The following is a 47,882-nucleotide window of genomic DNA, read 5'->3' on the forward strand; positions in this document are numbered from 1 at the left end:
GCCCTTGCCCCCGCGCCGGTCCCGGTGCCCGCGGCGCCCCCGCGGCAAGCGGCCCGCGTCGAGAGCCGCCCGGCCGCGCGCCCGGCCGCGTCCCCCGCCCCCAATGGAGACAAGCGCGGCTGGCTGTCCGACCTGCTCAGCCGCGCCTCCCTGGACGACGAGGACGAGGCGGCCCCCGCCGCCCCGGCCCAGGGCCAAGGGGCGCGCGAAGGGGTGCGCGAAGGGACCCGCGACGGGGCCGTCTCCCGCGAGCAGCCGGCCTCCCGCGAGACGCCCCAGAATGCCGCCGAGACCGGCCGGATCGCCCTCGACACGATCTCGACCGACATCGCGCGGATGCTCGACCACCGCACGGCGGTCGATCTCTGGGAGCGCTACCGGCGCGGCGAGCCGAACCTGTTCGACCCGCGGATCTACACGCCGCAGGGCCGGGCGACCTTCGCGGAGATCCAGCGCCGCTACCGGAGCGACGCCGAGTTCCGCCGCAGCGTCGACCGCTACGTCGGCGAGTTCGAGCGCCTGCTCGGCGACGTGGTCAAGAACGACCGCGACGCCAAGCGGACCGACGCCTACCTGACCTCGGAGACGGGCAAGGTCTACACCATGCTCGCCCACGCCAGCGGCCGGTTCGACGGCGCCTGATACCCGCGGCGCCCGACGTTGACACGTCGGGCGCCGCCCGCCGCATCGGCGGCGGCGCGTCTTCACGCTCGCCGACGGCCGGGGGGCAGGACGAGTCAGCGGTTCCGGCCGTTGGTTATGAGACGCGGGACGCCGCTCCCGCCGCGCGGCGGGAGCGGGTTTTTTCTGGCGGGACGACCGCGCCGCGCGGGACGACCTCGTGGGCCCGCTCACGGGCCGGCGGCGACGGCCTCGGCGATCAGGTCGCAGAACGGGCCCACGAGGTCGTCCCGCGCGCCCGCCCGCGTGTGGATGACGTAATCGACCCCCGGCAGCGCGGGCAGGCCGCTCTCCGGGCCGAGCCGGACCGGCCCGCGGAGCGGCAGCCGGGCCCAGGCGGCGCAATAGCCGAACCCCGCCTCGATCGCCGCCTCGACCGCCGAGACGCTCGACACCTCGAACGCGCCGGTCCACGACCGGCCGGCCCCCTCCAGCGCCGCCAGCATCACAGTGCGCAGGCGGCTCGGGGCGAGCGGCAGCACCAGCGGGACCGGGTCGGGGACCGGGCCCGGCGCGTCGGCCCGCCCGATCCAGGCCAGCGGCTCGCTGCGCAGGAAGCGGGCGCCCGGCGTCCCGAGCGGACCGGACACCACCACGTCGAAGGCGCCGTCCGCGAAGCCCGCCGCCAGGGTCTCCGTGCGCCCCAGGACGATCCGGAGCGCGAGGCCGGGATTCTGCCGGGCCACGAGCCCCAGCACGCGCTGCAACGCCGTGAGGCCGAACATCTCGGTCAGCCCGACGTCGAGCCGCACCGGCCGCCCGTCGAGGCCGAAGCTCCGGCCGACCGCCTCGCTGAGGCCGATCATCGCCCGCGCGTGGCGCAGCAGGATCTCGCCGTCCGGCGTCAGCGAGACGCCGTCCGCCCCGCGCCGGAAGAGCCTGCGCCCGATCAGCGTTTCGAGCCGCGCGACCTGCTGGCTGACCGAGGGCTGGCTCAGGCCGAGGGCGCGGGCCGCGCGCCCTACCCCGCCGTGCTCGGACACGGCCACGAAGGTGCGGATGTTGTCGGTGTAGAAGCGCGCCTCGGCGCGGTCCCCGGAACCCGTGCCCGCCCCGGAACCCATGCCGCCCCTCCGACCGGAGCCGGGCCCGGACCGCGCGCCGCCGGACGGGCCCCGCCGGGTCCGGCCCCCGCTCCGGCGGGAGCGCTCTATCGCGCCGGCCGGCGAACGGCAAACGCGCCGCCGCGGGCCCCGCCGCACCGCCGGATCCGTCCGGACCCATAACGTCGGACCTATGCCGGCATCGGGCGCGCGCCCTCTTGTGTGCGGGGGCCGGATGGGCTTCTTTGGGCGCCGCAGGAGCCGGCTCCCATGACGGTGGTGCACCCTCGCGGCCGGCGCTCTCGCGAAGCTCTCGCGCGACGGACCCGGAACGATCACAGGTCTCGAACTGCCCATGCGCGTCCCAATCCCGTCATGCGCGCGCGCGAACCGGGCGCGGCCGGCGCGGTGCCGGGCGAGGTCTCGGAGGGAGAGGTCTCGGGGTGCGAGGTCTCCGGGGGCGGGGGCGCGCGGCGTAGGGCCTGACCGGTCCCGCCGCCGATGACGGCCAGCTTCGCCGGCCTGCCGCTCAGCCGCTGGCTGTTCGCCCTGCGGATCTGGCTCGCCGTCCACCTCGCCCTCGGCGTCGCGTTCTGGATCCAGCTCGACGGCGCCAGCAGCGCGGGCGTCACCGCCGCCATCCTCGCCCTCCAGACCCGCGGGCAGATCATCGAGAAGTCGGCCTACCGCTTCCTCGGCACGGCCGTCGGCGGGGTCGTGTCGATCGTCATCGTCGGCCTGTTCGCGCAGGCCCGCGACCTCTACGTGATCGCCTACTCCGCGTGGCTCGCCGCCTGCGTCTTCGCCGCCGGCTTCCTCGACGGCAACCGCGCCTACGGCGCCGTCATCTGCGGCTACACCGTCTCGATCGTCGCGGTGTTCCAGATGGACGATCCCGGCGGCCTGTTCTCGGCGATCCTCAACCGCTGCGCGGCCATCGCCATCGGCATCGCCAGCATCACCCTCGTCGTCGACCTGTTCTCGGGTCCGGAGATCGGGCCGGGCCTGCTCGACCGCATCGGGCGGGGCCGCGAGGCGGTGCGCGCCTTCGCGGACGGCCTGCTGCGCGACGGGCCGGGGGCGGGCACGGACGCCCGGGCGGCGGCGATGCTGCGCACGGTCTCGGACCAGCACCCCCTCCTCAACGCGCTCCCGGTCGAGGCGGTGTCGGGGACGGCGCGGGCCGGGGCCGTGCGCGCCGCGCTCGCCGCCTTCGTCGGCGAGATCCGGGCCGCCCGCGCCCTCGCCGTCTCCCGGCACGGGCGCGGCGGCGACCCGCGGCTGCGCGCCCTGATCGAGCGGCGGCTGACGGGCGAGCTCGCCGCCCGGCGCGAGGCCGCCGCCCAGGCCTACGCGGCGGCCCGCGCCGGCCGGCCGGTCCCGCACCCGCCGCGCATGCCGATCTACCGCCCCCGGGAGAACGCCCTGCGCAACGCCCTGCGCGCCTTCCTGGCGAGCGTGGCGTCCGGATTCCTGTTCGTCCTGACCGGCTGGCCGATGACCTCGGTCGCCTGGGGCATGGTCGGCGTCGTGATGTGCCTGTCCGCCAACGCCCCCGATCCGGCGGTGATGAGCCGGTCCGCCGTCATCGCGGTCCCGGCCGCCGTCGTGGCCGGCGGGATCACGCAGTTCCTGATCCTCGGGGGCGTCGACGCCTTCCCGCTGCTGATGCTCGGCACCGCGCCGGCCCTGTTCGCCAGCCTGCTGCTGACCTCGAGCCCGGTGCCGACGCGGGCCGGCATCGGGCTGCTCGTGACCGTGTTCACCCTGGCCATCGTCGGGCCCAGCAACCCGCAGAGCTACGACCCGCAGACCTACGTCACCGACGCGATCCTGTTCGTGACCGCCGCGCTGCTGGTCTTCGTGCTCGTGCGGGTGCTGTTCCCGACCACCGGCGCGCAGCGGCGGCGCTGGGCGCTGGACGCCGCGCGCCGCGACATGCGCGACGCCCTGCGCGGCGCCGGGCGGGCGCGGCCGGACGGCGAGACCCGGCTGCTCGACGCCAGCCGGATCGGCACGCTCGCCGCCCTGCCCGGGACCGGGCCGGCCGACCTCGCCGCCGCCCTGCGGATGGCCGACCTCGCCCGGGCGGCGCGCCGGGTCCGGCGCGGGCTCGACCGGCTCGCGCCCCCGGGACCGGGCGGGACGGCGCCCGATCTCGACCGGCGCGCCCGCGCGGCGCTGGCCGCGGCGGACGCGGACGGCCTGAGACGGGCGGCGGACGCGCTGCTCGCCGCCGGCGACGACGCGGATCGCCTGGCGCTCGCCGCCGACATGGCCTGGGCGGCCGACCTGATCGACGCGCCCGCCGAACCCGCGACGGAGGCGGTGCGGTGAGCGGGACCTTCCACGAACTCGTGCTGGGCGGCGTGCTGGTCTCGCCGTTCGTCACCTACGTCGCCGCGGCGCTCGCCGTGTTCCTGCTGCTGCGCCCGGTCCTCGCCCGGGTCGGGTTCGAGGACCTGTTCAGCGCGCCGCCGGTGGCGCTGCTCTCCCTCTACGTCGTGATCCTCGCCCTCCTGATCGTGCTGCTCTGAGCCATGACCACCGACCGAACCCCGGAGCCCGACGGCCGGCCCCCCGCGCCTCCGCCCGACGCGCCTCCACCCGACGCGCCTCCGCCCGACGCCGCTCCGCCCCTGCGCTGGGCCGAGGAGCCGCCGCCCGCGCGCGCCGGCCTCGCGCGGCGGGCCGCGCGCTACGCCGCCACCGCGCTGATCTTCGCCGCCGCCCTGCTCGGCGCGCTGGTGATCTGGGACTACTACATCCTCGCCCCCTGGACCCGCGACGGGACCGTGCGCGTCCAGGTCGCCAATGTCGCCCCGCAGGTCTCCGGCCAGATCACCGAGGTGCGGATCGTCGACAACCAGTACGTCAAGCGGGGCGAGGTGCTCTACGTCATCGACCCGTTCGACTACCGGGTGAAGCTCGCCAGCGCCAAGGCGAACGTGAAGCAGTCGGCGGCCGACTACCAGGTCAAGCGCGAGCAGGCGAAGCGGCTGCTGGCGCTCGGCACCGCCGCCACCACCGCCCAGCAGCAGCAGGCGGCCGTGGGTGCGGCGGACGCCGCCGAAGCCACCTTCCAGCAGGCGCAGCAGCAGCAGGACCAGGCCGAGATCAACCTGCGGCGCACGCAGGTGACGAGCCCGGTCAACGGCTTCGTCACCAACCTGCTGATGCGGGTCGGCGACTTCGCCGCCACCGGCGACGCCAACGTCTCGGTGATCGACACGGACTCGTACTGGATCGACGGCTACTTCGAGGAGACCAAGCTCGGGCGGATCTGCGTCGGCGACCGGGCCGAGGCGCAGCTCATGGGCTTCGCGGCGCCGATCGTGGGCAAGGTCGACACGATCACCCGCGGCATCGCCGTGTCGAACGCCGCGTCGGGCACGCAGGGCCTGCCGAGCGTCAACGCGGTCTACACCTGGGTGCGGCTCGCCCAGCGCGTGCCGGTGCGGGTGCGCATCACCGAGGTGCCGCCCGGCGTGCCCCTGGTCTCCGGCCTGACCGCGACCGTGACCGTGCGCAAGGGCGCGGCCGGGGCGCCCGGGCCGCTCGCCGCCCTGACCGGGCGCGTGCGCGACGTGTTCGCCCCGCCCGCGCCGTCGCCGGACTGCATCCCGCCGACGCTCGGCGGCACCGGCCCGGTGGCGCGCCTGCCCGAGCCGCAGCCGACGCCGGCGCAGACCCCGGAGCAGATCGCCCCCGGGCTCGCCGACGGCCTGACGGCGAAGCCCCAGCAGCCCTGAGCGGGGCGGGGCCCGGCTCAGGTCACGGCAGACCGTCAGAGCAGGCCGAGGCCCGCCAGCTCCCGGCGCAGGGCCTCCGGCATCTCGGCGAGGTCGCCCGACAGGCCGGCGGCGAGGTCGGCGGGGGCGTCCCCCGCGGCGAGGTAGCGCCAGCCCTGGAACGGGCGGCACGGGCGCGGCGCCACCGGCACGATCCGCGGATCGAGGACGAGGCGGCAGCGCGGCACCCCGTCGGCGCCGGTCGTCGGCTCGATCGTGGCGACGCCCTGGCGGCAGCAGAGCGTGCCGCGGATCACCCAGTAGAGCGAGCCGCGTCCGGCGATCTCGCTGTGGCGCTTGGGCAGCATGCGGGTGACGTGGACCGGGGCCTCCGGCCGGCCCTCTTCCCGGGCCTGGACCGCGACCCGCGCCTGCCGCGCCTCCAGCTCGGCGATCGAGGCCGGTCCGACGCAGAGCTTGAGCAGGTGCAGGGCCACGGGTCCGTCCGGGGGCGCCCTCTCGCGGGCGGGGCGCCCCTATAGCAGGGGCGGGCGCGGCGCGCGCGGGGCGCGCCCCGGGATCGCGTCAGGCGAACAGCGCGAGGCGCATCTCGGGAGACAGCGCGTCGATCTCGGCGAGGCCCAGCCCGGACCAGGGGCCGGCCGAACAGCCCGGGACCGGACCGCCCGGGGCCTCGGCGGCCGCGGCCCAGAGGCCGGGCACCGGCTCGGCCGCCGCCGCCTCCGCTGCCTCCGCCCTCTCCACCTCGGCGACGGGCACGAACACGATGTCCTCGTGCAGCGTCGGGGCGCCGGGCAGCGCGACGATCGCCGCCGCGGTGACCGCGGGCACGTCCATGGCGATGTAGCGGTCGACGTCGCTCTGGCAGAGATCCTCGGCCTTGGGGCCGGCGGGCGCCTGCGGGGGCGGGATCCGGTCGCCGTCCCGGCTCCAGATGGCGATCATCGCCGCGAGCCGGTCCTCCAGGTAGCGCAGCGTGTAGACGATCCGCGCGGTGCGCTGGGCGGTCAGGTCCTGGAACGAGCAGGCGGTGTAGATCGTGGTGGCGTGCCGGTCGAGGGCGTCGCAGGCCGTCGGGTCGGCGCCGCGCTCGCGCAGGGACCACGCCGCCTCCTGCACCGCCTCGGCGGCGCCGAGGATGTCCGAGGTCGCGTGCTCGGTCGCCCGCACGATCGCGTCGAGCGCCTGCGAGGCCAGCGCGAGGCGGGTCTGGTCCTGGTCGGGCTCGCTGATCGCCGCGATCTCCGCCTTGGTCCGGCTGATCGCCGCGGCCATCTCCATGAGGTCGCCGCGCAGGTGCCCGACCCCGTCCGGGCCGCGGTCGGCCATCACCGTCCGCTCCACGCGCTGGATCGCCGCGAGCAGGGTCTGGGTGTCCTCGCCCCGGGCGCGGCGGGCGTGCTCGGCCAGGAAGCGGCGGCCCGGCTCGGTCGCCCGCATCGTCGCCTCGATCGCCGCGTAGGCGTCCGGGGCCGGCGCGGCCGAAGGGGAGGGACCTGACATCGGCGCTTCCGAACAGGGGCGGCCCGGGGGGCGGGCGGTTCCGGCCGGAGCCGCGCCCGGAGCCGGATCGCGTCTCGGGACGTCTGATGGGCCGCGAATTTGACAGGGCGTGCTTAACGCGGGCTTACGGCGCTCCGCTCCCGCCGCGACGGTCCCCGTGCCCCCCTCCCCCCGTTCCGGCGCCGCGCGCCTGTCCCTCCTCTACGCCGTCGTCTTCACCGAGATCGGCATCGCCATGCCGTTCATGCCGGTCTGGCTCGACGCGCTCGGCCTCGACGCCGGGGTGATCGGGCTGCTGCTGGCGCTGCCGATCGCCACGCGGATCGTCGCCACCGCGCCGCTGATGGCCCTGATCGACCGCGGGCTCGGGGCCCGGCGGCTGATCGCGCTCGGCAGCCTCGGCGTGGCGCTCACCTACGCGCTGATGCCCCCCGCCGCGGGCCTGGGCTGGGGCGCGCTCGCGGCGCTCACCGTGCTCAATGCCGTGGCCGGGGCGCCCTTGGTGCCCTCCATCGACTACCTGACGCTCGCCGCCGCGCGCCGCGACCCCCGGATCTCCTACGCCCGGATCCGGATGGGCGGCTCGGTCGCCTTCCTGCTGGCGAGCCTCGCCGCGGGCGCCCTGTTCTCGGCGCTCGGCGGCCGGGTCGCGGTGCCGCTGCTGCTCACCGGCCTCGCGCTGGCGGCGAGCCTCACCGCCGCCCTCGCCCGCCCGCCGGCCGCCCCGGCGCAGGCGCCCGCGACGGGGGGACGGCCGCGCCTGCCGCGGGCGCTGTGGCTATTCATCGGCGCCGCCGCCGCGATCCAGGCGAGCCACGGGGCGGTCTACGGCTTCGGCAGCATCTACTGGACGGCCCACGGCATCCCCGCCGCCTGGATCGGCGCCCTGTGGGCGGTCGGCGTGCTGGCCGAGATCGCGCTGTTCGCCGCCTTCCCGCGCCTGCCGACGGCCTGGAAGAGCCCCGCGCGGCTGCTCGGCCTCGGCGGCGGCGCCGCGCTCCTGCGGGCGCTCGGCCTGTTCCTCCTCGGCGACCGGCTCGCCGCCCTGGTGCCGCTCCAGTGCCTCCACGGCCTGACCTTCGGCGCGACCCAGCTCGGGGCGATGGCCGCGGTCTCGGCGCTGGCCCCCGATGGCGCCCGCGGCCGGGCCCAGGGGACGCTGAGCGCGGTGAACGCCGGGGTCTCGGTCTGCGCGACGCTGGCGAGCGGGCTGGCCTACCGGGCGGGCGGCCCCCTCGCCTTCCTGCTGATGGCGCCGCTGGCCGCAGCGGGCCTCGGCCTCGCGGCGGCCGCGCGGCGGGCGGGGGCAGGCTCGGGGATGGAGAGGATTCCGCAACCCTAATCTCGTCATAACCGGACGGCAGGATAGGACCCGCAACGCGAAGGAGACCGGTTCGTGCTGACCGAGGGGCTCGCGCCCGGCACGGCATCGCTGCAGGCGGCTGGCGACGGGCGCATGGCGCTCGGCGGCCGCTGGACCGCGGACCAGGCCCCGGCCGTGGAGGCGGCGGCCGCGCGGCTGGCCGCGGCCGGCCGCGGCGCGGCGCTCGCCGTCGACATGGCCGGGATCGAGCGCCTCGACACGCTGGGCGCCTGGGTGCTGGAGCGGACCCGCGCAGAGATCGAGGCGGCGGGCGGGCGGCTCGCCTATCTCGGCGCCGCCCCCGAGCACCGCACCCTGCTCGGCGAGGTGGCCGCGCGCGGCGCCGAGCCCGCCCCGGCCCGGCCGGGGCTCGGCCCGGTGATGGGCGCCCTCGACGGCGTCGGCCGCGCGACGGTGCGCGCCGGCCGGGAATGCGTGGAGGGGATCGCGGTGCTCGGCGAGGTGATCGCCGCCTGCGGCCGGGTGCTCGCGCGTCCCGGCAGCTTCCGCGGCACCGCGCTGGTCAACCAGATCGAGCAGGTGGCGCTCAACGGCGCGCCGATCATCGTGCTGATCTCGTTCCTCGTCGGCGGCATCGTCGCCCAGCAGGGCATCTTCCAGCTCCAGCGCTTCGGCGCGCAGACCTTCGTCGTCAACCTGATCGGCCTGCTGATCCTGCGCGAGCTCGGCGTGCTGCTCACCTCGATCATGGTCGCGGGCCGCTCCGGCTCGGCGATCACCGCCGAGATCGGCTCGATGCGCATGCGCGAGGAGGTCGACGCCCTGCGCGTGATGGGCCTCGACCCGATCGAGATCCTGATCGTGCCCCGGGTCCTGGCGCTGATGATCGGCCTGCCGATGCTCACGCTGATCGGCGACCTCGCCGCGCTGACCGGCGGCGGCCTGACCGCCATGCTCTACGGCGGGCTGACGCTGGACCAGTTCCTCGCCCGCCTCCAGGCGGCGGTCGGCGTCCACCACATCCTCGTCGGCCTCATCAAGGCGCCGTTCATGGCGCTGATCATCGGGGTCATCGCGACCGTCGAGGGCTTCGCCGTCGAGGGCTCGGCCGAGTCGCTCGGCCGCCACGTCACCGCCTCAGTCGTGAAGTCCATCTTCATGGTCATCGTCCTCGACGGCCTGTTCGCGGTGTTCTTCGCCGCCATCGACTTCTGAGTCTCTTTGTGACGTCTCCCGCCCTCCCGGACGCCCGCGCCCCCGAGCCCCGAACCATCATCCGGGTGCGCGACCTCGTCGTGGGTTTTCGCGACCGGGACGTGCTGAAGGGGCTGAGCCTCGACATCCGCGCCGGCGAGATCCTGGGCTTCGTCGGGCCCTCGGGGCAGGGCAAGTCGGTGCTGACCCGCACCATCCTCGGGCTCAACCCGAAGCGCTCGGGCACGATCGAGGTGTTCGGCCGCGACATGGACGGGCTCACCTACGCCGAGCGGCGGCGGGTGGAGCAGCGCTGGGGGGTGCTGTTCCAGCAGGGCGCCCTGTTCTCGGCGCTCACCGTCAAGCAGAACATCCAGGTGCCGATGCGCGAGCATCTCGACCTGTCCGAGCGCCTGCTCGACGAGTTCGCGAGGCTCAAGATCGAGATGGTCGGCCTGAAGCCGGACGCGGCCGACAAGCTGCCCTCGGAGCTGTCGGGCGGCATGATCAAGCGCGCCGCGCTGGCCCGGTCCCTCGCCTTGGATCCCGAGATCCTGTTCCTCGACGAGCCGACCTCGGGCCTCGACCCGATCGGCGCGGGCGAGTTCGACGACCTCGTCTCGACGCTGAAGGAGACGCTGGGCCTGACCGTGTTCATGGTCACCCACGACCTCGACAGCCTCTACACCGCCTGCGACCGCATCGCGGCGCTCGGCGACGGCCAGATCATCGCCGCCGGCACGATCGACGAGATGCTGGCGAGCGACCATCCCTGGCTGCGCTCCTACTTCCACGGCAAGCGCGCCCGCGCCGTCGTGGCGGGAGCGCCCGCCCATGCCTGACATCGAGATCCGGGTCTGACCCCATGGAAACCCGCGCGAACTACGCCCTGATCGGGGCCTTCACCCTCGCCGTGATCGTGGCGGGCTTCGGCTTCGTGCTGTGGCTCTCCGGCGGCTCGTCGCGGCAGGTGGCGCAGGCCGTGCGGGTCGTGTTCTCCGGCTCGGTCGGAGGCCTGTCGCGCGGCTCCAGCGTCAACTTCAACGGCATCAAGGTCGGCGAGGTCACCGACATCCACCTCGCGCCGCAGGATCCGCGCCGGGTGATCGCGCAGATCAAGGTCGAGCCCTCGACGCCCCTGCGGGCCGACACCCGCGCCCGGCTCGACTCGGCGATGCTGACCGGCGTCTCGGTGATCTCGCTCTCGGGCGGCAACGCCGACGCGCCGGTGCTGACGCCGGGCGCCAACGGCGAGCCGCCGACCATCTTCGCGGATTCCTCCGACATCCAGGACATGATGGCGCTCGCCCGCCAGGTGGCGCAGCGCGCCGACGAGATGCTCGCCCGCCTCGACCGGATCGTGGCCGGCAACGAGGGCGCCATCAACCGCTCGCTCGCCAACGTCGAGGCCTTCTCCAAGACGCTCGCCGACGCCGGCCCCAACATCGCGACCCTCGTGAAGGCGGTGGACGGGGCCAAGCTTGGCCGCGTGATCGACAACGCCGACCGCTTCTCGGCGGCCCTGTCCTCCGCCTCCCCCGACGTCGAGGCGGCGATCCGCGACGCCCGGGCGCTCGCGGCCAAGCTCAACGCCTCCGCCGACAAGATCGACGGCGTGCTGAGCGGCGCCCAGAGCTTCCTCGGCTCGGCCTCGGGCAAGGAGGGGACGAGCACCTTCACCGAGATCCGCGAGGCGGCGATGTCGGTGCGCGACGCCGGCAAGGCGTTCCGCGTCATGTCGGAGAACCTCGACAAGCGCACCGCGATCATCACCGCCAATTTCGGCAAGCTCTCGGGCAGCGGCCGGCGGGAGGTCGAGGCCCTGTCGGGCGACGGCCAGCGCACCCTCAACACCCTGAACCGCACCGTGCGCAACCTGGAGCGCGACCCCTCCCAGGTGATCTTCGGCGGCAAGCCGTCGTTGCCCGAATACAACGGTGGCCGCTGAAACGCGGCCCCGGCGGCCCGATGTGCTGCGGCACACGGCACGGCGTGAAGGAAATCGGGGTTACTGCGGCAGAGCTTGCACAGCCCCGCCGCCCGTCGGCGGGGTCTTTCCGGTCGCCCGCATGATCCGCTTCCCGCACGTCCCTGCCGCGCTCCTGCTGGCCGCCGCCCTCGGCGGCTGCGGCGGCGCCGCGCCCCTCACCTTCGACCTCGCGGCCCTGCCGCCGGCCGGCCGGCCCGTCGCGGCCGGCCGCTCGGTCGTGGTCTCGGAGCCGGTGGGCATCCAGCCCTTCGAGGCGGACCGGATCATCGTGCGCGAGCCCGGCGGCGCCCTCTCCTTCCTGGGCGGCGGCCAGTGGGCCGACCGGCTGCCGCGGCTGATCCAGACCCGGATCATCCAGAGCCTGGAGAATGCCGGGCGGCTGCGCTCGGTCAGCCGCCCCGGCGACAAGGTGGCCGCCGAGTACCAGCTCATCAGCGAGATCCGCGCCTTCGACATCCAGGCGGCCACCGGCGAGGCGGTGGTCGACCTCTCGGTCAAGCTCGTGGCCGACGGCACCGGCCGCGTCGCCGCCGCGCGGATCTTCACCGCCCGCGTGCCGGTGGCCAAGATCGACGCCGGCAACGGCGCCCGGGCGCTCGACCAGGCGCTTGTGGTGGTGCTCGCCGACATCGTCCGCTGGGTGAGCACGGGGCGGTAGCATCGCGGGGCTCGGACACGCGGTCGCCGCCTCCGAACCGGGCCCCGGAACCCTCTACCCTGCGCCGGCCGTGCTGCGCAGCGTCCGGTCGGGCGAGGGTTGGCCCGCCTCATCGGCCCGGTAGACGCTCAGGACGATGATCCGTTCGGGCTGCGCGGGATCGATCGTCACGACGGCTCGCATCTCGCCGGCGCGGACGATGAAGGTTTCCTCCTCGCGTCCCAGCCGGACGGCGTTCTCGGGATTCGTCAGCGTGCCGGGCTGCTGCGCCACCCGCTCGACGATGGCCAGGAGGCGGTTCACGTCCGTCTCGGTGATGTCCCGCCCGCGCATGCGCTCGACGGCGGACTGGGTGAAGACGGCGTTCACGACTGGCGATCTCCTGTCCCGGGCCCGAACATGCGTCTGACGTCGTCGAGCGTGCGCAGCTTCCCGTCCTCGATGTCGCGTTTGGCGGCCTCGATCATCGGGCCGATCAACTCCCGAAGGGCGATGCCCAGCACGTCCGTCTCGCTGAGGGCCCGACGGATCCGTCCTTCGTGGCGGGCCGCGCCCCAGCCGTAGAGCCCCATCAGCAGCAGGACGACCAGAAGGAGCCAGAACGACAGGCTGCGCGGCGTGGCCGTCCAATCGAGACCCTGCACTCCATCGACCGTCTTCGTGATCTCGAAGATGTAGGCGCCCGAGAGAATGTTGCCAAGCAAGCCGAACAGCCCGAGGCCGACGGCCTTCATCAGGGGATGGTCGAACAGCAGTCGCCCGATGCGCTCCATCGGATAGGTCCCGATTCCCACCCGTACCATGTGGCACGGTGGACAGGTCGGCGATAGCCGTCCCGCCTCATCGAGGACCGCGCGGCCGCTCTTGCCAAGCTCGGCCTCCCTTCGCTACAGACGGATCCGCATCAAGAGTTGGGCCGACGCCCGACGCCAACCTGCCGTTCCGGGCAAGGTGGCGCTCCGCGAGGAGGATGTGGCCGAGCCGGCAACCCAACGGATCAAGCCACGCGCGTCGGGCCCGGACGAGGGACCCGCGCGCCGTGCCGATCAAGATACCCGACGATCTCCCCGCCAGCCGGGTCCTCGAAGCCGAGGGCGTGGCGGTGATGCGCGAGACCGACGCCGTGCGCCAGGACATCCGGCCGCTGCGGATCGGCCTGCTCAACCTCATGCCCAACAAGATCGACACCGAGACGCAGCTCGCCCGCCTGCTCGGCGCGACCCCGCTCCAGGTCGAGCTGACCCTGGTGCGGATGACCGACCACGTCGCCCGCAACGCCTCCGCCGACCACATGGCGGCGTTCTACAGGCCGTGGAGCGCCGTGCGGGACGAGCGGTTCGACGGGTTCATCGTCACGGGGGCGCCGGTGGAGCGGCTGCCGTTCGAGGCGGTGGGCTACTGGCCGGAGCTGCGCCGGGTGTTCGACTGGACGCGCTCGCACGTCCACGCCTGCCTCGCGATCTGCTGGGCGGCGCAGGCGGCGCTCCACCACTTCCACGGCGTCCCGAAGCGGACCCTGCCGCGCAAGGCGTTCGGCGTCTTTCCCCACCGCAACCTCGCCCCGGCCTCGCCCTACCTGCGGGGCGTCTCGGACGACTTTCCCGTCCCCGTCTCCCGCTGGACCGAGGTGCGGCGTGAGGACATCCCGGCGGGCCGCGGCCTGTCGGTGCTGGCCGAGAGCGCGGAGACCGGCCTGTGCCTGCTGAGCGAGCCGGAGCACCGCGCGCTCTACATGTTCAACCACCTCGAATACGACACGGCGACGCTCGCCGCCGAGCACGCGCGCGACGCCGACGGCCCGGCGCCCGCGCACTACTTCCCCGACGACGACCCGTCCCGGCCGGCGGAGAACCGCTGGCGCAGCCACGCCCACTTGCTGTTCGGGAACTGGATCGCCGAGATCTACCGGACGGCGCCGTTCGACCCGGCACGGATCGGGGCCGCTACTCCATCACCGCGGCCTTCATGATCACCACCATGGTCGCCCGCCCCGGCCCCTCCGTGCAGCGCACGAGGTGGGGCCGGTCGCAGCGGTAGCGGAGCGTCTCGCCGGCCCGGGCGCGCTGCACGGCGCCGCCGATCTCGACCTCGAAGGCGCCCTCGGTGACCGACAGCGACTCCACCGAGCCGCGCTGGTGGGGATCGGAATCGAGCACCCCGCCGAGGTCGGCCGAGACCGCGTACCATTGCAGCCACTCGATGGTCTTGACCCAGCCGATGATCGCCAGCCGCACCCGGCCGTCCTCGGAGACGAGGATCGGCGTGTCGGAGCGCGACGCCTTCTCGATGAACGGCTCCTCGTCGCCCGCCGCCAGCACCCGCTCGATCGACACGTCGAGCGCCTGCGACAGCCGCCAGATCGTCGCCAGCGTCGGGTTGGTCTCGTTGCGCTCGATCTGGCTGATGATCGACTTGGCCACCCCCGATTGCTCGGCGAGTTCCGACAAGGAGAGGTTGTAGGCCTTGCGCAGCCGCTGGATCGTCTTGCCGAGCTGGCCCGAGAGCGCCTGCGCCCCCGTCAGCAGGTCCCGCGCCCGGCCCCGCTCCAACCGTTCCGCCTGATCCTGCATCGCACCCGGAGCCCGCCGGATCGTTCCGTTATCCGAACGATCGTACGCTTCTATCAAACGCAAGTGGGCCCCCGGCGCAAGCCGCGCCGCGGCGGCGAGCTCCGGACGCCCGCGCGAAAGGCGTCAGGACCACTGGGCGTGGAAGTGGTGCACCGGGCCGTGGCCGGCCCCGATCGCCAGCCTGTCGGCGGCCCCGATCGCCGCGGTGAGGTAGGCCTTGGCCTCCGCCACCGCCTCCGCGAGCCCGAGCCCCCGGGCGAGCCCGGCCGCCACCGCCGCCGACAGGGTGCAGCCGGTGCCGTGGGTGTTGCGCGTCGCCACCCGCGCGGCCGCGTAGGTCCGGGATGTCCCGTCCGCCAGGACCAGGATGTCGGTGCTCTCGGGACCCGTGCCGTGGCCGCCCTTGACCAGCACGGCGCGGGCGCCCCCCGCCGCGAGCCGCCGCGCCTGATCCGCCGCCGCGCCGGGATCCCCGGCCACGCCCTCGCCGAGCAGCACCGCCGCCTCGGGCAGGTTCGGGGTGATCAGGTCGGCCCGCGGCAGCAGCCGCTCCCGCAGCCGCGCCACCGCCTCCTCGGCGATCAGCCGGTCGCCGCTGGTGGCAACCATCACCGGGTCGAGCACCACCGGGATCTTGTCCGCATGCCGTTCCAGGCCCTCGGCGACCGCGTCGATCACCTCCGGCCGCGACAGCATGCCGATCTTCACCGCCGAGACGGCGAGGTCGGAGAACACGCTGTCGATCTGCCGCGCGACGAAGTCCGCCGGCACGTCGTGGATCGCCTGGACGCCGCGGGTGTTCTGGGCGGTGAGCGCGGTGAGCACGCTCGCCCCGTAGACGCCGAGCGCCGAGAAGGTCTTCAGGTCGGCCTGGATCCCGGCGCCGCCGCCGGAATCGGAGCCGGCGATCGTCACCGCGATCGGCGTTTTTTTCGGACTCGTCATCGGACGGGCCCTCGGGCCTCCAGCGCCGCGTCGATCCGCCCGCGCAGGTCGCGGGCACGCTGGCGCACGGGCACCTCCTCGGACCTCTGCCCGAACAAGGCCGTGATCACTGCCACCCCGTCGGCGCCGGCCGCGATCACGGGCGACGTGTTCTCCGCCGTGATGCCGGCGATCGCGCCGAGCGGCAGCCCCTGCCCCCGGGCGAGCCGCGCCCGGAAGGCGATCCGTCCGAACCCGTCGAGGCCCACCGGCGGGTCCGGGTTGTCCTTGCTGGTGGTGGCGAACACGCCGCCGATGCAGGCGTAGTCCACCGGCAGCCGGTACAGCTCGTCGGCCTGGGCCCCCGTCTTGAGGGTCAGGCCGATGATCGCGCCCGCCCCCATGAGCCGCCGCGCGTCGGACGGGTGCAGGTCGCCCTGGCCGAGATGCACCCCGTCGGCCCCGGCCGCGAGCGCGAGGTCGACCCGGTCGTTGACGAGCACCGGCGCGCGGCCCCCGACCGCGGCCAGGATCGCCCGGATCCGGACCAGGGCGGCGCGGGCGTCGGGGATATCCTTCTCGCGGTACTGGAGCAGGGTGCAGCCGCCGGCCACCGCCTCGGCGGCCATCCGTGCGAGGGCGTCGCCATCCCCGCCGCAGACGCCGACGTCGAGCAGGCCGTAGAGCCGCAGGTCCACCGCCCGCGCCCCGCCCGTCTCGACCTTCCCGATCGCGGCCATCGCTCCCCGCCGTCCCTGCCCAGACTTGCACCCGTTTGATCTGCGCCTGTTTGGGCGGCCCCCGCGCCGCTGGCAAGCGGCCCGCTGGATCCGCGGCATTGCCGTCCCTATCTCGGCCGGAACACGCCGCCCCGATCGCGGAGTTCGAAAGAATGTCAGGCACCACCCGTTCGAGCGCAGACCTCGACCCGCGCCGCCGCCGCACCCTGTACCGGGCGTGGCACCGGGGCATCCGCGAGATGGACCTGATTATGGGCCGCTTCGCCGATGCCGAGATCGGCGCCCTCACCGAGGCCGAGCTGGATCAGTTCGAGGCGCTGATCGAGGTGCCCGACCGCGACCTGTTCAAGTGGCTCACCGGCGAGGCGCAGACCCCGTCGAACTACGACACCCCGGTCTGGCGCCGGCTGCGGGACTTCCACCGGCACGACGCGCCGATCCACTCCTGAGCGCCGCACCGGCCGCGCGGTGGCGTGCCATGCAGGATCCGACAGAGAGCCGAGGCGTGATGAGCCAGACCCCCTACGACCACCCCGCCCGCTCGATCGCCACCGAGCTCGTGGTCCGGGTGATGCTGGACCTGATGGAGCGGGCCGACCCCGCTGTGCGCGGGACGGTCCTGCGGGAGGCCGCCGCCCGCGCCGGGGCGATGACCGAGGGCATGCCGAACGCGGAGTTCTTCCGGGGCCGGGTCGAGACGGCGCTCGCCGAGATCGTCGGGACGAAGGGTTGAGGGGACGGCCTCAGCCCGCCCGCTCGTTCTCCCGCATGTAATGCCGCAGCACCGCGTTGATCCGGTTCTGGTAGCCGCGTCCCTCCTTGCGGAAGTACCGCAGGACATCGCTGTCAAGCGTGACCGCCTCGGCGTTCTCGGCCGGCGCCGAGGCCGCCTCCCAGAACGCGTCGTCGAGGGCTGGGTGATCCGGGTCCGAGGCGGCCATGCGCTCGATCTCCGCGTCCGTCAGGGCGTCGAGCCGGGCACGGTCGCTCTCCGAGGCCACCGGCCGGTAGCTTCCATCGGGCTCGCGGCGCAGCAGGGTGCCGTCCGACAGGCGGGTGAAGACCATCTCACGCGCGTTCGCCATAGCGGGCACGCTCCTTCCGGTTGGCCGGCCACGCGGTGATGAGCCACGTGGTCGACCCGCGAAGAGTATAGACGACGGTGTCGATCCCGCCCGAGGCTCTGCCGACCGTGACCCGGCGCAGCTCTCCCTAATCGTGGCGAGCATCGACGACATCGAGTCGCGCGGTGTCCGCGAACATCTCCGCCATGTCCAGCAGGTCCAGATGCCGCTCCCTCAGCAAGATCGCGCGCTTCGCAGGATCACACCCGAACAGCCGTTCCATACTCAGGACATCTATGCGCACGCGCGCACCGATGCCAGCATCCGCCTCCGCCCGACCATACGACGCGGCCCGCGCCCTGGATCGGGCCGGCCCGATGGGCTAACGCCGGGCCGCGCCGCCCCTCCCCGCGCGGGCGGCGCCCGCGATCAAGACAGCCGATGGCCAAGCCGCACGCCAAGCCCCCCTCCAAGGCCCCCGCCCCGAATCCGGCCGCCAAGCCCGCGGCCGCCCGCTTCGCCCTGCCGAAGAACTCGGCGCTGACCCGGGCCCTCGACGCCCTGAAGCGCGGCGACAGCCCGACGCTCGCCGGCGTGCCCGAGGGCTTCGACGCGCTCATCGTCGCCGACCTCGCGCGCGCGCTCGCGCCGACGTCGGACGGGCCGGCGGTGCTGGTCCACGTCGCCCGGGATTCCGGCCGCTCGGCCGCGTTCCAGTCGGCGCTGGCCTTCGTCGCCCCCGAGATCGAGGCGATGATCCTGCCGGCCTGGGACTGCCAGCCCTACGACCGCACCTCGCCGACCACAGCGGTGGCCGCCCAGCGGGTCACGGCGCTCGCCCGCCTCAGCCGCACCCGCTCCTCCGAGGAGCGCCCGCGGGTGCTGTGCACCACCGTCAACGCCCTGGTGCAGCGGGTGCCGCCCCGCGCCCACGTGGCGCGCGAGACCTTCTCCGCGGCGATCGGCAACGCCGTGGCGATGGACGGCATTGTCGCCTGGGTCGAGGCCAACGGTTTTCTGCGCACGGGGACGGTGCGCGACACCGGCGAATATGCGGTGCGCGGCGGCATCCTCGACCTCTCGCCCCCGGGTCTCGCGGCGCCGATCCGCCTCGACTTCTTCGGCGACACCCTGGAATCGATCCGCGCCTTCGACCCCGAGACGCAGCGCACCACCGGCCAGCTCCGCGCGCTCGACCTCGTGCCGATGAGCGAGGTCCAGCTCACCACCGAGACCATCCGGCGCTTCCGCCAGGGCTACGTCCAGAGCTTCGGCGCCGCCACCCGCGACGACCGGCTCTACGAGACGGTGAGCGAGGGCCGGCGCTACGCCGGGCTCGAACACTGGATGCCGCTGTTCTACGACCGGCTCGACACCCTGTTCGACTACCTCCCCGGCGTGCCGCTGCTGTTCGACCCGCAGGTGGAGGAGGCGGCCGCCGAGCGGCTGGCCCTGGTGCAGGACTATTTCCAGGCCCGCGAGACCGCCCTCAAGACCCCGCAGGCGGGCGTCGCCCCCTACAAGCCGCTGCCGCCGCGCAGCCTCTACCTGACGCCGAACGAGCTGAAGGAGCGGGTCGGCGGGGCGGTGGTCGCCCGGCTGACGCCGTTCGACCAGCCGGATTCCCCCGAGCGCGCGGTGATCGATTGCGGCGCCAAGGCCGGGCGGAACTTCGCCCCCGAGCGGGCGGACGAGCATGCCAGCGTGTTCGACGCCGCGGTCGCCCACATCCGCGACCTCCAGGGATCCGGGCATCACGTGATCCTGGGATCCTGGTCCGACGGCTCCCGCGACCGGCTCTGCGGGGTGCTCACCGACCACGGGTTGCGCAAGCCGGTGGCGATCACCCGGCTGACCGACGTCTACGCCCTCAAGCGCGGCACCGACGCGGCGGTGGCGGTCTGGGGCCTGGAGGCCGGCTTCACCGTCGGCGACCTGGCGGTGGTGTCCGAGGGCGACATCCTCGGCGACCGGCTGGTGCGCCAGAAGCGCAAGGCCAAGCGGCCCCAGGACGTGATCCTGGAGGTGCAGGCCCTCCAGACCGGCGACCTCGTGGTCCACGCCGACCACGGCATCGGCCGTTTTTTGGGACTCAAGACGGTGCATGCCGCCGGGGCCCCGCACGACTGCCTGGAGCTGCAATACACCGGCGGCCAGCTCCTGCTGCCGGTGGAGAACATCGAGCTCCTGACCCGCTACGGCTCGGAGGATTCCGAGGTGGCGCTGGACCGCCTCGGCGGCGGGGCGTGGCAGGCCCGCAAGGCCAAGATGAAGCGCCGCATCCTCGAGATGGCCGGCGCGCTGATCAAGGTCGCCGCCCAGCGCTTCGTGAAGAAGGCCCCCGCCCTCAACGCGCCGGAGGGGCTCTACGGCGAGTTCGCCGCCCGCTTCCCGTTCGAGGAGACCGAGGATCAGGCCGGCGCCATCGACGCGGTGATCGACGACCTCAACGCCGGCCGGCCGATGGACCGGCTGGTCTGCGGCGATGTCGGGTTCGGCAAGACCGAGGTGGCCCTGCGCGCCGCCTTCGTCGCCGCGATCTCGGGCAAGCAGGTGGCGGTGATCGTCCCCACGACGCTCCTCGCCCGCCAGCACTACCGCACGTTCAGCGAGCGCTTCAAAGGGCTGCCGGTTCAGGTCGCCCAGCTCTCGCGCTTCGTCTCGGCCGGCGACATGAAGCAGACCCGCGCCGGCTTGGCGGCGGGCACCGTCGACGTGGTCGTCGGCACCCACGCGCTGCTCGCCAAGAACATCGCCTTCAAGGATCTCGGCCTGATCATCGTCGACGAGGAGCAGCATTTCGGGGTCAGTCACAAGGAGCGGCTGAAGGCGCTCCAGGCCGACGTGCACGTGCTGACGCTGTCGGCCACCCCGATCCCGCGCACACTGCAACTCGCCATGACCGGCGTGCGGGAACTGTCGATCATCGCCACGCCGCCGGTCGACCGGCTGGTGGTGCGCACCTTCGTGACGCCGTTCGACCCGCTGACCATTCGCGAGGCGCTGCTGCGCGAGCGCTACCGCGGCGGCCAGTCGTTCTACGTCGTCCCGCGCATCGAGGATCTGGCCGAGGTCAAGAAATTCCTCGACCAAGAAATGCCCGAGACCAAGGTCGCGGTGGCCCACGGCCAGATGGCGGCGGGGCAACTGGAAGACGTGATGACCGCCTTCTACGAGGGCAAGTTCGACGTTCTGCTCTCGACCACCATCGTCGAATCGGGCCTCGACATCCCCACCGCCAACACGCTGATCGTCCACCGGGCCGACATGTTCGGGCTGGCCCAGCTCTACCAGCTCCGCGGCCGGGTCGGCCGCTCCAAGGCGCGGGCCTACGCCCTGTTCACGACGCCGGCCGGCCGCCAGCTCACGGCGCAGGCCGAGCAGCGCCTCAAGGTGCTCCAGAGCCTCGACACGCTGGGGGCGGGCTTCCAGCTCGCGAGCCACGACCTCGACATCCGCGGCGCCGGCAACCTGCTCGGCGACGCGCAGTCCGGCCACATCAAGGAGGTCGGCTACGAGCTCTACCAGCAGATGCTGGAGGATGCCGTCACCGCGCTGAAGGCGGGCATCGAGGACGTGCCGGAGGAGGCGTGGTCGCCGACCATCGCGCTCGGCGCGCCCGTCACCATCCCCGAGGACTACGTCGAGGATCTCGGCGTGCGGCTCGGCCTCTACCGGCGGCTCGCGACCATCCAGGACGATGCCGAGATGGAGGCGTTCGGCGCCGAGATGATCGACCGGTTCGGGCCGCTGCCGCCCGAGGTGGAGCAGCTCCTGAAGATCGGCACGATCAAGATCCTCTGCCTCAGGGCCAACGTCGAGAAGGTCGAGGCCGGCCCGAAGGGCGTCGTCGTCCATTTCCGCGACCGGTCCTACGCCAACCCGCAGGGGCTCGTGGCCTACGTCGCCGAGCAGGCGAGCTTCGCGAAGGTGCGCCCCGACATGAGCGTGGTGTTCGTGCGCGAATTGCCGGCGGTCCCGGCGCGGCTGAAGACCGCGACAGAGGTGCTGCGCAGCCTCGTGAAGATCGCCGAGCGGGGGAAGAAGGCGGCGTGAGGCGGTCGCGGTCGAGTCACACGCGACTGAGCAGGTCGATCGCGTCTTCCGTGAACTCGATCCGCCCGTCCCAGTAGCTCAGGAGCACGTCGAGGTTCAGCGCGACCCAGGCCCGCAGAAGCGCCTCGTCCCCGACGCCGAGGCGCGGGCCGTCGGTGTGCTGGAAGGGCCGGAGCTGGTACGAGCCCATCTGGTCGGGCTGGACCCGCGGTCCCGGGGAGACCTTCACGCGGGCATCGTGCCGCGCCCTCGCCCGCTGGGAGATGAAGACCACGAACGGCAGCCCGGTCGTCTTCGAGCGCAGGTTCGCCATGCCGTAGGTGGCCTGTCCCTGGGCGTCGGTCGCGGGAAGGGCCGGGGGGGCGTCCATATCGACCTCCGTCGTGAGCCCCGCATTATCCGCGCGCGACGCGACCCGGTGCAAGGTCTGTCCAAAGTCTGCCCGTTGCGCCGCCCGCCCATCTCTGGCTCTCTCCGGCCGGGCGGGGGACTGAGCGGATGGCGGATTCGGCGCGGGCCGGCGTGCCCGGGCGGGCGGGGGCGGAGAAGCCCGGCCTGTTCCTCCCCCTGCTCACCGACATCCGCGTCGCCGCCATGCTGGGCCTCGGCTTCGCGCAGGGCATGCCGTTCCTGCTCGTCTACGCCACGCAGTCGGCGTGGCTCGTCCAGGCGCAGGTGCCGCTGGCGACCATCGGGCTGATGAGCGAGCTGACCATCGCCTACAAGCTCAAGTTCCTCTGGGCCCCGTTCCTCGACCGCCACGACGCGCCGCTGCTCGGCCGCCTGCTCGGCCGGCGCCGGGGCTGGATCGTCACCTCGCAGATCCTCGTGGCGCTGGCGCTCGCCGGCGTCGCCTTCGGCGATCCCGCGCACTGGCTCGCCTGGACGGTGGTGTTCTCCCTGGCGCTCGGGTTCGCGGGGGCGACGCAGGACATCGTGATCGACGGCTGGCGCATCTCCGCCGCGGCCCCGGAGCGGCAGGCGCTGATGTCGTCCTGGGCCGAGATCGGCTTCCGGATCGGCAACCTCGCGGCGGGGGCGGGGGCGCTCTACCTCTCCGACCTCTACGGCTGGCGCGTCGCCTACCTGTGCATGGCCGCGCTGATGGCGCCGGGCATGGTGGCCGCGTGGCTCGCCCCCGAGCCGCCGATGCCGGTCCCGTCCCCGGCCGGGTTCCGGGAGACGGTGTGGGCGCCGATCCGCGACCTGCTGGCCCGGCTCGGACCGCTGGCCTGGCCGGTGCTGCTGCTGGTCGCGGGGTTCCGGATGCCGGGCTACGTCTCGAACGCCATGGCGATCCCGCTGTTCAAGGAACTCGGCTTCTCGAACACCGACATCGCCACCGTCACCAAGCTGTTCGGGTTCTGGATCGCGCTGGGCGGCACGTTCCTGGCGAGCGCGGTCATCCCCCGGATCGGCATCACCGGCAGCCTGCTGATCGGCACGGTGGTGGCCTCGGCCTCGCACCTCGCGCTCGCCTTCCTCGCGTGGCACGGCGGGGCGGGGGGCGAGGCGTTCTGGGTGTTCACGCTGAGCGTCGGGATCGACGGCTTCGCCTACGCCTTCGCCTCGATCGTGCTGATCACCTACATGTCGCGCCTCTCGGCCACCGAGCACGCGGCGAGCCAGTACGCGCTGCTCACCTCGCTCTGCGCCCTGCCCGGCTCGCTGCTCGCCGGCTTCTCCGGCTTCGTGATCGAGGCGACCGGCTTCGCGTGGTTCTTCGTCGGCACGTCGCTGATCGGCGTGCCGGTGGCGCTGCTCGCCGTCTACGTCGCCCGCCACCACGGGCCGGTGGAGGAACGGAGCGCCGCCGCCTGAGCGATGCGGGCCTCCCTGTCCCGGGCCGGCCCGCGGCGCGAGGCCCGCCCTTAGCCGGAGATTAACCCTGACAGCGGCTTAATGGGGCGGACGACGATTCCTCCCCAGACGGGCCGGGCCGGAACGACGCGCGCGGGACCCCGGCGCGCGAACGGTCGCCGGCGCCCGCGCGGGGCCCCGCGTGCGTGAGTTCCCGGATGGCCCAGGTTGCGTACTCCCCGGCGGCGTCTCCCCGCTGGGACAGCCGTCGCGATGCCCGCGCGTCCGCGGATGCGGGTTTCGCCCTCGCCTTCGAGGAGCCGGACGCCGCCCCGGCCGGACGCCGCCCCGCCCCGCCCTATCCCAGCGCCATGCGCCGGGCCCGCCGCCGGGCGCGCCTGACCGTCCTGGCCTCCGTGGCCGCAGCCGCCGCGGCCGGCTGGGCGGTGCTCGCCGAGCCGCCCGGCGGCGCGCCCGCGCCGACGCGCCCGGTCGCGTCCGCGGAGGCTCCGGTCCCGGCCCGCCCGGCCCCTCCCAGGCCGGACATCGCCTGGATGCTCGACCCCACCCCCGCCCTGGGCGTCGCCGCCGCGCTCGCCGACGCGGCCCCGCCCGCCCCGGCCTTCCGGATCGCCGCGGTCCCGAGCGCGCCCGCCCCGGTCGCGGCCGCCCATGTCGCGCCGGCCGAGCCCGTCGCCGCGATCGCGCAGGCGCCGGTCCGGGAGCCGGTGCGGGTCGCCGCGGCGACGCCGGCTGCGGTGACGGCCCCCGGCCCGGTCGCCGCGCTCGTGCCCCTGCCGGTCGCCCGGCCGCCGGAGCTGCGGCGCCCGCAGGTCGTGCCGGCGACCCGGGTCGCCGGCCGCCAGCCCCTGCCCCGCACCCGGGACGTCTTCCGCGCCGCGATGGCGGAGGAGCCCTCCTTCCTCGAACGGCTGTTCGGCGGGGGCCCGGCCGAGACGGCCCCCCGGACCACCGGCGCCCTCGCCTACGCCGACCCGGACGCGGTGGCCGCGCCCCGCCCGCGGCTGGTCCCCGGCCCCTCGGCGAGCCCGTCCGCGAGCCCTTCGGCCGCCACGGCGGTCTACGACATCACCGCCGGCACGGTGACGCTGCCGGGCGGCGAGGTGCTGGAGGCCCATTCCGGCTACGGCGCGATGATGGACGACCCGCGCTACGCCCACGTGCGCATGCGCGGGCCGACGCCGCCGGGCACCTACGACCTCACCGAGCGCGAGCGCCCGTTCCACGGGGTGCGGGCGATCCGCATGACGCCGGTGGGCGGCTCCGCCGCGATCCACGGGCGCGACGGCATCCTCGCCCACACCTACATGCTGCGTCAGCCCGGCGCCTCGAACGGCTGCGTCGTGTTCCGCGACTACCCGCGCTTCCTGAACGCCTTCCTGCGGGGCGAGGTCCGGCGGATGGTCGTGGTGGCCGGCGGCCGCGGCGACTTCTTCGGGAGCGCCCGGCGGATCGCGGACCGCTGAGGCGGGGCGGCCGCCCTCCCCGCTCGGCGCGGCCCCGTCAGCGGCGGTGATGCCGGCCGCCGCGGCCCCCGTGGAAGCCCCCGTGCCAGCCCCGGTGCCAGCCGGCGTGCCGGAAGCCGCCCCAGCGGTGTCCACCCCAGCGATGTCCACCCCAGCGGTGGCCGCCGTGCCAGGCGAAGCGGCGGTTCCAGCCGCCCCGCCAGCCCCAGCCGCGGTGCCACGCGGCGTGGCGGTGCCAGGCGTAGCCGCGGTGCCAGGCGTAGCCCCGGTGCCAAGCGTAGCCCCGGTGCCAGCCCCAGCGCCGCCAGCCGAACCGGCGGTAGCCGGCGCCGTAGGTCCGGTAGACCGGCGGCCGGTCGCCGAGGTTGCGCCAGCAGCGGTGCCCGTAGGGCCCGAGGTGCCAGCCCGGCGGGCAGGCGCGGCCGGCGTATCCGCCCCACCGGCCGCCGGGGCGGCAGCCGCCGAACGGCCCTCGGTGCCCGTAGGGCCCGCAGCCGCCGGAGACGTGGACGAGCGGCGCGGCGGGCGCCTCCGGCCGGGCGAGCGGCAGCGCCGCGGCCGGCGCCACCAGCCCGAGCAGGCCGAGTCCGGCCAGGATCAGCGATTTCATCATCGTACCTCCCGCGGCGATCTCCTTCGGTCCGGATCACCCGTTGCGCCAGCAGCGCCGGCCGTAGGGGCCGATGTGCCAGCCGGGCGGGCAGGCGCGGCCGGGGATGTAGCCGCCCCACTGGCCGCCCCGGCGGCAGCCGCCGTAGGGGCCGCGATGCCCGAACGGGCCGCAGCCGCCGTAGACCGGGATGATCCGCGCGTCGGGCAGGGCGTCCCCGGCCGCGAGGCCGGCGAGCGGCAGCGCCGAGGCCGGCAGCGGCGCGGCGAGGCCCGCGGCCAGGATGGCGGCGGGCAGGAATGTCCGGATCATGCGGCTCTCCTCGGGTCCGGCGGCGGCACGGGCCGCCGCGTCGGGAGGAGCCTCGCCCCGCCACCCGTCCCGGATGTGACGGGCGGGGGCGGCCGCGTGACGTTTTGTAACGCCGTCCGGTCCCGATCAGACGGTGATGTCGAGGAGACGGTCCGTCATGCGGTCGGCGGTCCGGATCACGGCCGCGTTCAGCCCGAAGGCGGCGCGCGCGCCCACGAGATCGCCCACCGCGCCGGACAGATCGACCCGGGCGGCCGGGGGCAGGGCGGCGCTGCCCGCCGGGATGCCGGTTTCGGCCCCGGTCTCGGTCCCGGCGATCGTCCGCGCGGCGGCGTCCAGGCCGCGGGACGCGGAGATCAGGCCGCCGGTCGCGGTGTGCAGGGCATCGAGCATCGGGCACCTCGTCGAGCGATCCTCGCACCGCGCCCGTCAAGGCGGCGTTGCGGCGATCCCGCGCATTCGAGCGATCGGGCCCGGATTCCGGGCGGATGTCCGGTCCCGGGCCCACGTCCTGCGGCCCCTCAGGCGGATGCCCCGGCGCGCGGCAGGCTGAGGGTGAAGCGGGCGCCGCCGAGGTGCCCGGTCGAGACTCGCAGGGCGCCCCCGTGCGCCTCGGCGATCTGGCGGGCGATGGCGAGGCCGAGCCCGCTGCCGCCGGTGCCGCGGCTGCGCGAGCCCTCGATCCGGTAGAACGGGCTGAAGATCGCCGCGGCCTGGGCCTCGCCGACTCCCGGCCCGTCGTCGTCCACGTGGACCCGGCAGGTCGCCGGCTCGACCGCGACCGCGATCTCCACCCGGCCGCGGCCGAACTTCACCGCGTTGTCGACGAGGTTGGCGAGCACCCGGCGCAGGGCCACCGCGTCGCCGTCCACCGCCGCGTCCTCGGTCTCGCCGTCGATCAAAGCCACCGGCTGGCCCACGGCGCAGCGCTCGGCCGCCTCGATCGCCGCGAGGTCGGCGAGGTCGACCCGCTCGCGGGCCCGCGACACGGTGGTGCCGCGGGCGAAGGCGAGCGCCGTCTCGATCAGCGCGGTCATCGCCTCGATGTCGGCGGCCATGCGCGCCCGCTGGCCGGCCTCCGCGATCCCCTCGGCGCGCAGGCGCAGCCGGGTCAGGTAGGTCTTCAGGTCGTGCGAGATCGCCCCGATCAGGAAGGAGCGCTCCTGCAAGAGGCCCGCGACCCGCTCCTGCATGGCGTGGACGGCCCGGGCGAGGCGGCGCATGTCCGGGGCGCCCGTGACCGGCACCGGCCCGGCGGGCGGGCTGCCGTCGAACGCCGAGGCCGCGGCGGTGAGGCGGCGCAGGGGCCGCATCTCGCGCTGCGCGCCGTAGAGGGCGAGGCCCGCCGCCGCGATCCCGAGGATCCCGATCCACAACCCCGGCGCCAGACCGAACAGCCGCAGCGACAGCCCGCGCGGCGCCTCGGCCTCGTCGAGGACGAGGACGCGCCCGTCGCCCGTGCGCCAGACGATCCGGGCGGGGCGGCCCTCCGTGGCGAACCGCGACGCGGGGCGCGCGTCCGCGTCCACGTAGGCGCGCAGGCCGTCACCGTCGCCCGGATCCGGGAACGCGTCCGGCGCGAAGGCGCGCAGGGTCGCCTCGATCCGCGGCGCCCGGCGCAGGGCCTCGGTCTCGGGCGGGGCCGCGTCCTGAAGGGTGACGCGCAGGTGCGGGCCGCTCACCGCCCGCAGGATCGCCGGCCGCAAGCTCGGGTCGGCCCGGCGGACGAGGTCGATCACCCCGGCCGCCTGGTCGAGGCGCGGGTAGGGCGTCGCGAAGGGCGGGGGCGTCGCCGCGCGCTCGTAGCGGCCGATGGCGATCGCCGCGACGATTACCGCCGTGAGCGCCGCCATCAGGATCAGCATGATCCGCCCGAGCAGGCCGATCCGGCCCATCGCGATCCTCTCCCCCGTTCTCCCTCGCCCGCCTCAGGCCGGCCGGACCGGGGCGGCGAGGATGTAGCCGGCGTTGCGCACGGTCTTGATCAGGGCCGAGGCCGCGCTGCCGCCCTCGTCGAGGCGGCGGCGCAGGCGGCTCACCTGCACGTCGATCGTCCGGTCGTACACGTCGGCGACGCGGCCCCGGGTCCAGTCGAGGAGCTGGTCGCGGGACAGCACCCGCTGCGGCCGGGTGACGAAGCACAGGAGCAGGTCGAACTCCGCGCTGGTGAGCGGCACCTCCCGGGGCTCTTCCCCTTCCCCTCCGGCCAGCACCGCCCGGGCGGCCGGGTCGATCACGAGGTCGGCGACCCGCAGCCGCTCCGGCGCGGGCTCGGGCGCCGCCGGCCCGCCCGCCTGTCCGCCCCCCTGCCCTCCCGCCCGGCGCAGCACCGCGCGGATGCGGGCGAGCAGCACCCGCGGGTTGAACGGCTTCGAGACGTAGTCGTCGGCGCCCATCTCCAGGCCGAGCACCCGGTCGATGTCCTCGTCCTTGGCGGTGAGCATCACCACGGGCGGACCGCCTGCCGCGCGAAGGCGGCGGCAGATCGACAGGCCGTCCTCGCCCGGCAGCATCCAGTCGAGCACGATCAGGTCCGGGGGCGGCCCCTGAGCCAGCCGCCGGTCGAGGGCCGCGCCGCCGTCGAGGCGGACGACGGAGAACCCCTCCCCCTCCAGGAAGCCGCCGAGCAGCGCCCGGATCTCGGGGTCGTCCTCGACGATGGCGAGCGTGGTGCCCTCGTTCATGGGGCCAGCATAGGCGGGCGGGCGCCCGCGGCAACGCGGGACTGCGTGCCGTCACAAAACGTTACAGGACATTTTGCCGAGCCGCCGCGCCTTTACGCGCGCGCCCGCGCCTGCCTTAACGGCGCGGACGCCACGCCCTGAAACAGAGGCACCCGATGAAACTGCCCCGCCGCTTCTTCCAGCCGCTCGCCACCGGCGCGCCCGCCCCGTTCCGCGAGCTGCCGGTCAAGCTGGAGCGGATGATCCACTTCGTGCCGCCCCACAACGACAAGGTCCGCGCCCGTGTGCCGGAGCTCGCCGGGACGGTCGACGTGGTGCTCGGCAACCTGGAGGACGCGGTGCCCGCCGACCAGAAGGAGGCGGCGCGGAAAGGTTTCGTGGCGATGGCCCAGGCCACCGACTTCGCCGCCACCGGCACCGGCCTGTGGACCCGGATCAACGCCCTCAACTCGCCCTGGATTCTCGACGACCTGTTCACCCTCGTCGCCGAGGTCGGATCGAAGCTCGACGTGGTGATGGTGCCCAAGGTCGAGGGGCCCTGGGACATCCACTACGTCGACCAGTTGCTCGCCCAGCTCGAAGCCCGCCACGGGGTGACGAAGCCGATTCTCGTCCACGCCATTCTGGAGACGGCCGAGGGCGTGGCCAACGTCGACGCCATCGCCTGCGCGAGCCCCCGCATGCACGGCATGAGCCTCGGGCCCGCCGATCTCGCGGCGTCGCGCGGCATGAAGACCACCCGCGTCGGCGGCGGCCACCCGGATTACCGCGTGCTCAGCGATCCCGCGGGCGACGCGCCCCGGGCCAGCGCCCAGCAGGATCTCTGGCACTACACCATCGCGCGGATGGTCGACGCCTGCATGGCCAACGGCCTCAAGGCGTTCTACGGGCCGTTCGGCGACTTCTCCGACGCGGCGGCCTGCGAGGTGCAGTTCCGCAACGCCTTCCTGATGGGCTGCGCCGGCGCCTGGACGCTGCACCCGAGCCAGGTGGCGATCGCCAAGCGCGTCTTCGCCCCCGACCCGGCCGAGGTGGCCTTCGCCGCGCGCATCGTCGCGGCGATGCCCGACGGCACCGGCGCGGTGATGCTCGACGGCAAGATGCAGGACGACGCCACCTGGAAGCAGGCCAAGGTCATCGTCGACCTCGCCAAGCTGGTCGCCGCGAAGGACCCGGATCTGGCGGCGGTCTACCAGTTGGGGTGAGGGGGCGCCTCGCCCGCTTCCCCTCTCCCCGCGTGCGGGGAGAGGGCCGAGCCCCCCTTGTCGGGGGCGAGGCGAGCGGCAGCGAGGGTGAGGGGGCGATCCCGGATGAGCCTCCCCGGATACGCCCCCTCACCGCCGCTTCGGCTGCGCCTCCGCTTCCCGCAGGCACGACGGGGTGCCTGCGGGCCTCTCCCCGCATGCGGGGCGAGGGGGCGGCAAAGCCCGACGCGCCGCCGCAGCGGAGACGGACGCGGCCCTACCCGCCCGTCGTCCCAATCCGGAAAATCGCCCGCGCCTCGGCCGGTGTCGCCGGCTCGCGGTCGAGATGGGCGAGCAGGCTCACCGCCTTCTCGACCAGCGCCGCGTTGCTCGGGGCGAGCCGCCCGCGCGACAGGTAGAGGTTGTCCTCCAGGCCGACGCGGACGTTGCCGCCCATCGCGGCGACCGCCGCCAGCATCGGGAATTCCCGCGCGCCGATGCCGAAGGCCGACCACACCGCGTCCTCCGGCAGCCGGGCGCGCATCGCCGCCAGCGCCTCGACGGTCGCCGGCGCCCCCCAGGGGATGCCGAGGCAGATCTGGAACAGCGGTGGGCGGGCGAGGTGCCCCTCGGCGATCAGGTGGCGGGCCAGCTCGATCTGGCCGAGATCGAACACCTCGATCTCCGGCTTCACCCCGGCCGCCCGGATCGTCTCGGCCATCGCCCGCAGGTGGGCGGGGGTGTTCAGGAACAGGTGCTCGCCGAAGTTCATCGTCGCGATGTCGAGGGTGCAGATCTCGGGGCGCAGCGCGGTCACGTGCCGGGTGCGCGCCTCGGGCCCGACGAAGGTGGTGCCGGGGCCGGCGACCGCCGGATCGGGCTCGCCCGGCACGAAGCGCCCGCCCGCCCCCGTCGTCAGGTTGAGGATCACGTCGGCGTTGCGCGCCCGCACCCGCTCGACGACCGCGCGGTAATGCGCCAGCTCCATGCTCGGCGCGCCCGTCTCGGGATCGCGCACGTGGATGTGCACCACCGCCGCCCCGGCGGCGGCGGCCTCCAGGGCCGAGTCCGCGATGGCCTGCGGGCTCACAGGCACGGCCGGGTTCTTCTTCGGCGTGTCGAAGGAGCCGGTCAGCGCGCAGGTGATCACCGTCTTTCTGTCCACGCCCGTCCTCCCGTGTCGTCGTGCGATGCCGCGACCCCTCAGGCCGGCGCGGCGGCCTTCGCCGCGGCGAACCGGTCGCGGGCGGCCAGAGGATCGAGGTCCGGCGCCTGCCGGCCGATCGCCAGGGCGCCGTCGAGGATCGCGCAGGCCCGGGCCCAGGTGCCGGGCACGAACGGTGCGGCGCCCTCGGCGACCTCGGCGGCGCAGCGGGCATCCTCCGCGGCCTGGCGCGCGGCGGCGGCCGTACGCGCGACCGCGGCCTGGAGCGCCCCGGCCCGCCACGCCCGCGCCCGGGCCGAGTCCTGCGCCAGCGCGCCGCCGCGCCACTCGGCGGCCCGGGCCGCGTCGAGGGCCGCGTGCAGGTCGGGGGCGGCGGCGCAGGCGGCGGCGTCCTCCGACATCCCCGCCACGGCGCAGAGGGGCGCGAGGATCGTCCGCACGCTCTCCAGGGCGAGGTGGCGGGTGCGGGCGGCCTCGATCCCGGGCGCGTCGGCCGAGCCCGAGAGCCGCAGCACGAAGGCGATCAGTTGAGGCCGCTCCGCGTCGGGCATCGCGTCGTTGAGGCCGAGCGCGTAGGCCGCGACGGCCCGGGAGAAGCAGGGCGGGCAGTCGGCGCTGGAGCGGATCGCCCGGTAGGGCAGCCCCGCCGCGACGATCGCCGCCTCGTTGATGCAGGTGCCCCCGTCCGGCCCGGGGAAGGCGTGCGAGCCGGCGAGCAGGCGCCAGTCGAGGATCTTCTGGAAGTCCGCGTGCATCCCGCACCTCCTACCGGGGGCAGGGTGGCACGGCGCCGGGCCGCTGGCGAGGGGCGGCACGACATCCGGGTTTCGAAAGGGCGGGCCCTTTCGCGGGTGCAGGGCGGAGCCTTGCGAACGTCGGGGCTCTGCCCCGACACCCCGCCAAAGGGCTCGCCCTTCGGGGTCCCCGTACGGTTTCGCTAGCCGCCGAGGTTCACCGCGAGGCCGGCGAGCATGCCGAGGCCCAGCACCAGCACGAAGGCGGCGGCGACGAGTTCGAGACCGCCGACCGCCAGGGCGCCGGCCTGCCCCCGCCCGCCCGCGAGGCGCAGGGCCGCGCGCTTGGCGAACACCGCGAGGCAGGCGAGCGCCGTGGTGGTGAGCGCCGTGCCGAGCGCCATCGCCAGCACCGCCAGCACCCCCGCACCGAGCACCCCCTGGGCCAGGGCGAAGACCAGCACCAGCACCGCCCCGGCGCAGGGCCGCGAGCCCGCCGCGAGCACCACCCCGGCCCGCGCCCGCCAGGACTCGGCCGCCGCGAGCGCTCCCGCATCGGGCGCGTGGGCGCAGCCCGGTCCGCAGGCGGCCGCCTGTCCCCCCAAGCGCCCGGCCAGGCCGCCCGCCTTGCGCCACGTCAGCGCGAGGCCGACCAGCGCCACGAGCGCGAAGCTCACGGTCTCCACGACGGTGCCGGCGCGGGTCATGCCGGCGGCGGTGGCGTTGAGGATCAGGGCACCGACCCCGACGAGCGCCAGCGCCACGCCGGCCTGGAGCAGGGCCGCGCAGGCGCTCAGCGCGCAGCCGCGCCGCAGCGCCCGCTCGCCCGCCAGGATGTAGCCGGCGATCACCGCCTTGCCGTGGCCCGGACCGGCCGCGTGGAACACGCCGTAGGCGAAGGCGAGCCCGATCAGCGGCCCCCAGTCGCCCCCGCCCTTCAGGCCGACCAGGGCCGCGTTGAGGGCGCGCGAGAAGCTCGCCTGGAGCGCGAGGATCAGGCCCCCGAGCCCGGTCGCGGCCGGCGCCGCCTCGCGGAAGCCGACGCCGAAGGGCGAGCGCGGCGGCGGCGCGGCGATCCCCGGCGCGACGAGCCACGCGAGGCCGGCGGCGACGAGGGCTGCGAGCGCCACCGCCCCCACCGCCAGCCCGAGCCGCAGGGGGAGCCGCGCGGACGGCGGCGCGGCGGCGAGCCCGACGCCTACGGACACGCGACGAGCACCCGGCTGGCGAACTGCACGCCGTAGGTCGAGGCGGCCGTGAGCGCCTCGAAGAACGCCTCGGTCATCCCGGGCTTGTCGCCGACGGTCTTGGCGTCGGCGATCTTGGGCTGCTCGGTCTTCGGCCGGGTGAGCGTGGCGACGCAGCCGGGCGGCGCTCCGGCCAGAGTGGCGGCCTCCGGCCCCTCGGCCATGGCGAAGGAGACGAAGAAGGTCGGGTCGTAGACCTCCAGCGCCGCGACGCCCCGCCCCTGCGCCGCGGGCGTCTTCAGCGGCAGCAGGAAGCTGAGGGTGAGCGCCTGCCCCTCCATCCGCATCGCGGGCTCGCGCGGCTCGGCGAAGGCCTGCTCCTTGCCGCCGACCTTGAGCTTGGTGAAGTAGCCGAACTCCGCGAGGTTCTCGGTGTTGGTGGCGGCGAGCCCCTGCAACTCGTCGGGGGTGAGCCGGCCGTCCTTGTTGGCGTCGAGGCCTTGCGTGACCCAGGTGGTGTATTCGGGGTCGAAGCTCCAGACGTGCCGCACCCCCGCGACCTTGCCGTCGGCGTAGACGAGTTCCGCCTTGGCGGTGACCCAGACGTGCGGGTGCGCGCTCGCGGAGATGCCGCTCGCGACGGTGGCGAGGCCGCCGAGGGCAGCGGCGAGGGCGAGGCGGCGGAGGTGGGCTGCGATCGGCATCGGAGGGGCCACGCTCGCGGCGGGAGGGTTAGGAAACCGTGAACGCCGTCCTCTCCGATCCGTTGGGCGAAAGCGAGGCGCGCGGCGGCGTCCGCTCCCATCGGAGCGAAAAGTTGTCTTCGATCAGGCTGATAGGGCCGTCTCCTCGATCGTCGAGCGAGGTACGGGGGAGGGACGGGGTTGAGCGAGGCCGAACTCGACGCGCTGCTGCGCGACTGCCCCGTCCTGTTCCACATGGCCGAGCGCGGCGCGTGGCCGACGATCCGCCGCCACGGCCTTCTCAGCACGGTGGCGGCCCTCGACCTGTTCGGCGTGACCGGCGAGGCTCGTGCCGCGGCCCTGCGGCGGCGTCCGGACGGGATCGTGCTGGAGCGGGCCGACCTCGGCCGGATCGTGCTGCGCGACCAGAAGCCCCTGAGCGACCGGGGCCTCGAACGCTGCCTGCGCGACGGGCTCACCCCGGCGGACTGGCACGCCCGGCTGAACGCGCGGGTGTTCTTCTGGCTGAGCCGCGCCCGGGTGCTGACCCTGCTCGCGGGCCGCGCCTACCGCGACCATGCCCACGAGGTGCTCGAACTCGACGCCGCCGCGCTGGTCGCCGCCCACCGCGACCGGATCGCGCTGTCGCCGATCAATTCCGGCGCGACCGGGCGCTTTCCCGCCCCGCGGGGGGCGGACACCTTCCTGCCCATCGCCGACTACCCCTACGCGGCCTACGCGCGGCGGCGGCGGGGCGAGCGCGCCGTGGAGCTGACGGTGCCGGGGGCCGTGCCCGACGCCGCCTGCTACGTGCGCCGGGTGTCGGTGATGCGCGGGCCGGAGACCGAGGCGGTGCTGTACGAGGCCCGCTGATACGCCCTCCGCATGATCGAAGCGGGGGGCGTATCGGCGCGCCCGCGCGGCGCTCGAGCGACGTCCGGATCCGCATCGCGAGGCGATCGATCGGATCTGGTACGCGCCCTCAATCCTCCTCGGCGAGCCCGATCAACTGGAAGCTGGTGCGCAGGTCGTTCGACATCGGCACGTTGAGCCGCTCGCCGTTCGGCAGGCGCTTGAGGAACCAGCGCTCGTAGGTCCAGCGCAGCTCGCGCGATTCGGCGAGCCGGATGAAGGTGTTGGTCACGACGCTCGCGAGCTGCGGGTCGTCCCGGCGGAACATGATGCCGTAGGGCTCGTAGGAGAGCTTGTCCGGCAGCACCGTGTAGGCCGCCCCGGCCGGGCCGTCGGCGGCGATCAGGCCGTAGAGCAGGATGTCGTCCAGCGCGAAGGCGTCCGCTTGGCCCGCCTTGACCATCGCGAACGAGGCGGCGTGATCGGGGGCGGTGAGCACCTCCGCCTGGATCTTCAGCTTGGCCAGCAGGTCGCGCACCGCCTTCTCGTTGGTGGTGCCGGCGGTGACGACCACCCGCTTGCCGCCGAGGTCGCGGTACGATTCGATCGGCGAGCCCCGCTTCACCAGGAGCTTGGTGGCGCTGATGTAGTCCACCGGCGAGAACGCCACCTGCCGGCGCCGCTCGGCGTTGGCGGTGGTCGAGCCGCATTCGAGGTCGACCTTGCCCGCGGTCACGGCGGCGATGCGGCTGTCGGGCGTCACGCGCTCGTAGCGCACCTTGAGGGGGCGGCCGATCTCCTTCTGGATGTCGTCGACGATCTCGCCGCACAGGTCGATCGTGTAGCCGATCACCCGCGGCGACCCGTCGGCGCTCTTGCCCTCGACGAAGGAGAACGGGATCGAGCTCTCGCGGTAGCCGATCACGATCTCGCCGCGCTCGGCCACGCTCTTCAGGGTGCCGGTGAGCACCTCGACCGCGGCGGCGGGGCCGCCCCAGGCCGATCCCAGGAGGGCGGCCAGCGCGGCTGCCAGAACCCGCAATCCCGACATCCCGCCCTCCTCGGACGCGCATCGCCGTCGACGGGCCGGGACCCGGCCCCGGCAGACCCCAGAAGAACTTACTCGGCCGGCGCGGGCGCGACCCCCGCGTGGTCGAGGCGCTGGTCGGTCATCGTGAGCTGGCCCTCCCACTTGGCGACCGCGACGGTGGCGACGCTGTTGCCGAGCACGTTGGTGGCCGAGCGGCCCATGTCGAGGAACTGGTCGATGCCGATGATCAGCAGCAGCCCCGCCTCGGGGATGTTGAAGTGCGACAGGGTCGCCGAGATCACCACCAGCGAGGCCCGCGGCACCCCGGCCATGCCCTTCGAGGTGACCATCAGCAGGAGCAGCATGGTGAATTGCTGCCCCCAGGTGAGCGGGATGTTGTACGCCTGCGCGATGAACATCACCGCGAAGGTGCAGTACATCATCGAGCCGTCGAGGTTGAACGAGTAGCCCATCGGCAGCACGAACGAGGTGATCTTGTTCGGCACGCCGAAGCGCTCGAGGTTGGACAGCAGCTTCGGGTAGGCCGCCTCGCTCGACGCGGTCGAGAAGGCCAGCACGAACGGCTCCTTGATGAGGTTGACGAGCCGCGTGATGCCGCCCGCGCCCACGAGCAGGGCGCCGACCGCCATCAGCAGCACCCAGAGCGTGGCGAGCCCGAGGTAGAACATCACCATGAACTTGCCGTAGGTCAGCAGCACGCCGATGCCCTGGGTGGTGATGGTGGCCGCGATCGCCGCGAACACCGCCACGGGGGCGAACAGCATCACGTAGCCCGTGATCTTCAGCATCACGTCGGCCAGACCCTCGATCCCTTGCGCGAGCAGGTGCCCCTTCTCGCCGAGCGCGGCGAGCGCCACGCCGAAGAAGATCGAGAACACCACGATCTGCAGGATCTCGTTGTTGGCCATCGCCTCCACCGCGCTCTTGGGCACGAGGTGGGTGACGAATTCCTTCAGCGACAGCGAGGCCGCCTTGAGGCCGGTGCCCGCGCCCGCATCCGGCAGCGGCAGGTTCAGGTTCTGGCCCGGCTCCAGCAGGTTGACGAGGACGAGGCCGAGCAGCAGCGAGCAGAACGAGGCGCCGACGAACCACAGCAGCGCCTTGCCGCCGACCCGGCCGACCGAGGCGGTGTCGCCCATGTGGGCGATGCCGACGACCAGCGTCGAGAACACCAGCGGCGCGATGATCATCTTGATCAGCCGCAGGAAGATGTCCGAGATCAGGGCGATGTAGCCGGCGATCATCTTCGCCGTCTGCGGGTCGGGCCACGTGACGCTGCACAGGTATCCCACGGCGATGCCGAGGATCATCCCGATGAAGATCAGGGTGGTGAGACGCGAGCCTGACATCGGACCCCTCCTCAGCATCCGCCCGGGATGACCGAGCCGAATAATTCGTTAACGTGAAGCAGGAACTACGCCACGCGCAAGTCCGGGCGGGGGGCTAAGGGCGTGACCGTGCGCGGGTTTTGTCACCCGGGTGCCCCGGCGAAAGCTGTGGCGGGGCGGCCACGCCTGCGGTACGGGTCTTGCGGACCTTCCCGACGTCACCGCCCCGGCCCGGCCGGGGCCTCACGGGCGCGCGCATGGACGTCTTCGTACAGCAGCTCATCAACGGGCTGACGCTCGGCTCGATCTACGGCCTGATCGCGATCGGCTACACGATGGTGTTCGGCATCATCGGCATGGTGAACTTCGCCCACGGCGACGTGTTCATGCTCTCCTGCTTCATCGCGCTGATCGCGTTCCTGATCCTGACCACGTGGCTCGGGATCAGCTCGGTGGCGCTCGCCTTCCTCGTGGTGCTGGTGGTGGCGATGCTGCTCACCGCCCTGTGGGGCTGGGCGATCGAGCGCGTCGCCTACCGGCCCCTGCGCGGCTCGTTCCGGCTCGCGCCGCTGATCTCGGCGATCGGCGTGTCGATCTTCCTGTCGAACTTCGTTCAGGTGGTGCAGGGCGCCCGCAACAAGCCGACGCCGCCGCTGCTGTCGGGGGGCATCACCCTGTTCGAGCGCGACGGCTACGCCGTGTTCCTGTCCTACAAGCAGTGCCTGATCATGGCGGTGACCGCCGTGCTGCTCACCGGCTTCTGGTATCTCGTGCAGAAGACGCCGTTCGGCCGGGCGCAGCGCGCCTGCGAGCAGGACCGCAAGATGGCCGCGCTGCTGGGCATCGACGTCGACCGGACGATCTCGCTGACCTTCGTGCTCGGGGCGGCGCTCGCGGCGGTCGCGGGCGTGCTCTACCTGATGTATTACGGCGTGGTGTCGTTCTCCGACGGCTTCGTGCCCGGCGTGAAGGCGTTCACCGCGGCGGTGCTCGGCGGCATCGGCTCGCTGCCCGGCGCGGTGCTCGGCGGGCTGATCATCGGCCTGATCGAGACCTTCTGGTCGGCCTATTTCTCGATCGAGTACAAGGACGTGGCCGCCTTCTCGATCCTGGCCATCACCCTGATCTTCATGCCGTCGGGCATCCTCGGCCGGCCCGAGGTCGAGAAGGTCTGATGGCCCGGACCACGGACGCCTCCTCCGCGAACGCCTCCCCCGAGGGCGCCCTGCCGGCCATCCTGCGCGACGCGGCGCTCTACGCGCTGGTCGCCTTCGGCCTGTGCGTGCCGATCGTCAGCTACCGGACCGAATCGGGTCCCGGCAGCGACCTCGTCCTGGTGCCGCGCTGGGGGCTCGTCGCGGCCCTGTGCGCCGCGATCTTCGTCGCGCGCCTGCTCCAGCGCCTCGTGCTGCTGCGCCGGGACGCGCGCCGGGCGCTCACCCCCGCTCCCGATCAGGCGACCGAGGCCGTCCACGGCGAACCCGATGCCGGCCAGCGCGTCTCGAAGGTCGGCCTCTGGGCGTTCCTCGGCATCGCCCTCACCCTGCCGCTGGTCGCGACGGCGGCCACCGGCGGCCTGTCCTCGGCCCGCTACTGGATCGACCTCGGCATCCTGATCCTGACCTACGTGATGCTGGGCTGGGGCCTCAACATCGTGGTCGGCCTCGCGGGGCTGCTCGACCTCGGCTACGTCGCCTTCTACGCGGTCGGGGCCTATTCCTACGCGCTCCTGTCGACGACCTTCGGGCTGTCGTTCTGGGTCTGCCTGCCGCTCGCCGGCCTGTTCGCCGGGCTGTGGGGCATGATCCTCGGCTTCCCCGTGCTTCGCCTGCGCGGCGACTACCTCGCCATCGTGACGCTGGCCTTCGGCGAGATCATCCGCCTCGTGCTGATCAACTGGGGCGACGTGACCGGGGGTGCGGCCGGCATCTCCTCGATCCCGCGGGCGACCTTCTTCGGCATCCCCTTCACCGCGGGCGAGGACGGGTTCGCGGCCCGGCTCGGCATCCCGTTCGACTCGATGCACCGGGTCGTGTTCCTGTACTATCTCATCCTGGTGTTGGCGCTCGTCACCAACGGCGTCACCATGCGCCTGCGCCGCCTGCCGATCGGGCGCGCCTGGGAGGCCCTGCGCGAGGACGAGATCGCCTGTCGGTCGCTCGGGATCGACACCACCGCGACGAAGCTCACCGCCTTCGCGCTGGGCGCCGCGTTCGGCGGCTTCGCCGGCTCGTTCTTCGCCGTGCGCCAGGGTTTCATCTCGCCGGAGAGTTTCAACTTCCTGGAGAGCGCGATCATCCTGGCGATCGTCGTCCTCGGCGGCATGGGCTCGCAGCTCGGCGTGGCCATCGCCGCGGTGGCGATGGTCGGCGGGCCGGAGCTGCTGCGCAACCTCGGCTTCCTCAAGGCCGTGTTCGGCGAGGGCTTCGATCCCAGCGAGTACCGGCTGCTGCTGTTCGGCCTCGCGATGGTGACGATGATGGTCTGGCGCCCCCGCGGGCTGATCTCGGTCCGCGTGCCCTCGGTGGCGCTGGGGCGGCGGCGGGCCATCTCCGGTGCCCACGTCAGCGAGGGGCACGGCTGATGGACCGGTCCAGCTCCGCCGACAACGCGGTGCTCACCGTCGAGCACCTGACCATGCGCTTCGGCGGCCTGACCGCCGTCTCCGACCTGTCCTTCGCGGTGCGCCGCGGCGACATCACCGCCCTGATCGGCCCGAACGGGGCCGGCAAGACCACGGTGTTCAACTGCATCACCGGCTTCTACCGGCCGACCGAGGGGATGCTGACGCTGCGCCACGGCGACGGCTCGCACCACCTGCTGGAGCGGCTGCCGAACCACGCGGTCAACCGCACGGCTCGGGTCGCCCGCACCTTCCAGAACATCCGCCTGTTCCCCGGCATGACCGTGCTGGAGAACCTGCTGGTGGCCCAGCACAAGCCGCTGATGCGCGCCTCCGGCTACACGGTGCTCGGGCTGCTGGGCCTGAAGACCTTCCGCGACGCGGAAGCCGCGGCGATCGAGCGGGCCAAGGCGTGGCTCGCGCGCATCGACCTGATGGAGCGCGCCGACGACCCGGCCGGCGCCCTCCCCTACGGGGCGCAGCGGCGGCTGGAGATCGCCCGGGCGATGTGCACCGATCCGGTGCTGCTCTGCCTCGACGAGCCGGCCGCCGGCCTCAACCCGCGCGAATCGGCCGAACTCAACGCGCTCCTGCGCCACATCTGCGATGCGGAAGCCACCTCGGTGCTGCTGATCGAGCACGACATGTCGGTGGTGATGGAGATCTCCGACCACGTCGTCGTCCTCGACTACGGCGTGAAGATCGCCGACGGCACGCCGGCCGAGGTCCGCGCCGACCCCAAGGTCATCGCCGCCTATCTCGGCGTCGAGGACGAGGAGGTGGAGGCGGTCGACGCCGAGGTGGGGCTCGCCGTCACCCACCTGGAGGAGCCGGCATGAGGCGGCGCGCGGTGGAGGGCGCACGATGAGCGTCGCCGGCATCAACGTGCTGGTCGAGGAGACGCGGGCGCTCCAGGCCGGGGAGAAGCCGCCGCAGGCCGGAACGAAGGCCCCGCTCCTGGCGGTGCGCGGCGTCTCGACCTACTACGGCAGCGTCGCGGCGCTGAAGGGCGTCGACCTCGACGTGGCCGAGGGCGAGATCGTCACCCTGATCGGCGCCAACGGCGCCGGCAAGTCGACCCTGATGATGACGATCTTCGGGGCGCCGCAGGCGCGCTCCGGATCGATCACCTACGACGGCGCGGACATCACCCGGCGCCCGACCCACGAGATCGCCCGGCTCGGGCTCGCCCAGTCGCCGGAAGGCCGGCGGGTCTTCCCGCGGATGACCGTCCACGAGAACCTTCAGATGGGCGCCTCGCTGCACGGCGGGCGCCACTTCGCCGAGGATCTCGACAAGGTCTGCGTCCTGTTCCCCCGTGTGAAGGAGCGGCTGCACCAGCGCGCCGGCACCATGTCGGGGGGCGAGCAGCAGATGCTGGCCATCGCCCGCGCCCTGATGAGCCGCCCGCGCCTGTTGCTGCTCGACGAGCCCTCGCTCGGCCTCGCGCCTCTCGTCGTGAAGGGCATCTTCGACGCGATCCGCCGGCTCAACCGCGAGGACGGCATGACGATCTTCCTCGTCGAGCAGAACGCCTACCACGCCCTCAAGCTCGCCCACCGCGGCTACGTGCTGGTCAACGGCCGCGTGACCATGAGCGGCAGCGGCCGGCAGCTCCTCGACGACCCGGCCGTGAAGGCGGCCTATCTCGAAGGCGGCCACGCCGCCCCGGCGGGGGCCTGAGCCATGCTCCAGGGCATCCTCTACGAGGAGGGCTCGGCGTGGCTCTTCCTGCTCGTCACCGCGCTGATGGGCGGCTGGGCCGCCTGGATGGCGGCCCGCGCCATCGCCCGCGGCTGGCGCCCGTTCTGGCACTGCGCGCTCGCGCTGCTGCTCGTGGCGGGGGCCGTGCGCTTCATCCACTTCGCGCTGTTCGACGGCACGCTCCTGTCACTGCACTACTATGCGGTCGACGCGATCGTCGTCATGATCGTCGGCGCGGTGGGCTTCCGCGTCACCCGCACCCGGCAGATGACCAGCCAGTACCGCTGGCTCTACGAGAAGACCTCGCCGCTGACGTGGCGGGCGCGGCCCGCCGGGACGCAGCACTGAGTTCGGTTCACGCACACGTTCGGACTGAAGCAAAGGGGACCTTCGTGATGAGAACGATCCTGCTGGCCGGGCTCGCCGTCGGCGCGCTGCTCACGGGGGCTCAGGCCGCCGACGTGAAGCTCGGCATCGCCACGCCGATCACCGGCCCGAACGCCGCGGTGGGCGCCAACATCAAGAACGGCGCCACCCAGGCGGTCGAGGACATCAACAAGTCCGGCGTCCTCAAGGGCACGACGCTCGTCGTCGCGGTGGGCGACGACGCCTCCGATCCGAAGCAGGGCGTCTCGGTCGCCAACAAGTTCGCCTCCGACGGCGTCAAGATGGTCGTCGGCGACTACAATTCCGGCGTCTCGATCCCCTCCTCCGACGTCTACCTCGACGCCGGCATCATCCAGGTCACGCCGGGCTCGACCGCGGTGAAGTTCACCGAGCGCGGGATGTGGAACACCTTCCGCACCTGCGGGCGCGACGACCAGCAGGGCGAGGTGGCCGGCGCCTACCTCGCCAAGCACTTCAAGGGCAAGAAGATCGCCTTCATCCACGACAAGACCCCCTACGGGAAGGGCTTGGCCGACGAGACCCTGAAGGCGATGAAGGCCAAGGGCGCGGGCAAGGAGGTCCTGTTCGAGGGCATCAATCCCGGCGAGAAGGACTACTCGGCGCTCGTCTCCAAATTGAAGTCGGCCGGCGTCGACATCGTCTATTTCGGCGGCCTCTACACCGAGGCCGGGCTGATCCTGCGCCAGATGCGCGACCAGGGCCTGAAGGCGCCGATGATGGGCGGCGACGGCATGGTCGACAGCGAGCTCGTGGCGATCGCGGGTCCCGCCGCCGAGGGCACGCTGACCACCTTCTCCCCGGACGCGCGCAAGAACCCGGCGGCCAAGGACGCGGTCGCCGCCTTCAAGGCCAAGGGCGTCGACCCGGCCGGCTACACCCTCTACGCCTACGCCGCCGTCCAGGTGCTTGCCAAGGCGATGGCCGAGACCGGCTCCAGCGACGGCAAGAAGCTCGCCGACTGGCTGCACCAGGGCAAGCCGATCCAGACCGTGGTCGGCCAGATCAGCTACGACAAGAAGGGCGACATCACGAAGCCGGACTACGTGATGTACGAGTGGAAGAAGGGCCCTGACGGCAAGATCGACTACACGGGCAACGAGCTGACGCAGTAGCGCCCGGCCAGGGGGCTCGATCCGGGCCTCGGCCCGGGTCCGGCCCCGGTCGTGGGCCCATCCCGGCCCGACGCCGCCCTCCGGGGCGGCGTTTTCGTTTCGGACGGGGCCGGATCGTCAGCGGATACGGTTCTCCGCCCCCGTGCGCGCGCCCAAGAAGTGTGCATGATGCCCCTCGCACGGGCGCGCGGGCCCGGCTCCGCGTTTCGGGGGCAGACGAATGGGCGTCGGGGAGATCGCGGCGGCAGCCGGCCGGGAGCGCCCGGCCATCCGCGCCCGGCGTCCCGTTTCCCAGCGATTCGGCACCACCCTTGCACAGGCGCCGTCCGAGCGGCCGGACCCGCGCCCCCGACCGCCCGCCGACACCGTTCGGCCCGATCCAGGAGTCTCGACTTGACGCAGTTTGAACTCGCCCGCCGCGGCGTCGCCGCGGCGCTCGGCCTGACCCTCGCCCTGGCGCCGCTGAGCGGCCACGCGCAGGACCTGACCGGCACCCTCAAGAAGGTGAAGGATTCCGGCGCCATCACCATCGGCTACCGCGACGCCTCCGTGCCGTTCTCCTATCTCGGCGCCGACCAGAAGCCGATCGGCTACGCCCTGGACATCTGCTACAAGATCGCCGACGCGGTGAAGGCCGAGCTGAAGCTCGACAAGATGGAGGTGAAGCTCAACCCCGTTACCTCCGCCACCCGCATCCCCCTGATCGCCAACGGCACGATCGACCTCGAGTGCGGCTCGACCACCAACAACGCCGAGCGCGAGAAGCAGGTGGCGTTCACCAACTCGCACTTCCTCACCGCCACCCGGTTCGTGTCGAAGAAGTCGGCCAACCTGCACACGATCGAGGACCTGAAAGGCAAGACCGTCGTCTCGACCTCGGGCACGACCAACATCAAGCAGATCAACGAGGCCAACACCGAGCGCAAGCTCGGCCTGACGATCCTCCCGGCCAAGGACCACGCCGAGGCGTTCCTGATGGTCGAGACCGGCCGCGCCGCCGCCTTCGTGATGGACGACGTGCTGCTCGCCTCGCTGGTGGCCTCCTCGAAGGACCCCGGCGCCTACGAGATCTCCAAGGAAGCGCTGTCGAAGCCCGAGCCCTACGGCATCATGCTGCGCAAGGACGACCCGGCCTTCAAGAAGGTCGCGGACGCGGCGACCGCCAAGCTCTACACCAGCCCCGCCGGGCCGGCGCTCTACGACAAGTGGTTCACGCAGGCCATCCCGCCGCGCGGCATCAACCTGAACCTGCCGATGTCGGAGGAGATGAAGAAGCAGTTCGCGAACCCGATCGCCAGCCCCGATCCGGCCGCCTACTGATCGATCCGGACGAGCGCCCCGCTGGGCGCCGGTCGATGACGGACCCCCGCGCGCCGCTCCGGCGCGCGGGGGAGAGCGACAAGAAGACCTGCCGGCCGCGCGCTCGCTTCGGGCGCCCGGGTGGCTCAAGGCACGCGCGGGGGGCTGAGCCGTGAACTACAACTGGAACTGGGGCATCTTCTTCGACGCCTCGCCCGAGGGCAACGGCACCTACGCCGACATGCTGCTCTCGGGGCTGATGTGGACGATCGTCACCGCGCTCTGCGCCTGGGTGATCGCCTTCTGCCTCGGCTCGGTGATCGGGGTGCTGCGCACCCTGCCCTCGAAGACCGCCAACGCGATCGGCACGGCCTATGTCGAGCTGTTCCGCAACATCCCGCTGCTCGTGCAGATGTTCCTCTGGTACTTCGTCCTGCCGGAGCTGCTGCCCCAGCGCCTCGGCGACGCGGTCAAGCAGATGCCCGACGCCCCGTTCTACACCGCGGTCGTCTGCCTCGGCTTCTTCACCGCCTCCCGCGTCGCCGAGCAGGTGCGCGCCGGCATCCAGGCGCTGCCGCGGGGCCAGCGCATGGCCGGCACGGCGATGGGCTTCACGGTCGCCCAGACCTACCGCTACGTGCTCCTGCCGAACGCCTACCGCATCATCCTGCCGCCGCTGACCTCCGAGTTCCTGAACAACCTCAAGAACACGTCCGTGGCGCTCACCATCGGCCTCCTCGAACTCACCGCCCGCGCCCGCTCGATGCAGGAGTTCTCGTTCCAGGTGTTCGAGGCGTTCACCGCGGCGACGATCCTCTACGTGATCATCAACCTCTGCGTCGTCACCGCCGCGACCTTCCTGGAGAAGGCGGTGGCGATCCCCGGCCAGCGCTGACCGGTCGCCCCAACCCAGGCCGGGGCGCCCGCCCCGGCTCCCCGCCCCGCCCGCCCACGGCGACCGCGCAGAGCCGAACGGATCACCGCCCCGATGCTCTCGAACTTCGACTTCAGCGTCATCCTGACCTCGCTGCCCTACCTGTTCGGCCAGGGCATGGTCTTCACCGTGTCGCTGACCGCGATGGCCGCGGCCGGCGGCGTCGTGTTCGGCACGCTGCTGGCGATGGCCCGGCTCTCGGGCATCCCCGGCCTGTGGCACGTGGCCAAGGGCTACGTCGAGCTGTGCCGCTCGCTGCCGCTGGTGCTGGTGATCTTCTGGTTCTACTTCCTCGTGCCCTATATCGGCGCCTACCTGACCGGCTCGTCGACCCCGATCCAGGTCGGCGCCTTCCCCTCGGCGCTGATCACCTTCATCGCGTTCGAGGCGGCCTACTTCGCCGAGATCATGCGCGCGGGCATCCAGTCGATCCCCAAGGGGCAGACCGCCGCCGCCCAGGCGCTCGGCATGAACTACTGGCAGACCATGGGCAACGTCGTCCTGCCCCAGGCCTTCCGCAACATGCTGCCGCTGCTGCTGACCCAGACGATCGTGCTCTTCCAGGACACCTCGCTGGTCTACGTGCTGTCGCTCACCGACTTCATGGGCGCGGCCTCGAAGGTGGCCCAGCGCGACGGCCGGCTCGTGGAGATGTATATCTTCGCGGCGCTCGTCTACTTCGCCGTCTGCTTCACGGCCTCGTTCCTGGTGCGCCGCCTCCAGCGCCGCGTCGCCATCATCCGCTGACGAAACCCGGAAAGGACCGCGCCATGACCTCCTCCCCGATGCCGGCCCCGACCGTCACGACGCCCGCCGTCGACGCCGACCACGCCCCGAAGGACGACGGCCTCCAGCCCGGCAGCCTGATCGCGGGGGCGCAGAAGGCCGCGCCGGGCGAGACGATGATCGCCATCGACGCGATCAGCAAATGGTACGGCGAGTTCCAGGTTCTGACGAACTGCACCACGGCGGTGGCCAAGGGCGAGGTGGTGGTGGTCTGCGGTCCCTCGGGCTCGGGCAAGTCGACGCTGATCAAGTGCGTGAACGCGCTCGAACCGTTCCAGAAGGGCCAGATCACGGTCGCCGGCACCAAGGTGCTCGACAAGGCGACCAACCTGCCCAAGCTGCGCTCGCGCGTCGGCATGGTGTTCCAGCACTTCGAGCTGTTCCCGCACCTGACGATCACGGACAACCTGACGATCGCCCAGCGCAAGGTGCTCAAGCGCGGGGCCGAGGACGCCAGGAAGCGCGGGCTCGACCTGCTCGCCCGGGTCGGCCTCTCGGCCCACGCCCACAAGTATCCGGGCCAGCTCTCGGGCGGCCAGCAGCAGCGCGTGGCCATCGCCCGGGCGCTGGCCATGAACCCGGTGGTGATGCTGTTCGACGAGCCGACCTCGGCGCTCGATCCCGAGATGGTCGGGGAGGTGCTGGACGTGATGGTCGAGCTCGCCAAGGAGGGCATGACCATGATGGTCGTGACCCACGAGATGGGCTTCGCCCGCAAGGTCGCCGACCGGGTGATCTTCATGGACCGCGGCGAGATCGTCGAGGACGCGCGCAAGGAGGACTTCTTCGGCAGCCCCCGCTCCGAGCGCGCCCAGACCTTCCTGTCAAAGATCCTGCAGCACTGAAGGTTTGGGATTTTTCGCGTTCGTCCTATCCGGCCCTGCATCCCGAGCAGGATGCGGGTCTGATACGGTTTCCGGCTGAATCCTTCGATGATCCGGGCCCGCGCCGTCATCGCGAGCGAGATCGTCATCGCGAGCGAAACGATGCGACCCAGGGCAGCGCGCGGTCTCATACCAACGGCGGTCTACGCTGACACGTTTGCCCATGTCCGTGACGCGATGGCGGTGATGGTGTCTGGCGTGGCGATCAGCCAATTCCAGGCCTTGCAGCACGCTTCGACGATCGCGTCGTAGGTGTCGTAGAGACGATGGGCGAGCTTGTTGCGGCGCAGATACTGCCAGATCATCTCGACGGGATTGAGCTCGGGCGCATAGGGCGGCAGCATCAGGAGCGAGATGTTGCCGGGAACGACGAGAGCGCTGCTCGTGTGCCACCCGGCGCCGTCCAGCACGAGGACGGCGTGAGCCCCCGGCATCACGCTGCGGGCGATCTCGGCCAGATGCGCGTTCAGGCCCTCGGTGTCGGCGCGCGGCATCACCAGGCCCGCGCCCACGCCCCGCTGCGGGCAGACGGCGCCGAACAGGTAGGCCGAGGTATAGCGGGTGTCCTGCACCGCGCGCGGGCGCGTGCCGCGGCGCGCCCAGACATAGGCCAGCGTGCCCTTCTGGCCGATGCGCGCCTCGTCCTGGAACCAGATCTCGACCGGCTTGGTCCTGGCGTCTTCGGGGATCACCTGCGTGGCCTGCGCGGCGAAGGTCTTTTAAAAGCCTCCTGGGCCGCCTCGTCGCCGTTGGGATGACGCGGGCGCACCGAGACGTGGCGGAAGCCGCGGGCGCGCAGAAGGTCCCCCACCGTGCGCTCGGCCATCACCACCCCGAAGCGGGCCTCGATCACCCGCTTGAGATCGATCCGGCGCCAGCGCACCACCCCGTCCACCGCCACGTCCGGACCCGTCTCCACGATCGTGTCGAACTCAGCCCGCTGCGCCGCGCTCAAGAGGCCGGGACGCGCCGGGCGCGACCGATCCAGCAAGCCGGCCACACCGTCCGCGTTGTAGCGGTGGACCCAGTCCCGCAGCGTCTGTCGCTGCATCCCAGCATTCTCGGCGGCGGCCGTGCGCGTGCTGCCATCCAGAACGGAGGCGATCGCCAGACAGCGACGGGCCTGGGCGGCGTCCTTGCTCGACCGCGCCGCCCGGCGCAGATCCTCGGCCGTCAGGTCCGTGCGCGTGATCGCAAGGGTCATCGGAGGCTCCCGCCGCTCAGCAGGACCCCATCGAATCACACCAAACCCAGCACGTCATCCAAAACGAGTCATACCAACGGCCTGTGAGGGTGACTCGGCGGGTTGCGGGTTGAGCTGGCTTCTGATTCGTTTGGCGGATCAGGAGGACACGCCATGTCCGGGATCGCGATCACCCGCACGGATCTGAGCGCCGAGGGGTTGCGCGCCGCCGCCTCCAAGGCGCCCAGCATCCCGGCGGCCCGTCGCATGCTGGCGCTCGCCCTGGTGCTGGAGGGCGCTGATCGCACCACCGCCGCCCGCGCCTGCGGCATGGACCGCCAGACCCTGCGCGACTGGGTGCACCGCTACAACG

General features: G+C 73.2%; 50 protein-coding genes, 1 pseudogene and 1 riboswitch. Of the genes and pseudogenes, 28 read left to right on the top strand and 23 right to left on the bottom strand.

The window, feature by feature from the left end:
• Positions 1-642 (top strand): hypothetical protein (locus tag Q8W71_RS25190; protein ID WP_305528164.1); only part of this gene is annotated, 642 nt, incomplete at its 5' end.
• A 209-nt stretch (positions 643-851) separates the two neighbouring features.
• Here Q8W71_RS25190 and Q8W71_RS25195 read toward each other — a convergent pair.
• Entirely contained in the window at positions 852-1,745 is an 894-nt protein-coding gene (locus tag Q8W71_RS25195; protein ID WP_305528165.1) for a LysR family transcriptional regulator, read from the bottom strand.
• 480 nt (positions 1,746-2,225) lie between these two features.
• On the opposite strand from Q8W71_RS25195, the gene Q8W71_RS25200 reads away from it, so the two are divergent.
• From Q8W71_RS25200 to Q8W71_RS25210, 3 genes are read left to right on the top strand one after another with little or no spacing between them, the layout of a single operon-like run.
• Entirely contained in the window at positions 2,226-4,061 is a 1,836-nt protein-coding gene (locus Q8W71_RS25200) for an FUSC family protein (protein ID WP_305528166.1), read from the top strand.
• Positions 4,058-4,261, top strand: a complete 204-nt coding sequence (locus Q8W71_RS25205) for a DUF1656 domain-containing protein (protein ID WP_305528167.1) — start codon at positions 4,058-4,060, stop codon at positions 4,259-4,261. Before Q8W71_RS25200 ends, Q8W71_RS25205 begins: the two co-directional genes overlap by 4 nt.
• Positions 4,262-4,264: 3 nt before the next feature.
• Complete coding sequence (locus tag Q8W71_RS25210; protein WP_305528168.1) at positions 4,265-5,476, top strand: biotin/lipoyl-binding protein; 1,212 nt, start codon at positions 4,265-4,267, stop codon at positions 5,474-5,476.
• Positions 5,477-5,511: 35 nt separating this feature from the next.
• Here Q8W71_RS25210 and Q8W71_RS25215 read toward each other — a convergent pair whose 3' ends face one another.
• Both Q8W71_RS25215 and Q8W71_RS25220 read right to left on the bottom strand, forming a co-directional pair.
• On the bottom strand, positions 5,512-5,952 hold the full coding sequence (locus Q8W71_RS25215) for a DUF1489 family protein (RefSeq protein ID WP_305528169.1): 441 nt from the start codon (positions 5,950-5,952) through the stop codon (positions 5,512-5,514).
• A gap of 88 nt (positions 5,953-6,040) precedes the next feature.
• Positions 6,041-6,979: a hypothetical protein gene (locus Q8W71_RS25220; RefSeq protein WP_305528170.1), complete on the bottom strand. Its 939-nt coding sequence runs from the start codon at positions 6,977-6,979 to the stop codon at positions 6,041-6,043.
• Positions 6,980-7,136: 157 nt separating this feature from the next.
• Here Q8W71_RS25220 and Q8W71_RS25225 point away from each other — a divergent pair, with 157 nt between their 5' ends.
• From Q8W71_RS25225 to Q8W71_RS25245, 5 genes are all read left to right on the top strand, one after another.
• Positions 7,137-8,321: an MFS transporter gene (locus Q8W71_RS25225; protein ID WP_305528171.1), complete on the top strand. Its 1,185-nt coding sequence runs from the start codon at positions 7,137-7,139 to the stop codon at positions 8,319-8,321.
• 114 nt (positions 8,322-8,435) lie between these two features.
• Entirely contained in the window at positions 8,436-9,518 is a 1,083-nt protein-coding gene (locus Q8W71_RS25230) for an ABC transporter permease (protein ID WP_305528211.1), read from the top strand.
• 8 nt (positions 9,519-9,526) lie between these two features.
• Complete coding sequence (locus Q8W71_RS25235) at positions 9,527-10,339, top strand: ABC transporter ATP-binding protein (protein WP_305528172.1); 813 nt, start codon at positions 9,527-9,529, stop codon at positions 10,337-10,339.
• Positions 10,340-10,362: 23 nt separating this feature from the next.
• Entirely contained in the window at positions 10,363-11,445 is a 1,083-nt protein-coding gene (locus Q8W71_RS25240) for an MlaD family protein (RefSeq protein ID WP_305528173.1), read from the top strand.
• A gap of 121 nt (positions 11,446-11,566) precedes the next feature.
• Entirely contained in the window at positions 11,567-12,145 is a 579-nt protein-coding gene (locus tag Q8W71_RS25245) for an ABC-type transport auxiliary lipoprotein family protein (protein WP_305528174.1), read from the top strand.
• 54 nt (positions 12,146-12,199) lie between these two features.
• On the opposite strand, the gene Q8W71_RS25250 is transcribed toward Q8W71_RS25245, so the two are convergent.
• Together Q8W71_RS25250 and Q8W71_RS25255 are read right to left on the bottom strand one after the other, a co-directional pair.
• The gene (locus Q8W71_RS25250; protein WP_305528175.1) at positions 12,200-12,514 is read right to left on the bottom strand and encodes a hypothetical protein; all 315 of its coding nucleotides are present in this window, start codon (positions 12,512-12,514) and stop codon (positions 12,200-12,202) included.
• Positions 12,511-12,918, bottom strand: a complete 408-nt coding sequence (locus Q8W71_RS25255; RefSeq protein WP_305528176.1) for a hypothetical protein — start codon at positions 12,916-12,918, stop codon at positions 12,511-12,513. The genes Q8W71_RS25250 and Q8W71_RS25255 overlap by 4 nt, the downstream gene beginning before the upstream one ends.
• A gap of 123 nt (positions 12,919-13,041) precedes the next feature.
• Positions 13,042-13,147, top strand: a riboswitch (SAM-I-IV-variant riboswitch).
• 37 nt (positions 13,148-13,184) lie between these two features.
• Between Q8W71_RS25255 and Q8W71_RS25260 the strand changes: the two genes are divergently transcribed.
• Positions 13,185-14,114, top strand: a complete 930-nt coding sequence (locus Q8W71_RS25260) for a homoserine O-succinyltransferase (protein WP_305528177.1) — start codon at positions 13,185-13,187, stop codon at positions 14,112-14,114.
• Here the strand turns inward: Q8W71_RS25260 and Q8W71_RS25265 are convergent.
• The 3 genes from Q8W71_RS25265 to Q8W71_RS25275 all read right to left on the bottom strand — a co-directional run bounded on the left by Q8W71_RS25265 (position 14,089) and on the right by Q8W71_RS25275 (position 16,379).
• Positions 14,089-14,715: a helix-turn-helix domain-containing protein gene (locus Q8W71_RS25265; RefSeq protein WP_305528178.1), complete on the bottom strand. Its 627-nt coding sequence runs from the start codon at positions 14,713-14,715 to the stop codon at positions 14,089-14,091. The genes Q8W71_RS25260 and Q8W71_RS25265 overlap by 26 nt on opposite strands.
• A gap of 123 nt (positions 14,716-14,838) precedes the next feature.
• Positions 14,839-15,660 (bottom strand): bifunctional hydroxymethylpyrimidine kinase/phosphomethylpyrimidine kinase, encoded by an 822-nt coding sequence (gene thiD / locus Q8W71_RS25270; protein WP_305528179.1) that lies wholly within the window; start codon positions 15,658-15,660, stop codon positions 14,839-14,841.
• Positions 15,657-16,379 (bottom strand): thiamine phosphate synthase, encoded by a 723-nt coding sequence (locus Q8W71_RS25275; RefSeq protein ID WP_305528180.1) that lies wholly within the window; start codon positions 16,377-16,379, stop codon positions 15,657-15,659. The genes thiD and Q8W71_RS25275 overlap by 4 nt, the downstream gene beginning before the upstream one ends.
• Positions 16,380-16,531: 152 nt before the next feature.
• On the opposite strand from Q8W71_RS25275, the gene Q8W71_RS25280 reads away from it, so the two are divergent.
• Positions 16,532-16,828, top strand: coding sequence for an FAD assembly factor SdhE (locus Q8W71_RS25280; protein WP_305528181.1), 297 nt, complete (start codon positions 16,532-16,534; stop codon positions 16,826-16,828).
• A gap of 59 nt (positions 16,829-16,887) precedes the next feature.
• The gene (locus Q8W71_RS25285) at positions 16,888-17,112 is read left to right on the top strand and encodes a hypothetical protein (protein ID WP_305528182.1); all 225 of its coding nucleotides are present in this window, start codon (positions 16,888-16,890) and stop codon (positions 17,110-17,112) included.
• A 10-nt stretch (positions 17,113-17,122) separates the two neighbouring features.
• Here the strand turns inward: Q8W71_RS25285 and Q8W71_RS25290 are convergent, their stop codons facing one another.
• Together Q8W71_RS25290 and Q8W71_RS25295 are read right to left on the bottom strand one after the other, a co-directional pair.
• Complete coding sequence (locus Q8W71_RS25290; protein WP_305528183.1) at positions 17,123-17,464, bottom strand: BrnA antitoxin family protein; 342 nt, start codon at positions 17,462-17,464, stop codon at positions 17,123-17,125.
• Between the two features lie 127 nt (positions 17,465-17,591).
• A complete protein-coding gene (locus tag Q8W71_RS25295; protein WP_305528184.1) occupies positions 17,592-17,726 on the bottom strand; it encodes a BrnT family toxin in 135 nt (44 codons plus the stop codon).
• Positions 17,727-17,884: 158 nt separating this feature from the next.
• Here Q8W71_RS25295 and mfd point away from each other — a divergent pair, with 158 nt between their 5' ends.
• Positions 17,885-21,499, top strand: coding sequence for a transcription-repair coupling factor (gene mfd / locus Q8W71_RS25300; protein ID WP_305528185.1), 3,615 nt, complete (start codon positions 17,885-17,887; stop codon positions 21,497-21,499).
• 16 nt (positions 21,500-21,515) lie between these two features.
• On the opposite strand, the gene Q8W71_RS25305 is transcribed toward mfd, so the two are convergent.
• Complete coding sequence (locus Q8W71_RS25305; protein ID WP_305528186.1) at positions 21,516-21,869, bottom strand: hypothetical protein; 354 nt, start codon at positions 21,867-21,869, stop codon at positions 21,516-21,518.
• A gap of 128 nt (positions 21,870-21,997) precedes the next feature.
• On the opposite strand from Q8W71_RS25305, the gene Q8W71_RS25310 reads away from it, so the two are divergent.
• Positions 21,998-23,320 carry an AmpG family muropeptide MFS transporter gene (locus tag Q8W71_RS25310; RefSeq protein WP_305528187.1) on the top strand — a complete coding sequence of 441 codons (1,323 nt, stop codon included), beginning with the start codon at positions 21,998-22,000 and terminating at the stop codon, positions 23,318-23,320.
• 197 nt (positions 23,321-23,517) lie between these two features.
• Entirely contained in the window at positions 23,518-24,786 is a 1,269-nt protein-coding gene (locus Q8W71_RS25315; RefSeq protein WP_305528188.1) for a DUF2778 domain-containing protein, read from the top strand.
• A gap of 364 nt (positions 24,787-25,150) precedes the next feature.
• Here the strand turns inward: Q8W71_RS25315 and Q8W71_RS33090 are convergent.
• The 5 genes and pseudogenes from Q8W71_RS33090 to Q8W71_RS25340 all read right to left on the bottom strand — a co-directional run.
• Positions 25,151-25,399: pseudogene (locus tag Q8W71_RS33090) on the bottom strand (GCG_CRPN prefix-to-repeats domain-containing protein); the annotation flags it as partial.
• A 33-nt stretch (positions 25,400-25,432) separates the two neighbouring features.
• On the bottom strand, positions 25,433-25,708 hold the full coding sequence (locus Q8W71_RS25325; protein ID WP_305528190.1) for a GCG_CRPN prefix-to-repeats domain-containing protein: 276 nt from the start codon (positions 25,706-25,708) through the stop codon (positions 25,433-25,435).
• 126 nt (positions 25,709-25,834) lie between these two features.
• The gene (locus Q8W71_RS25330) at positions 25,835-26,101 is read right to left on the bottom strand and encodes a flagellar protein (RefSeq protein WP_305528191.1); all 267 of its coding nucleotides are present in this window, start codon (positions 26,099-26,101) and stop codon (positions 25,835-25,837) included.
• 128 nt (positions 26,102-26,229) lie between these two features.
• A complete protein-coding gene (locus Q8W71_RS25335) occupies positions 26,230-27,603 on the bottom strand; it encodes a sensor histidine kinase (RefSeq protein WP_305528192.1) in 1,374 nt (457 codons plus the stop codon).
• A gap of 33 nt (positions 27,604-27,636) precedes the next feature.
• Positions 27,637-28,392, bottom strand: coding sequence for a response regulator (locus tag Q8W71_RS25340; RefSeq protein ID WP_305528193.1), 756 nt, complete (start codon positions 28,390-28,392; stop codon positions 27,637-27,639).
• Between the two features lie 155 nt (positions 28,393-28,547).
• Here Q8W71_RS25340 and Q8W71_RS25345 point away from each other — a divergent pair, with 155 nt between their 5' ends.
• A complete protein-coding gene (locus tag Q8W71_RS25345; protein ID WP_305528194.1) occupies positions 28,548-29,597 on the top strand; it encodes an HpcH/HpaI aldolase/citrate lyase family protein in 1,050 nt (349 codons plus the stop codon).
• 256 nt (positions 29,598-29,853) lie between these two features.
• Here the strand turns inward: Q8W71_RS25345 and Q8W71_RS25350 are convergent, their stop codons facing one another.
• The 4 genes from Q8W71_RS25350 to Q8W71_RS25365 form a co-directional block, all read right to left on the bottom strand.
• Positions 29,854-30,741 (bottom strand): beta-keto acid cleavage family enzyme, encoded by an 888-nt coding sequence (locus Q8W71_RS25350; RefSeq protein ID WP_305528195.1) that lies wholly within the window; start codon positions 30,739-30,741, stop codon positions 29,854-29,856.
• Positions 30,742-30,779: 38 nt separating this feature from the next.
• A complete protein-coding gene (locus Q8W71_RS25355) occupies positions 30,780-31,496 on the bottom strand; it encodes a hypothetical protein (protein ID WP_305528196.1) in 717 nt (238 codons plus the stop codon).
• 182 nt (positions 31,497-31,678) lie between these two features.
• Positions 31,679-32,683 (bottom strand): nickel/cobalt transporter, encoded by a 1,005-nt coding sequence (locus Q8W71_RS25360; RefSeq protein ID WP_305528197.1) that lies wholly within the window; start codon positions 32,681-32,683, stop codon positions 31,679-31,681.
• Positions 32,674-33,366 carry a DUF1007 family protein gene (locus Q8W71_RS25365; RefSeq protein WP_305528198.1) on the bottom strand — a complete coding sequence of 231 codons (693 nt, stop codon included), beginning with the start codon at positions 33,364-33,366 and terminating at the stop codon, positions 32,674-32,676. The genes Q8W71_RS25360 and Q8W71_RS25365 overlap by 10 nt, the downstream gene beginning before the upstream one ends.
• A gap of 180 nt (positions 33,367-33,546) precedes the next feature.
• Here Q8W71_RS25365 and Q8W71_RS25370 point away from each other — a divergent pair, with 180 nt between their 5' ends.
• Positions 33,547-34,218 carry a DUF7002 family protein gene (locus tag Q8W71_RS25370; protein ID WP_305528199.1) on the top strand — a complete coding sequence of 224 codons (672 nt, stop codon included), beginning with the start codon at positions 33,547-33,549 and terminating at the stop codon, positions 34,216-34,218.
• Positions 34,219-34,327: 109 nt separating this feature from the next.
• Here the strand turns inward: Q8W71_RS25370 and Q8W71_RS25375 are convergent, their stop codons facing one another.
• Together Q8W71_RS25375 and Q8W71_RS25380 are read right to left on the bottom strand one after the other, a co-directional pair.
• Positions 34,328-35,248: an amino acid ABC transporter substrate-binding protein gene (locus tag Q8W71_RS25375; protein WP_305528200.1), complete on the bottom strand. Its 921-nt coding sequence runs from the start codon at positions 35,246-35,248 to the stop codon at positions 34,328-34,330.
• A 68-nt stretch (positions 35,249-35,316) separates the two neighbouring features.
• Complete coding sequence (locus tag Q8W71_RS25380; protein ID WP_305528201.1) at positions 35,317-36,597, bottom strand: dicarboxylate/amino acid:cation symporter; 1,281 nt, start codon at positions 36,595-36,597, stop codon at positions 35,317-35,319.
• 236 nt (positions 36,598-36,833) lie between these two features.
• On the opposite strand from Q8W71_RS25380, the gene Q8W71_RS25385 reads away from it, so the two are divergent.
• The 10 genes from Q8W71_RS25385 (at position 36,834) to Q8W71_RS25430 (ending at position 46,287) form a co-directional block, all read left to right on the top strand.
• Positions 36,834-37,751 (top strand): branched-chain amino acid ABC transporter permease, encoded by a 918-nt coding sequence (locus tag Q8W71_RS25385; RefSeq protein WP_305528202.1) that lies wholly within the window; start codon positions 36,834-36,836, stop codon positions 37,749-37,751.
• Positions 37,751-39,160, top strand: coding sequence for a high-affinity branched-chain amino acid ABC transporter permease LivM (livM, locus tag Q8W71_RS25390; protein WP_305528203.1), 1,410 nt, complete (start codon positions 37,751-37,753; stop codon positions 39,158-39,160). Before Q8W71_RS25385 ends, livM begins: the two co-directional genes overlap by 1 nt.
• Positions 39,160-40,038: an ABC transporter ATP-binding protein gene (locus tag Q8W71_RS25395; protein WP_305528204.1), complete on the top strand. Its 879-nt coding sequence runs from the start codon at positions 39,160-39,162 to the stop codon at positions 40,036-40,038. Before livM ends, Q8W71_RS25395 begins: the two co-directional genes overlap by 1 nt.
• Before the next feature lie 25 nt (positions 40,039-40,063).
• Positions 40,064-40,882: an ABC transporter ATP-binding protein gene (locus Q8W71_RS25400; RefSeq protein WP_305528205.1), complete on the top strand. Its 819-nt coding sequence runs from the start codon at positions 40,064-40,066 to the stop codon at positions 40,880-40,882.
• A 3-nt stretch (positions 40,883-40,885) separates the two neighbouring features.
• Positions 40,886-41,251, top strand: coding sequence for a DUF6867 family protein (locus Q8W71_RS25405; protein ID WP_305528206.1), 366 nt, complete (start codon positions 40,886-40,888; stop codon positions 41,249-41,251).
• Between the two features lie 47 nt (positions 41,252-41,298).
• Positions 41,299-42,423, top strand: a complete 1,125-nt coding sequence (locus Q8W71_RS25410; RefSeq protein ID WP_305528207.1) for a branched-chain amino acid ABC transporter substrate-binding protein — start codon at positions 41,299-41,301, stop codon at positions 42,421-42,423.
• Positions 42,424-42,816: 393 nt separating this feature from the next.
• Positions 42,817-43,743, top strand: a complete 927-nt coding sequence (locus tag Q8W71_RS25415) for an amino acid ABC transporter substrate-binding protein (protein WP_370875527.1) — start codon at positions 42,817-42,819, stop codon at positions 43,741-43,743.
• A gap of 151 nt (positions 43,744-43,894) precedes the next feature.
• Entirely contained in the window at positions 43,895-44,617 is a 723-nt protein-coding gene (locus tag Q8W71_RS25420) for an amino acid ABC transporter permease (protein ID WP_305528208.1), read from the top strand.
• Positions 44,618-44,710: 93 nt separating this feature from the next.
• Positions 44,711-45,403, top strand: coding sequence for an amino acid ABC transporter permease (locus tag Q8W71_RS25425; RefSeq protein ID WP_305528209.1), 693 nt, complete (start codon positions 44,711-44,713; stop codon positions 45,401-45,403).
• Between the two features lie 155 nt (positions 45,404-45,558).
• A complete protein-coding gene (locus Q8W71_RS25430) occupies positions 45,559-46,287 on the top strand; it encodes an amino acid ABC transporter ATP-binding protein (protein WP_305528213.1) in 729 nt (242 codons plus the stop codon).
• 182 nt (positions 46,288-46,469) lie between these two features.
• On the opposite strand, the gene Q8W71_RS25435 is transcribed toward Q8W71_RS25430, so the two are convergent.
• A protein-coding gene (locus Q8W71_RS25435; protein WP_370875528.1) for an IS630 family transposase occupies positions 46,470-47,530 on the bottom strand; the annotation gives its coding sequence in 2 pieces (ribosomal slippage) (positions 46,470-47,029 and positions 47,029-47,530; 1,062 coding nt in all).
• A 153-nt stretch (positions 47,531-47,683) separates the two neighbouring features.
• On the opposite strand from Q8W71_RS25435, the gene Q8W71_RS25440 reads away from it, so the two are divergent.
• The coding region (locus tag Q8W71_RS25440; RefSeq protein WP_305525350.1) for a helix-turn-helix domain-containing protein at positions 47,684-47,882 on the top strand (199 nt) is incomplete at its 3' end.

Origin of the sequence: Methylobacterium amylolyticum (assembly GCF_030700245.1) — a bacterium.
Lineage (GTDB): Bacteria > Pseudomonadota > Alphaproteobacteria > Rhizobiales > Beijerinckiaceae > Methylobacterium.

Coding starts and splice junctions, on each gene's coding strand:
- Q8W71_RS25195 (WP_305528165.1), bottom strand. CDS start 1,745: ATGGGTTCCGGGGCGGGCACGGGTTCCGGGGACCGCGCCGAGGCGCGC.
- Q8W71_RS25200 (WP_305528166.1), top strand. CDS start 2,226: ATGACGGCCAGCTTCGCCGGCCTGCCGCTCAGCCGCTGGCTGTTCGCC.
- Q8W71_RS25210 (WP_305528168.1), top strand. CDS start 4,265: ATGACCACCGACCGAACCCCGGAGCCCGACGGCCGGCCCCCCGCGCCT.
- Q8W71_RS25220 (WP_305528170.1), bottom strand. CDS start 6,979: ATGTCAGGTCCCTCCCCTTCGGCCGCGCCGGCCCCGGACGCCTACGCG.
- Q8W71_RS25230 (WP_305528211.1), top strand. CDS start 8,436: ATGGCGCTCGGCGGCCGCTGGACCGCGGACCAGGCCCCGGCCGTGGAG.
- Q8W71_RS25240 (WP_305528173.1), top strand. CDS start 10,363: ATGGAAACCCGCGCGAACTACGCCCTGATCGGGGCCTTCACCCTCGCC.
- Q8W71_RS25245 (WP_305528174.1), top strand. CDS start 11,567: ATGATCCGCTTCCCGCACGTCCCTGCCGCGCTCCTGCTGGCCGCCGCC.
- Q8W71_RS25255 (WP_305528176.1), bottom strand. CDS start 12,918: ATGGAGCGCATCGGGCGACTGCTGTTCGACCATCCCCTGATGAAGGCC.
- Q8W71_RS25265 (WP_305528178.1), bottom strand. CDS start 14,715: ATGCAGGATCAGGCGGAACGGTTGGAGCGGGGCCGGGCGCGGGACCTG.
- thiD (WP_305528179.1), bottom strand. CDS start 15,660: ATGACGAGTCCGAAAAAAACGCCGATCGCGGTGACGATCGCCGGCTCC.
- Q8W71_RS25275 (WP_305528180.1), bottom strand. CDS start 16,379: ATGGCCGCGATCGGGAAGGTCGAGACGGGCGGGGCGCGGGCGGTGGAC.
- Q8W71_RS25280 (WP_305528181.1), top strand. CDS start 16,532: ATGTCAGGCACCACCCGTTCGAGCGCAGACCTCGACCCGCGCCGCCGC.
- Q8W71_RS25285 (WP_305528182.1), top strand. CDS start 16,888: ATGAGCCAGACCCCCTACGACCACCCCGCCCGCTCGATCGCCACCGAG.
- Q8W71_RS25290 (WP_305528183.1), bottom strand. CDS start 17,464: ATGGCGAACGCGCGTGAGATGGTCTTCACCCGCCTGTCGGACGGCACC.
- Q8W71_RS25295 (WP_305528184.1), bottom strand. CDS start 17,726: ATGGAACGGCTGTTCGGGTGTGATCCTGCGAAGCGCGCGATCTTGCTG.
- mfd (WP_305528185.1), top strand. CDS start 17,885: ATGGCCAAGCCGCACGCCAAGCCCCCCTCCAAGGCCCCCGCCCCGAAT.
- Q8W71_RS25305 (WP_305528186.1), bottom strand. CDS start 21,869: ATGGACGCCCCCCCGGCCCTTCCCGCGACCGACGCCCAGGGACAGGCC.
- Q8W71_RS25310 (WP_305528187.1), top strand. CDS start 21,998: ATGGCGGATTCGGCGCGGGCCGGCGTGCCCGGGCGGGCGGGGGCGGAG.
- Q8W71_RS25315 (WP_305528188.1), top strand. CDS start 23,518: ATGGCCCAGGTTGCGTACTCCCCGGCGGCGTCTCCCCGCTGGGACAGC.
- Q8W71_RS25325 (WP_305528190.1), bottom strand. CDS start 25,708: ATGATCCGGACATTCCTGCCCGCCGCCATCCTGGCCGCGGGCCTCGCC.
- Q8W71_RS25330 (WP_305528191.1), bottom strand. CDS start 26,101: ATGCTCGATGCCCTGCACACCGCGACCGGCGGCCTGATCTCCGCGTCC.
- Q8W71_RS25335 (WP_305528192.1), bottom strand. CDS start 27,603: ATGGGCCGGATCGGCCTGCTCGGGCGGATCATGCTGATCCTGATGGCG.
- Q8W71_RS25340 (WP_305528193.1), bottom strand. CDS start 28,392: ATGAACGAGGGCACCACGCTCGCCATCGTCGAGGACGACCCCGAGATC.
- Q8W71_RS25345 (WP_305528194.1), top strand. CDS start 28,548: ATGAAACTGCCCCGCCGCTTCTTCCAGCCGCTCGCCACCGGCGCGCCC.
- Q8W71_RS25355 (WP_305528196.1), bottom strand. CDS start 31,496: ATGCACGCGGACTTCCAGAAGATCCTCGACTGGCGCCTGCTCGCCGGC.
- Q8W71_RS25365 (WP_305528198.1), bottom strand. CDS start 33,366: ATGCCGATCGCAGCCCACCTCCGCCGCCTCGCCCTCGCCGCTGCCCTC.
- Q8W71_RS25375 (WP_305528200.1), bottom strand. CDS start 35,248: ATGTCGGGATTGCGGGTTCTGGCAGCCGCGCTGGCCGCCCTCCTGGGA.
- Q8W71_RS25380 (WP_305528201.1), bottom strand. CDS start 36,597: ATGTCAGGCTCGCGTCTCACCACCCTGATCTTCATCGGGATGATCCTC.
- Q8W71_RS25385 (WP_305528202.1), top strand. CDS start 36,834: ATGGACGTCTTCGTACAGCAGCTCATCAACGGGCTGACGCTCGGCTCG.
- livM (WP_305528203.1), top strand. CDS start 37,751: ATGGCCCGGACCACGGACGCCTCCTCCGCGAACGCCTCCCCCGAGGGC.
- Q8W71_RS25395 (WP_305528204.1), top strand. CDS start 39,160: ATGGACCGGTCCAGCTCCGCCGACAACGCGGTGCTCACCGTCGAGCAC.
- Q8W71_RS25400 (WP_305528205.1), top strand. CDS start 40,064: ATGAGCGTCGCCGGCATCAACGTGCTGGTCGAGGAGACGCGGGCGCTC.
- Q8W71_RS25405 (WP_305528206.1), top strand. CDS start 40,886: ATGCTCCAGGGCATCCTCTACGAGGAGGGCTCGGCGTGGCTCTTCCTG.
- Q8W71_RS25410 (WP_305528207.1), top strand. CDS start 41,299: ATGAGAACGATCCTGCTGGCCGGGCTCGCCGTCGGCGCGCTGCTCACG.
- Q8W71_RS25425 (WP_305528209.1), top strand. CDS start 44,711: ATGCTCTCGAACTTCGACTTCAGCGTCATCCTGACCTCGCTGCCCTAC.
- Q8W71_RS25430 (WP_305528213.1), top strand. CDS start 45,559: ATGATCGCCATCGACGCGATCAGCAAATGGTACGGCGAGTTCCAGGTT.